Source organism: Microcoleus sp. CAWBG58, assembly GCF_020883045.1.
GTDB lineage: Bacteria > Cyanobacteriota > Cyanobacteriia > Cyanobacteriales > Microcoleaceae > Microcoleus.
The window spans coordinates 1-57671 of record NZ_JAHRFA010000038.1 but is presented as its reverse complement, the minus strand read 5'-3'; the positions used below and the strand labels follow the sequence as shown (position 1 = coordinate 57671).

Below are 57671 nucleotides of genomic sequence, written 5' to 3'. Positions count from 1 at the left end.
AATATGACAATCACAGGAATGACGCGCGGGCGACCCAATTAACTGGGTTTTCAATTGCGTTCGATCGCGCACTTGCAAGAGATTTCTTTACAATAGTTGGTTGGCAGTTGACAGTTGTAGGGGCCGTGGATGGTGCGGGCACGCCCTCTTTCAGTTGTAGGGTGCCTCGCCACCAAGCATCACAAATAAAAATCGACTATCGATGAGCGACGCACCTTACTTACAGTTGAAAGTTGACAGCGACTTCTACATGGAAGGAAGAAGATTGGATTGATAGATCGCCTTCTTTGAATTTCTCCCGCTCAGGGAGAGGCTTTAAACCAATTCTTTTCGGTCAAAAATTGCATAATGGCTATTGCAGCAACTTTATCGGAAACAAATTATAAATATGAGCGTTCAGTTTCGCCAAATTCAACTACCTGAAAATCCCAGCCAGCGGCTGCCAGAAAAAACAAAAACTGCGGGAAGCTTTGCACAGAAAAGCAAGCCAAATATTAGCGAAGTGAAAGCAGGTTTTTTGCGAGGGATGGCAGAAATTATAGCAGATATTGAGGGCGATCGAGCGGACAGTATTACTCCTCTAGAATGGACTTATTGTCTCTGGGCTAAATCTCAATGGGATCTGAAAAATCCCGATCGCACCAGAGAGATATCTCAAGCTATTTGGCTGGCCGCTCAGAACAATGTGCGCCTGAAACAGCAGTTGTTGTGGCGTTTGGCGCTGCATTACAGCCACCAGTTAGAAAATCCTGTTTCTAGCAATGCTCCCGCCCTCGATCCAGCTTTGGTAGAGTGCTTTGCCGACTTTGCCAATACAGCGACTGGTACCGATGCTTTGCCAGTACAAATCATTAAAATACTGACCCGCGATTTACCAGATTACGAGCTAGCAAAACTGAGTTGGCAATACCTAAAAACCCCCGTAGAACTGTTAAAAAAAGCTCAGTTACCCGCAACTATCCCCGCAGTCGATCGCGCCGGGCCACACCTTGCCGGAATTTTTGCCAAAAATCAGGTTGCCGATTTGTCAGGCGTAGAATGGCTGCTGCGATGCTTGAAGGAAATGCCACCAGCGCCGCAACTTGCAGCAGTTGAAGAGTTGTTAGTTAAAATTTCGAGCGATATTCTCAAAAATCAACGGCCGAAATTGGTGGAGTGGGTGCGAGACGAATATTATCCGAAATTGCAGTTACTTTCGACTCCCGCCCAAGAGTCGCTGAGGCGATGGATTGGCGGACTAAATTACAGTTATTTCCAAAAAACAATCGATTTGGTGGCGCGGATGCTGCGGCTGTCTGATGCGGATATTAAGCAGTTGGAGGAGCGGCGCGATTTTTGGGCCAATTATAGCGATCGCATTCAGCGGGTGCGCTTGCTGTTGCCGCAGTCGTCTGTAAGCGCGATCGGCTACCAGTTGCCCTTTGATGTGGATATCTTACCGGAAGACGGCAATCCTCCAACGGAAGTTTGCATTTTTCAGTTGGAGGGCTATTGCGCGATCGAGTTTTTCCGGGGTACAGGCGCCGAAATTCGCTTGATTAAGCGTACCAAAGAGAGCGATCGGCTGTTGTTTGTCAAAAAAGAACTGTCTGTTAAGCGCATCAGAAAACTAGGTGGCGAAGTGCACGATCGCGTTTTCATGTGGCAAAGTTCTTGCGAAAAGTGGCTAAAACAGAAAAAAATCATGCCCAATGAGGGGACTAAATCTTTTCAGGGAATGTCGCAGTATTACGGCAAATATGATTCTACAAATGGCTTGAGAATGCCGGAACCTCAGGAACAAAAAGAGCGGGAAGTTTTATTGAAAAAGTGGCAGAAAGAAATGGAAAGTTTGTCGTAATGATTGCGACTAATCAGTTTGTAGTGAGGACTTTAGTCCGCAAAAATTCATGCGGACTAAAGTCCTCACTACAAACCTGTCCGCAAAAATTCATGCGGACTAAAGTCCTCACTACAAACCTGTTTTATAGTGGTAGATCGAGCGGAGGTGATATCAGTGCTCATTGACGGCGCGATAGTGATATTTTCCCCGGTATAAGAGTTTTGGCTTGACCGAAATTGCGACAAACGGGCGATCGCCATCCTCGATCCCGATCGCACAGCCGAAAAGACTGTCGCAAGATGCAGTAAAATTAATCCGTGAGATAGATACTGCGATCGGCTATAATCAAGAGTTAGAAAAAAAGAACACCGATCGCGCAAAAATATGGTTGCCACTCAGAAGAATCTCAACATAGCCGCCCTGGAAGCAGAATACAGTCAAAAAACACCGCTAGAAATTCTCAAATTTGCCCTTGACAATTTTGACAATATTTCAATTTCTTTCAGCGGTGCCGAAGATGTAGTTCTGATCGACATGGCATCAAAAATTACTAAAAACTTCCGCGTTTTCACCCTAGATACGGGACGGTTGCACTCAGAAACCTATGAGTTTCTGGAGCGAGTTAGAAAACATTACGGCATTAAATTAGAAGTAATGTTTCCCGATGCAGCAGAAGTACAAGCCCTAGTAGATGAAAAGGGATTGTTTAGTTTTTATGAAGACGGTCACAAAGAATGCTGCGGCGTGCGGAAAGTTAAACCGCTTCGCCGCAAATTGAATACTCTCGATGCTTGGATTACCGGTCAGCGCAAAGACCAAAGTCCCAGTACCCGCAACGGTATTCCGGTGATTGAAGCTGACGGTGCTTTTTCAACTCCAGACCATGAATTAATTAAATTCAACCCCTTAGCAAACTGGTCTTCGGCAGAGGTTTGGGATTATATTCGCGCTTTGGAAGTGCCTTACAACAAGTTGCACGAACGCGGTTTTGTTAGCATTGGTTGCGAACCTTGTACGAAACCAGTATTGCCAAACCAACTCGAACGCGAGGGTCGTTGGTGGTGGGAAGAATCGACGATGAAAGAGTGCGGTTTGCACGCTGGTAATACACAAAAATAGTTGATAGCGTTAATCAGTTGACAGTTGACAGTTAACTAATGACTGATGACTAATGACTGATGACTAATGATATCGTGTCCGGTCGATTGACCGCGATAATATCGGTTCGTAGTGCGGACTTCAGTCCGCAGCATATTGCGGACTGAAGTCCGCACTACGAACCTTTTTTTGTTATAGTAATCGACCGGACATGATATGACAACTGACAACTGACAAGTTTTTAAGCCAGGTACTTATGCTCGCCTCAACTAGCGAATTGCTGAACACAGCCCGGAGAAATGCTTACGCGATCGGCGCTTTTAACGTGTACAATCTCGAAGGAGTAAAAGCCGTCATCGATGCCGCCGAAGCGCTGCAAAGTCCTGCGATGTTGCAACTTCATCCCAGCGCCCTTAAATACGGAAAATCGCCTTTAGTCGCGCTTTGCATGGAAGCAGCGCGCAAGTCTGTAGTGCCGATCGCAGTACACTTAGATCACAGCACCTCAGAAAAAGACATTCACCTCGCCCTCGCCGCCGGTATCAAGTCCATCATGGCTGACGGTTCTCCTTTGTCTTACGAACAAAACTTGATATTTACTCGCGAAATGACTCAGCTATCCCACGCTAACGGTGCGGTAGTTGAAGCGGAAATCGGCAGAATTAGCGGCACGGAAGACGGTTTGACAATTGAAGAAAAAGCGGCAAAGATGACGGATCCGGTGGAAGCTGTAGATTTTATTGCAGCAACTAAGGTGGATTTTTTGGCGGTAACAATTGGCAACGTTCACGGTAAATATTTCAGCGAACCGAAACTCGATTTTCCGCGTTTGGCAAAAATCCGGGCTTCTGTTTCGGTGCCGTTAGTGCTGCACGGTGCTAGCGGTTTGCCGGAATCCACGATTAATCAATCTATTGCATTAGGTGTGTCTAAATTTAATGTAAATACGGAAGTTCGCGATGCTTATATGGAGGTTTTGAAAACTAGCAATTCTTTGTCGGATCCGGATTTGTTGGAAGTTATGGAAAAGGCAATTGCTGCTATGCGATCGGTGATTGCGGGCAAGTTGCAACTTTTCGGTTCTGCTGGTAAGGCTTATTTGCATCAGTCACCTTATGCAGATGGATTTACGTTCAACAGTTGACAGTTGACAGTTGACAGTTGACAGTTGACAGTTTTAGATCGACCTCTACCTAGAAGGAATAGGATTAAAACAGTGAATAATTTTGTTTTATTACCCATAGAAGGAGGAGGCTTTAAACCCATTATTCTTGGTAAATTGTGTCAGCAAGAAACAAGAAAATCGGGCGGTTGAAACCGCTAAGAGGGCTGAAGCCCAACAACGTCCGCGAATCTTTCTGAGAACCGCTATACGTTATTTTCTTTACACCACGGAGGTGGACTTTGTCTGTGTAGACGCGGTTTCAACCGCCGTCTTTTCTAACGGTTGAAAAACGGAGGTGGACTTTGTTTGTCTAGAGGCGGTTTCAACCTCTAAGAGGGCTGAAGCCCAACAACGTACCTTATCTTTCTGAGAAGCGCTATACGTTTTTTCTAACGGTTTAAAAATCGATCGGGATCGATGCCAGATTCCCGCAACCGCTGAATTAAAGACTGCAATTGAGCTTCCGCTGAATCAGCACGCTGCCGTTGCTGTTCCGCTTCTGTCAGAATCCAGTTGCCATCAACATCATACCAGCGCAACCACAGGCGATCGATTCCCTGAAACTCCCCTTGCCACAAACCCAAGCCCAAACCTAGATCCGGAATCCACACTCGCGAGTCAGATAATTCTAATTCTTGATAGTGTCCGGCATTCAATGCAAACACTCGCAACCTGTTAGTATAGCGGCTGAAAACGGCATAAATAGGAACCCGCAAAATCTGCTCGTAAACTTCCCATTTACTGGGCGGTTTCTCATTTGTATCAGCCTGTAAAACTTGCGCGTTACCCACATTATTCGGCTGAATTGGCAACTTTTCCTCATCGATATTTGCGCCTAAATCTTCTTTTTCGGTTCCCGGCGAAAGCAGTTCCACAATTACAAAAGGATTCACGCCTTCCTGCCAAGTAACGTAACTCATCCGCAGTTCGGATTGATTGTAAAGTCTCGGAACTCCCACCACTCCAAACCAATCCGGGCGCTTGTGCCACAGAGTGTGCTGCACGTCATAATACAGGTTCATGTCAGTGCCGCTAAATATCTCAGAAGCCTGATAATTGTGAGGGCGAAACGCCAGGGTTAACAACTGCGGCTGCAAATCGTGAAATTCGTCTGGCAAACCAGGTTCCTCCGGATCTTCGCTAGGTAAATCGTACATTGTCGGCAGCGTTTCTCTGGGCGATCGCGGCGGATCGCTTTGCGGCACTGGATATTTAAAAGGAAACATATAATATTGAGAAATGACTGCATTTATGCTAACATTATTTTAATACTGCTAGGGCGATCCTAAATGAGTCGTAGATTTTTTACCCCACCCCAACCCTCCCCTTAGTAAGGGGAGGGAGTAAGAAGAAGTTCACAAATGATTTAGGATAGCTATAGGGCGATCGATCGAACCTTCTCAAACTCTTATTTATCTCATTTCCTCCTCTGTGTCCCCTGCACGTCTGCGGTTCATTTCCTTCTTAATTCGCAGAACTCATAAATAATTTATTAACCGCCAGTAATTGACTCGAACTTCTGTACTATGCTCAACATTCCCCAACTGATTGCTCAAGAACTTGCGATCAATCTTTCCCAAGTCAACAATGCTCTGGAACTTTTCGCGGAGGGCGCAACTATTCCGTTTATTGCGCGCTACCGCAAAGAACGCACCGATTTGCTGAACGAAATTCAGTTGCGGGATATTTCCGATCGCTTCACCTATTTGACGGAAATTGAAGACCGCAAAAAGTCGATTTTAGAGACGATCGCCTCCCAGGGCAAACTTACGCCCGAATTGCAAGCCAAAATTGAGTCGTGCTTGCAAAAAAATGAACTCGAAGACCTTTATCTGCCTTACAAACCCAAGCGGCGGACGCGGGCGACAATTGCTAGAGAAAAAGGTTTAGAACCGCTGGCAGAATTTATTAAGTCTCTGAATTTGCCGACTGCTAAACCAGCCGATATCGAAGCGGAAGCTGCTAAATATATTTCGGAAGAAAAGGGAGTCAAGACAACAGAAGAAGCTGTCAAAGGTGCTGGGGATATTTTGGCGGAGGCGGTTTCGGAAAAAGCTGAATACCGAGCTTATTTGCGAGATTTTTTGATGAAGACGGGGGTTTTTGTCTCGAAAATTAAAGAGGATTTTCCGGAAGGAACTACGAAATTTGAAATGTACCGCAATTACCAAATTGCAGCGAGAAATGTTCAGTCGCACAATATGTTAGCTTTGTTTCGCGGGGAAACGGAGGGGGTTTTAGATTTAGACTTAGCCTTTGATGAATCGGCGGTGATGGGTTATTTGGAATCTCAGGAAATTAAAACTAGGATACCTGAAGTTAAAGAGTTTTATCGATCGACCTTGAAGGATGCTTTCAACCGCCTGATGAAGACTTCGCTGATGACGGAAGTGCGATCGCACCACAAAGCCGAGGCTGATATCGAGTCCATCACCACCTTTGAAACCAACCTCCGCGAGTTGCTGCTCTCGGCACCGGCGGGCATGAAACCCACACTCGCGATCGATCCGGGATTTCGCACCGGGTGCAAAGTTTCCGCCCTCGACGAAACCGGGCAGTTTTTGGAATATCAAGCTATTTTCCCCCACCAAGCTCCAGGCCAGAGACAACAAGCTGGTAAAATTGTCAAGCATTTGATTGAAAAATATAAAATTGAATTAATTGCGATCGGCAACGGTACAGCTTCCCGCGAAACCGACGACTTTGTGTCGGAAGTTTTGGCAGATATGGACAAAAAACCGATTAAAGTTATGGTGAACGAATCCGGCGCATCTATCTATTCAGCGAGTGATGTGGCGATCGCCGAATTTCCAGATCTCGACATCACCGTCAGGGGTGCAGTCAGCATCGGTAGGCGCTTGCAAGATCCCTTAGCCGAACTTGTCAAAATAGACCCGAAATCGATCGGAGTCGGCCAATACCAGCACGACGTTGACCAAAAACTGCTCAAAAAGAAACTCGACGAAACAGTCGAAAGCTGCGTTAACTATGTCGGAGTTGACTTAAACACAGCCTCCAAAGAACTGCTGACATTTGTATCGGGAATGACAGCAACAGTTGCCAAAAATATCGTCAATTATCGCAACGAAAACGGCGCCTTTAAAAATCGCCGCCAACTCTTAAAAGTTCCCAAACTCGGGCCAAAAGCTTTTGAACAAGCAGCCGGATTTCTTCGCATTCGCGGCGGCGAAAACCCGCTGGACAATACAGCAGTTCATCCTGAAAGTTATCCGGTTGTCCAGGCGATCGCCAAAGATTTAAGTTTGCCGCTGACCGAAATAACACAAATATCGGCAAAAGTCAAGACTGTAGATATCAAGAAATATGTCACCGAAAAAGTCGGAGAACCAACACTCCGAGACATTATTTCCGAACTAGAAAAACCGGGAAGAGACCCGCGCGCCGAGTTTAAATATGCGACTTTCCAAGCCGGAATTAACGAAATCTCCGACTTGCAAGTTGGGATGGAATTGGAAGGCATCATCACGAATGTAGCTAACTTTGGAGCCTTTGTAGATGTGGGAGTGCACCAAGATGGTTTGGTTCATATTTCTCAATTAGCCGATCGCTTTGTGGACGATCCAAAACAGATTGTGAAAGTCGGACAAGTTGTGAAAGTGCGGGTTTTGGAGGTGAATGAAAAGTTAAAGCGGGTGAGTTTGACGATGAAGCTGCAAGAAAAACCGCAACCGTCAAATAGTGCGAGGCTTCCGGCCCCGCGCCGGCGTTAAAACTAGCGATCGATTAACCCCAATAAGTAAAGTTCGTAGTGCGGACTTCAGTCCGCTCTCCGGTGGCGGACTGAAGTCCGCACTACAAACCATTCAAAACTACAGATAGATTTTATCGAGCTTTTTCAGATTTGCTAACAAGATCGAACAACCCTTCAGCAACAGCTTGATTGCCATCTTTATCAAGGTGGACACTATCAAACTTAATGTACATCGGAGCAGAACGACCTTCTTTTTCGGCAATTTGCGATCGACCCCGACGAACTGGTTCGGTACCATCGAGATAGGCTACACCGAGTGACTGACTAATTTCCCCAAGTCGCTTGCCCGCGTCGATAGTCAGCCGATTTTTTGGCACTCGCTGCTCGTTGTCAAAAAACCCGTCAAAAGCAATAAAGCGAGCAGGTAAGTAAACTACAACGAGCGATCGACCGTCAGCAGCAACGGAGTCTCGGAGTACGCTCAAATCTTCTTCAAACTGCTTCCAAACGCGATCGGGGAGATCTGGAGGTACATTAGCCTGCTTCCAGCCAGAGGCTACCGTTGCGCCCAAAGGAACTTCCGGGTTGATGTTGTTATTTGATAAACCTAGCAAGTACAAGCATTTTTGGGAGTTGATTCTCAGCCAGGAAGGAGAAGCTAAGACGTGAGTAACTTGTTTTAATCCGTTTTTCAAATTGTCCAGTTTGGATTGAGGGGCAGGCTCTAGATAGGGGTTTTTCGGCGCACCTTTGTCCTCGCGGCGAAACCACGTCATTGAGACCATGTTGTTGTCTACAGCCAGCACTACTATATCTGGTTTGTAGGCCGACCACTGGTTGCGATAAACATAGTTAATTTCTTTGACCGTATAACCTTCTATAGCGCTGTTGATATAGGTTGCTTTGGCACCATTTTTCTGAAAAACAGTTGCTAGTTGAGCTGGCCAAGTATCTTCTGCACCAATCCCAGTCCCAAATGTTGTTGAATCCCCCATCCCGAGGATTCGCACTTCGCCAGGGGGTTTCTGAACCGGCAGCAGGGGGCCGCGATTTCCCGCACTGCTCATCGCGATGGGACGACCTCCTGTAAATTGGCGATCGTAAACGTTATTTTTGTACTCAGGAGCAATAACTTGCAGCATTCCTTCCAATAATAAAGCTGCTAACAATAGCTTTGACAAGTCTGCGGTGGTGCGGCGAAATGCGGTTTTTATATGGGAAAGTGCTTGGTCATTAAATATTGGGAGCATAACTGATCGATCCGATTAGAACTGGAAGTAAATGAAATTTGAACTTGAGGCGCCGGCAAAGGTAAATATCAGCGCAATTGCGATCGTACAAACAATCCACTTGAGCAAATTTGGGTGCATCTGAGCCCAACTCATCCATCGTTGCTTCACATCCCCCCATTGAGCTAGCAAAACTAGCGCCAGGTAGAATATCGGGCGATAGTCAATAGGTATCCGGCCATCAGCAAAAGTCAATATCCGCTGAAATACCACACCCGCACTGTTCAAATCAGATGATGCAAAGAGTACCCAAGAAGTACAAATTACAAAAAAGGTCAACAGCCACCGCAGGAAATAACTGGCTTTCGACTTAGGTGCAGAGGAGAGTCCAAACGCTCTTTCCATTGACAGCATTGCCCCTTGCAAACCTCCCCAAGCAACCCAGTTCCATCCAGCACCGTGCCAGAGCCCTCCCAACAGCATCGTCAGCATTAAGTTTGCATAGGTACGGAGTTGGCCCTGGCGGTTGCCACCCAGGGGAATGTAAAGATAGTCGCGCAGCCAATTTGACAGTGAAATATGCCAGCGGCGCCAGAAATCAGTAATGCTGTAGGCCAGATAAGGCCTGTCAAAATTTTTCGGCAGTTCTATACCGAATAGGCGGGCAGAACCGATCGCCATATCTGAATAACCAGAAAAGTCGCAGTAGACTTGAACTGTAAAGGCGAACGTAGCTAGTAACAACCCCAACCCGGAAACGCTCTGGGGCCCACTAAAAGCCTCACTGGTAATTGATGCCATCGGGTCAGCTATATAAACTTTTTTCAGCATCCCCCAGATGATTTGGGCAATGCCGCTGCGGATCTGAACCCAGTCTACCGCTGACTCGCAGGTCAACTGGGGCATGAGAACCTTCGCGCGGACGATCGGGCCAGCAACCAGATTAGGGAAGAAAATGACGTACAGTGCTAAGTCGAGAAATGACTTTTGAGCAGGTGTAACGCCCTTGTAGACATCGACTATGTAACCGATCGTCTGGAATGTGTAAAAAGAAATACCCAGAGGCAATAGTAGATTTAGTTTAGGCCAAGGATAAAATCCCAACAGGGAGTGTGCCGAAGCCGAAAAAAAGTTTGCGTATTTGAAAACGCAGAGAGTGCTTATAACTACAACCAAGAAACTAATTAACGCCGTAGTTTTATCTCGATTTTTAGTTGATGACTCTATAATGCGAGCTGTTATATAAGCTAGCAGGGTATATAAAACCATTAGGAGTGAGTAAGGTACGCTCCACACCCAATAAAAGCAGTAGCTAGCCAATAACAAAAACCAACGTCGGTATTGCGGTGTCAGCAAGTAATAGACATACACCACCACCACCAAAAAGACCAAAAATAATGTGGAGTTAAACAGCATCTTTTGAAATCTGAAATTTTAGCGATCGCTAAGTGAATCGTATCTATAGAGATAGCAGTTGTCAATGATTGGAACATTTATTTTTCGTAACAAACCCCAAACACGCTTTAACAGTTGACAGTGGACAGTTGACAGTGGACAGTTGACAGTTTGAGAGTAACCTCTACCCTTAAGTCGGAGGATTGGAGTAATGAATAGTCCGATCGTAATTTCTCCCAAAAAAGCGGGCGGGCTTGCAACCAATTCTTTTTGGTAACGTACAGGGTGCGATCGGAGAGTATAAAACTTTACGATTTATTGAGCATTGCTATTAATATTGATGGAAATATTCTCTGACATTTTTAAAATAGCTGACTGCGGTGCAAATCACCAAAGGGTCAAATGATGCCCGAGGGAGGGACTCAGTTGACAGTTGACAGTTGACAGTTGACAAGACCTCTTGCAAAAATCGGAAAACACCCTGAAATTATCTGCGTTTACCTGTGTTTATCTGTCTGACATCTGCGGTTGCAGGATCGATCGAAGACTTATGCAATCTTGTCTACAGTTGACAGTTGACAGCTTGCCGTGAACGTAGTCGAATGGTTAACCTAGGACATCAGTTGACCTAGAAGGAAGAGGATTGGAGTAATAAATAGTTTTCTTTTTATTTCTCCTTATAAGGGATAGGCTTTAAACCAATTCTTTCTGCTAATTTTAACCGCTCTTCAACCCTTCTGGGTTGGGATGAGAGTTTGTACAGACGCCGTTTCAACCGCCTGGTATTCTGAGCGATCGCGCATCGACGAGCTATAATTGTGTAATCCTCACCCACCTCAAAATTATATGGTTGCAAGTAAAAGCGACACCTACGTCTCCCCCGAAGACTATTTAGCAGGCGAGAAAGTCAGCCCCATCAAACACGAGTACAGACAAGGTGAAATCTATGCCATGGCAGGAACCAGCAAAGCTCACGCCACCATTAGTCTCAATGCAGCAATTTTGTTAAGAAACCATCTGCGGGGAAGTGGTTGTATGCCTTACGTGGCAGACGTAAAAGTTCGGATTGAGGCAGCAAATTGTTATTACTATCCCGATGTAGCGGTGACTTGTGATGAACGGGACAGAAATACTGCTGAAGATTTCATTATCTACCCGCGCTTAATTGTGGAAGTTTTATCGCCGACAACAGCGGCTTTTGACAGAGGCGAGAAATTTGCAGATTACCGCACTTCTGAAATTTTGCAAGAGTATGTGTTAATCAATCAAGAAAGAGTTAGTGTAGAGTGTTTTCGCCGGAATGCAGAGGGTTTGTGGGTGCTTTATCCTTACACTCAAGGGCAAGAAGTTCAGTTGGCGAGTGTTGATTTTAGCTGTGCGATCGAGGCATTGTATGAAGATGCGATATTACTCTAGTTTATCAAAATTGTTCGTAGTAAGGACTTTAGTCCCGATCGACTAAACGGCAGAGGGCGGACTAAAGTCCTCACTACAAACAGCGGACTAAAGTCCTCACTACAAACTTTATTTCTTCTTGCTGGCTTTCCAAGTGCCGCCGTAGAAGTACAAAGCATTGTTTTTGCTTACCAATTCCCAACAGTTAAGACACAGAAAAAACCACTGCCCCGACTCGTCATACCGGGCGCGGTAGAGAATCGGGGCAGATTGGGAACAGCGATCGCAATATTTAATCCTAATTCCTCTGGTCATTGTTTCTCAGTTTCAAGCAATAACTGACTCTTGAGGGCGGGCAAAAATCATGCGGCCCGCGCTAGTTTGCAAGGCGCTAGTGACTACGACTCGGGCTTCGGCGCCGACGTAGCTGCTACCTGCTTCTACGACAACCATTGTGCCGTCATCCAAGTAACCGATTCCCTGAGACGGTTCTTTGCCTTCTTTGCGGATTTTTAGTTCGATCGTATCTCCCGGCAAATAAGTCGGGCGCACTGCATGAGTCAAATCGTTGATATTTAAAACGGGCAGTTTTTGAACGGTAGCTACTTTCGACAAGTTGTAATCGTTGGTGAGCAAAATGCCGTCGATATCCAAAGCAAATCGGACTAATTTAGCATCGACTGTGGCAATCTCTTCGTAGTCAGCCGAGTGAATTTGAATCCGTTCTGGATATGTTTCTTTGATGCGGTTGAGAATATCTAAGCCGCGACGCCCGCGCACTCGCTTTTGATCGTTGGCGGAATCAGCTATCAGTTGCAGTTCTTGCAGCACGAATTGCGGGATGATAATTTGACCTTCGAGAAAGCCTGTTTCTAGCAGGTTTTCAATCCGGCCGTCAATAATGCAGCTTGTATCGACAACTTTGGCACTTGTTGGCTTGAAATTACCTTCGCCTATCAACACTGTGGTGTCTAAGCTTTTGGGGTTGATCAGTCGCAGGAAAGCGCGGCCGTGGGTGTCTGTCAAACTGACGCCTGTGAAGCCGAACATGACGCTGCCCAATACTGCGACTAGGGGTTTGATGAAGCCGAACTCGCGGGGAATTGGCAGCAGGAACAGCGGAGCCAGCATTAAGTTGGCGACTAGCAACCCGATGATTAAGCCTATAGCCCTTGTCAGCAGCATTTCCACCGGCATATCGCGGACTTGCTTTTCTACGCGCCGGTAGGTTGTTTGAGCCACTAATCCCAACACGAAGCCGATTAATGCTCCAAACGAGCCCAGTACCGAACTTAGGCCTTGTATATTTGTAACTTGCTCCAGCAGGTTGTTTGGCAGTAACTCGACTCCGTAATAGCCGATTCCTCCGCCTGCAATTATGAATGAGATAATTATGATTGCGTCTAGCATTAGTTCTAGGTTAATGAATGTGTTTACATTATATCTTTCGAGTGCTGATAGTTTTTTCGTAGTTGCGATCGGATATCGCTATCTTTACTCACCAATTTTTATGAACTTATATTTCACGCCTGTAGTGTAAACAGGGATACGCTACCCGTGCTTCGGGACATCGATCGCGCCCCTTCACGGGCAGACATGAGGTGCCAATAGACCGCCCTGCCAAGTGTTCGGGAATTGCTGCCCGTCGCCATCGCTAGGATATCGAGCTAAAATAGGCGTAGCTTGCGGGGCCCGACGCCATCGTTAGCAGTGCGTTATTGCTAAGAAAATGTCATAATATACATAATTATTTATCACTGTTTAATTAAAACTTTAGATTTGAAGTTGCACTTTTGGCTGGAAATGTAATGAACCATACCACAGATTATTTAACATTTGAATTCCCAAAAAGTGGGCAGGTGTCAAATTTCGGCATTCCCAGTTCAGCTTACCTGCACGTACCTTTTTGTCGCCGCCGCTGTTACTACTGCGACTTTCCGGTTTTTGTCGTCGGCGATCGCAAAAATGGCGAAAATTCCGGCACAATTGTCCAATACGTTGCCGTACTGTGTCAAGAAATTCAAGAAACTCCAAATTTAGGCGCATCTCTAAAGACAGTTTTTTTTGGTGGTGGCACGCCTTCGCTACTTTCTGTCAGTCAATTGAGCCATATTTTAGAAACTCTCGACGGCAAATTTGGCATTGCTGCTGGGGCAGAAATTTCAATAGAAATTGACCCTGGAACGTTTACTTTAGAACAGTTGCGGGGATATGCCGCAGCGGGAGTAAATCGAGTTAGTTTGGGAGTGCAAGCTTTTCAGGATGAATTGCTGCAAGCTTGCGGGCGATCGCACTCGGTGGCAGAAATTTTGGAAGCAGTAGAAATAGTGCGATCGGCTGGGATTGTCAATTTCAGTTTAGACCTCATTTCTGGACTGCCGCACCAAACCTTAGAACAATGGGAAGCTTCCCTAAAATCAGCGGTAGCAATTAGCCCGACTCACCTGTCGAGTTACGACTTAATTGTTGAACCCTTAACTGCTTTCGGGCGATACTTTGAAGCAGGTTCCCAGCCGCTACCAGCCGATGAAACTGCTGCTCAAATGTACCGTTTAGCGCAGGAAATTCTGACTGATGCTGGCTACGAACATTACGAAATTTCCAATTACGCTCGCGATGGCTATCAGTGTCAGCACAACCGCGTTTATTGGGAAAATCGCCCTTACTACGGCTTGGGGATGGGGGCGGCGAGTTACGTGGAAGGCCGGAGGTTGACAAGGCCTCGCAAAACTCAAGAATATTATCAGTGGGTGCGAAATCTTTCCGAGACAACTTCTGCTGCTACCGCCCAACTGGGGGGGGAAACCCAGACCGATATTCACCCAGCAATTGAACCCAATTTTCAAGTCTCAGACAATGACGTTTTGTTAGAAACCCTGATGCTAGGTTTCCGTTTAGCAGCAGGAGTTAGCCTGTCGGCGCTGACTGAAAAGTTTACTCAGCAAACTGTCGATCGCATTTGGCATTGCTTGCAGCCATACTGGCGGCAGGGATTGGTGGAAATTGTGAATGCTGGGGCGATCGCCACTTTAGCCGAAGGTGAAAAACTGCCGCTTTCGGGAAATTTAAGATTGAGCGATCCCGAAGGTTTTTTGTTTTCTAATACAATTTTAGCCGACTTGTTCAGCAAGTTAGGAGAGGATAATTAGCTTATGTCTTAGGAGGTATACACAGCGCTAAGGCGATCGCCCGTCCAGCCAAAGCCAGCAATTCGACAATAACAAAATTAAATTGCTCCCTGGGTTTATAAGGTCAAAAATAATAGGTTTTATATCGATCCCTTAATAAAACTTAAGTAACGAACTAAGCCTTAAGATAGACGCAGCGACTGAAATCCGGCTGTCATACTTGAGAGTGACGATTTAAAAAAGATCTTGATGGAAACCCTGACTCTCGAACGCCACAATATTCCTAGCAATCCCAATCAGGCAATTAGCGATCGCGGCTGCAATCAAACTTCTAAGTGTAAATTTTGCGGTCACTACAAGATGCAAAGAGGTGCCGTGGGTCACTGTCAATTGTTAGGCGCACCAGTGCGAGGAGGATGGAAATCTTGCACTTTAGCACTGCCGCCTTTTGCACCTTCTTGGGAACAAGTGGAAGGCGCCACTATTTCCTCAGGGACATTTATTTATTAATTTATTAATTAATTATTAATTAATCTAAAGAATGTCGGGAAAAATTTGATTTTGACAGGCGAGCGGATATATATTAGACTGAGGCTGGTGACAGATACCTTGCACAATTTCACAAACAAGTTAAAAACATGAATATGACACTTACTCAGGTAATTTCGGAACGTGATGCGCGTATTTTGTGTTGGTATCTCAATACTACTAGCCAAATGCAAATTGCTCGGATTACAAATATTCCGAATTGGTATTTTGAGCGGACGGTGTTTCCGGGAGAACGTTTTTTGTTTGAAGCGCTCCCGGAAGCTCAGTTAGAAGTTTGCAGGAGTGCCGAGACGGGTGCTATTGTGTGCGAGCGAATTTTGTGCGATCGGCTGCGAGTTGAAGAATTAAACGCACCTGATTAAACCACATAACAAATCGTAGGGTGCTTAAACAGTTGACAGTTGACAGTTGACAGTTGACCAAAGGAAAGCTACCTCTACACTAAAATTTTTTCGTAGGGTGCGTCAGGTGTGAAATTTTGAATCACCACCCAAAGTCTGAGGCTGACGCACCATTATTGATGTCGCGTGCGATCGAGATAACCGCACTAATATTGGTTCGTAGTACGGACTTCAGTCCGAAAATCCTGCCGAATGGGAGAGTGCACTACAAACTGTTTTTGTCGTGGCAATCCACCAGAAATGAGATGATTCCCGGCGTGCGTCAGCCTGAGATTGTTGGTTTGCCAGCAAAATCTTCCTAGCTGACGCACCCTACCCGATCGCGAATTTAACTGATAAAATTAACCGCTCTTAAATATTAAAATCCCATGTCCCTCACCGAAAAAATTCTCTCCCAAGTGCCGGGAGACGCCCTTGGAGGCCTGCGAAAGGTCGATCGACTCTGGGAAAACCTCAAACAAAACACCGCCCCAACACCGGCAACCGTCAAACACAGCCAACAACCCCTAGAAACCCTCGACTTCGACATAGTTATCAGCGGCGCAACCCTAGGAATATTAATCGGTACAGCCTTAGCAGTACGCGGTTGGCGAGTAGCCTTACTCGAACGCGGCATCCTGCGAGGGCGCGAACAAGAATGGAACATTTCACGCAAAGAATTAGACACATTCTTAGAACTAAACTTGCTTTCAGTTGCAGAAATAGACAAAGCAATTGCCACCGAATACAACCCAGCCCGCATCAGCTTTAGCAACACCCCCGACATCTGGGTTCGCGACGTACTCAACATTGGCATCGACCCTATTTACCTCCTCGAAACCCTCAAACAGAAATTTCTCCATTCCGGAGGAAAACTATTTGAAAATACACCATTTAAAACAGCCACAATTCACCCCAACGGAGTTATAGTAGAATCAGAAAATACCGATTCACCAAATCTCAACACTGCATTTACAACCAGATTATTATTAGACGCAATGGGACATTTTTCGCCCATTGTCCGCCAAGCCAGACAAGGCAAAAAACCCGACGCCGTATGTTTAGTAGTCGGCAGTTGCGCCCAAGGATACCCCAAAAATGACACTGGCGATATCTTTGCATCCTTCACCCCCATGCAAAATCAGTGCCAATATTTTTGGGAAGCATTTCCCGCCAGAGACGGGCGCACGACTTACTTATTTACCTATATAGACGCCGACACAGAAAGATTTAGTTTAGAAACATTATTTGAAGACTATTTGCGCTTGCTTCCCGAATATCAAAACGTCGAACTCGAACAGTTAAAATTCCAAAGAGCACTCTACGGATTCTTTCCCTGCTACCGCCAAAGCCCTCTAAAAATGCCTTGGAATCGGATACTTCCAGTCGGAGACAGCAGTGGCAGCCAATCGCCCCTCAGCTTCGGCGGTTTCGGCGCAATGGTGCGCCACCTCAAACGCTTGACTTTTGGAATTGACGAAGCTTTAACCAGCGAAAGTCTAGACAAAAATTCCCTCGCACTTTTGCAACCGTATCAACCAAATCTATCAGTTACTTGGTTGTTTCAGCGTTCGATGAGTGCTGCGATGAATCAGAAAATAGACCCCAATCAAATCAATCAACTTTTGGCTGCGGTATTTGGGATAATGGAAGAATTGGGAGAACCAGTGCTCAAGCCTTTTCTTCAGGATATCGTTCTGTTTCCGGCTTTGTCGCAAACTTTGTTTAAAACAGCAATTAGCCATCCCGGATTAGTGATGAAAATTATTCCGCAGGTGGGGATAGCTAATTTGCTCGATTGGATGGTTCATTATGTGAATTTAGGAATGTATACGGGATTGCAGCCTTTAGGGAAAGCGGTAGAACCGCAGGTGAAAAATTTAGGAACCCAGCAGCAATACTATTTTCACCGATTGGTTGAAGCTTGGAAATACGGCGCTGGAGGGGATTATTGATTCTCAGTTTTTTTATTCGCAATCAGCACTTTCTTTTGCGCGAAGGTACGTAGTTGCCAGCTTTGCACTGTTTCCTAAGGAATGAAATTTAAATAAATTCGGCATCTTCAGATCCGCCGACTTTCCGGGCAATAATTGAGAGAAAAACGTTGCTTAATTTATTAAATTTTCATTCCTAATCTTATAAAGAGCGCTTAAGCGCAACTACGTACCTAATTTGTCTGACGACAATAAAACTGGGTTTGTAGTGAGGACTTTAGTCCTTCTTCTGTCAAGGACTAAAGTCCTCACTACGAACCTTTTTTACTATGATAATCGAGCGGACATGATTTTACTGGACACTTAGCCTGGAAGTTAAATTAATCTCTTGTGGAACGGGCCGGAGAGCCCGTACTGATATATCAGTTGTGAATGTTATGCGGGCGCTATAACTGCTAAAGCTTGGGGAATGACTCGAAATATTGCAGGCGTTTGAGTGGTAATTTCACCGTCGGTATTAATCGGACGGCGCTTGCTAGTATTGATCTCAAATTCTTGAGCGTGCAAGGCGCGAACGTTTGGCCAACTGTTATGATTTCCTTGTCTCATCGCTGGCAGTAAAGCAATGATTTCCCACCTATGTTTTGTCTCCAAACTATACAAATCGAGCCGCCTGTCGTCGATGGTGGCATCTTCGGCAACTGTCATGCCGCCGCCGTAATAGCGGCCGTTGCCAATGGCTATTTGAATAGTTTTAACATTAAAACATTGGTTGTTGACATTAATTTGCGCTCTAAACGGTCGCGATTCCCAAATTGTTTGCAAAGCGGTAAAAGCATAAGCTAAAACTCCCCAGCGCTGCTTGGCGTCTTTAGTCAGGCGCTGGGTAATTTGCACGCTCAATCCTAAACTCGCTACATTAAAAAAATGCTGGCCGTTCACCCAACCTAAGTCTATGAGCCGAACTTTGCCGCTGGCAATTAATTGACAAGCTGCGGATAAATCTGTAGGAATTTTCAGAGTGCGGGCTAAATCGTTGGCAGTTCCCATGGGCAAAATACCTAAGGGTAATTTAGTGTCTATCAAACCTTCTATGGCGCAGTTGAGTGTGCCGTCGCCTCCGCCGACGATGACTAATTCGACTTGATTTTGGTGGCGCCGAATTGTGTCGGAAATTTGATCGGCGCGATTTGTTGATTCTACAATTAAGTCAAAACCAAGTGCTTGTAATTTTACAGTGGCTTGAGATAACAGGTTTTTACCTTTGCGGGAGTGCTGGTTTACTAAAAGGAGAGCTTTTTTCATGGAGAATTGGGAATTGGGAATTGGAAATTGGGAAAAATAATTATGTTACGGTTGGGTGTGGTTGTTTTTATCTTGGTTGTCTAAAAGTTGCGATTGACTGCGATTTGGGTTTTTCAAATGAAGAATTTAAGAGGTAATACCAATTTAATGGGTCGTTGCACATATCTCGATCCCCCTAAATCCCCCTTAATAAGGGGGACTTTGAGAAGAATCTTATTCCCCCCTTATTAAGGGGTGTGCCAGGGCGATCTGAATTCTACGGGGCCTCATAAAAGATTGGCATAAATGACTTAAGTGCATGAATTTAATGCTTTAATTACATTATACCTATGGTGATGGATTGACATTAATCTTAAATAATTGATAATTGTAGCAAAAGATTGCTGAAAAGTCTCTCGCATTCTGCGCTAGCTGTCATCTACCTTCTTGAAGCTAAATTAAAATCATGTCGAATATTTTAGAACAAGCGCAGGCTGCTGCCGATCGCCAAAACTGGCCTCTTTTAGTGGAATGCTTGCAGCAAGTGACAGCAAACGGCAGTCAGCAGCCGGAAGCACATATTTTAGAACAAGGTGTCAGTTTAGCAATCGCAGCCTTAGAATGGGGGGATTTTCAAGACCGCTGGGAAATTGCTAAAGTATTGCCCAATCTGGGAAATGCCGCGATCGCACCTTTAATCGCTGTGCTCGAAGACGAAGATGCAGATACAGAGCCCCGCTGGTTTGCCGCCCGCATCCTCGGAAACTTCGTGAAGCCTGGCTATCCCGAAGGAAATCGCCCGGAAGTGATGGAAGCTTTAGTCAAATTAATCGAAAATTCCGATGAAGAATTGAGCCAAATTGCGGCGGAAACCCTAGGAAATTTCGGCACGAGTGCGATCGAATCCCTGACAAATCTCCTGCAACAACCAGACTCGCGACAGTTTGCTACAGCAGCCCTCGCCCAAATTCGGCGCCCCGAAATTATCGCACCGCTGTTGAGTGTAGTCACAGATTCTCAAGTTGCGGTGCGTGCTTGCGCTATTGAGGCGTTGAGTAGTTTTCACGACTCTCGGATTCCGCCAATACTGGTAGGTGCACTCAAAGATCCGGCGACAGCAGTCAGAAAAGAAGCCGTGCGGGCTTTGGGAGTGCGCGCCTATTTAGATGCAGAATTAGATTTAGTTAAGTTGCTCAAACCTTTGCTTTGGGATATCCGTTTAGAAGTTTGTCAGGAAGCGGCGATCGCAATTGGGCGACTGAAAACCGATGCGGCGGCGGCGGCTTTATTTGAATTGCTGCGATCGCCCGCAACTCCCCTTGAATTGCAAATCGAAACTGTGCGCGCCCTCGGCTGGAGCGAAACCACTGCCGGTTTAGAATATTTGCAAAAAGCGCTGATCTGGCGATCGGCTGCTGATTTGGAAGGCGAGACATTGACAAGTAATTCTGCAATTCCAATTGTCGGCGAACACCGATTAATTGAAAACATGAATCCTGCTGTTTGTCAAGAGATTGTCACTGTTTTCGGGCGAGTGGAAAAGCTGGAATTAAAAGCCAAAGCTGCTGAAATTGCGATCGATTTGCTCTCGAGCAATCATCCCGCTGTGCAGTCTTCCCAAATCAAACAATCTTTGGCTTTAGCGTTAGGACAATTAGGAGATATCAGAGCTTTAGATGTGTTGGTTCAACTGTTGGCAGATGCCGATAACAGCGTCAGACTGCATAGTTTATCAGCACTCAAACGGCTGGGTGGGGGAGAGGTTCGACAGCAATTAGCAAGTTTAGTCGAGCAGGAAAGTCTCGAACCCAGATTAAAACAGGGAATTGCGATCGCCCTGCAAGAATGGCAAGAGAATTAGGGAATGAGAATTAAATAACTTACAATTTTATGGTTCTTGTGGGATGGGCATCCCGCCCGTCCAGAAAGACGGGCAGGACGCCCATCCCACACACTTGTGGACATTATTTAATTTGCGATTCTAAGAAGCATACGCCAAATGGAATTCACAAAACTCTTCAACCACTTGGCATAGGTTTTGTCTGTGTAAGCGCGGTTTCAACTGTCAACTGTCAACTGTCAACTGTCAACTGTCAACTGTCAACTGTCTTCTTTACCTGCGATCGATCGGCAATCGCACCGCAAAAGTCGAGCCGAGTCCCAGGCCGGGACTTTGGGCCCAGACAGTGCCGCCGTGGAGTTCCACGAGATGGCGGACGATCGCCAATCCGAGTCCCAGCCCGCCGTAATTGCGTGTAGAACTGCTGTCAGCTTGGCGGAAGCGATCGAACACAAAGGGCAAAAACTCCTTGCTGATGCCAATTCCTGTATCGGTAACGGCGATCGTCACAGAGCGAACCGGAGACGGAGACAACATCGCACTAGGAGCCGATCGCGGTTCCCCCTCAAACGAGAGCCTGATTTCCACGCTACCGGACGGTGGCGTAAACTTAATGGCATTCGAGACCAAATTCCACACAACCTGCTGCAAACGAGTAGCATCGCCCCTCACCAAGCTCACCCCTTCGCCATAAAAAGTCGCCAATTCAACTCCCCGAGCTTCAGCATCAGGGGCGAGCGCTTTGACTGCGGTTTCTACAATCGGCACCAAATCCACGGGGCGCAGCTTCAAACACACTTTGCCACTCACAATCCGGGAAACGTCCAGCAAATCCTCAATCATCTGAGTCTGCAACCGCCCGTTTCGCTCGATCGTCTCCAAACCCACAGCCGTTTTTTCGGCACTCAACTTGCGCTGTCGCAGTATCTGGGCCCAGCCGACAACTGCATTCAGAGGCGTCCGCAACTCGTGAGAAAGCGTTGCCAAAAACTCGTCTTTAATCCGGTTGGCCTCCGCGGCTTCCCGGTAAAGCCGCGCATTATCGATCGCCACCGCCGCATCCCGCGCCAAATCCGAGAGCAAAATCAAATCGCCCTCGCAACAGCGGCGGCCGGACTCTCCGCACAGCAACGAAATCGCTCCCAGCGTCCGCCCGCGAGCGATCAGCGGCACGCAGATTGCCGACAGCGGGTTCTGGTAGCACAGCACTTCCAACAGTTCGTTGTCCGACAGCACCGCCTCGATCGCCCAATGCGGTATTTCTGGGTAGAGCTTCGATTCTCCAGTCCGCAGCACCTTTGCTACTCCGTGGCGTCCCTGGGGGTCTACCGGCAAACGGCGATTGATTTGCCACAACAGAGCGACTTTGCTCGGATCTGAGTGAGCAACTGCTTGCAAGCCGATCGAGCCGTCGGCCTCGATTAAATGCACGCAGCACCAATCCCCCAGCCCCGGTACTGCTAAATCTGCCAAATCTTGCAGCGCCTGTTGGTAATTCAAAGAAGCCGATGAGAGGACAGCCAAAGCTCGGGCGCGCAAATCCGCTGTGGCGGCCGATCGCTGGCGATCGTCAATATCAGTAGAAGTCCCGAACCACTTGAGGATGTTTCCGCCAGCGTCCCGTACTGGCATGGCGCGACCCAGATGCCAGCGGTAAACCCCGTCAGATGCCCGTTTCAAGCGGTATTCCACCTCGTAGGTCTCCCCCATCTGCACCGACTCATTCCAGCGTTCCAGGCAATTTTCCAAGTCATCTGGATGTACCACTGGCTGCCACCCCCAGCCTTGAGTTTTTTCTAGGGTCAAACCGGTGTATTCAAACCAGCGTTGGTTGTAGTAGTCGATCCAGCCGTCAGGCCAAGCAGTCCAAACTATTTGGGGGATAGTTTCTGCGAGGATGCGGTACAAATGTTCGCTAGCTTCGGCTGCGCGACGGGCGGTTTGTTCCCGCGCCCAAGCCTGATTTCGCTGTTCTTCGGCCTCTTTGCGATCGCTGATGTCGCTAATGACGCCGATCCATTTCCACGGATGGCCTTGTTTGTCAACAACTACTTTGCCCCGATCGATCCAGTGGAGCAAGCCACCACCGGAGCATTGCACGCGGTATTCCTGCAAAAATGGGGCAGTCCAATTGTCTGGCGCGCTCAAATATCGATCGACTGCGGCCTCGATTCGCGATCGGTCTTCCGAATTTAAAATACTGTTCCAAGCTGCTCTCGTCCTCGGAAATCTGCCTTTTTTGTACCCCAAAATTTCATCTACACGACCAAACCACAGCACGATACCGGTCTCGATATCCCATTCGTAAATTAAATCGCTAGCACTTTCTGCCGCAATCCGAAACCGCTCTTCTGACTGTCGCAGCACTTCCATAAACTTAAAGCGTTCCGTCACGTCCAAAACCAGAGACAGCATCGAGATTAACTGTCCAGAATCGCTGTAAAAAGCCGAATTGTGCCACTCGCAATGCACCAAAGAACCCGACTTATCATAATTGCTGTTGCGAACGACATTGCACCGTTCGTGTTGGTTTTTCAAACTCTCAATTGCCGCTTGTACATCTTTCACATCGCCGTCAAAAATAAAGTTCCATTCGCTAAAATGCTTGCCTAAAACTTCTGTTGCCTTCCACCCAAAAATCTTTTCAGCAGCCGGAGACCACCCACTGAGGCGAAAATTTTCATCCCACTCAATCACAGCTAGGGGCGTATTTTCAAAATGAGAAGTGAGTTTTTGCAGGGCGTCGCCCAGGGATGCTTCTACTTGCTTGCGGTCAGTAATATCGCTAAAAGAAATAGCCATACCATCGCCCAATTTAACGGTCATAATCCGAAACCAGCCGACAATGCCTTCGCTGTTGTAAGAAATCTCAGTATTGAGGGGAATTCCTGTTTCTACAACTTGCACGTAACTATCGAACAAACCGCTATCTTGATGACCGGGCAGCACTTGCAGCAATCGCTTTCCGACCATTTCGCCCGGAGTGCTTTGCTGAATTTTGGCAGCAGCGGGATTGACGTATTCCCATTCAAAATCGACAATTTTGGAACCGTCTCGAATGCTGCGAAACACGTTAAATCCGTCTAGAGATAATTCCTGAAAAGCGCGAAAGCGTTCTTCGCTTGCTTGCAGCTTGTTGGCAATTTCCAGCAGGAGTTGTTGAGTTCCCTCCGACTGTGCTATTTCTAGGAGCAATTGCTGGTTAATCGGCCCGAGTTCGCTGCTGGGGGATAGGACGGGATTTTTAATGGTACAGCCAGCTTGCGGTCGATCGGCCTTTTGAGTTTCCAGCGCTGTATTTGCTGCTAATTGTGTCGCCCGCCCCGCAGCCAACACTTGAAAAAGCGAGGGCATCAATTCCAACACAGCCCACACAGAAATGACAGCGGTAACGGCGGCGAGCAAACTTGACAGCGCGTAGCTGGGATGAACCAGCATCGAAACTTGCATCAGGTGAGTTGTCCCACCGCAGAAAAACCCAAGTCCCAATAGGATAAAACCCTTGCTTGCAGGCACGTCCCGCTGCTTCGTGGCAAAGTAGATCAGCATCGCTGGAATTGAGTAATAAGCCAAGGCAATTAACAAATCGCTCACCGCGTGCAATCCCACTAACTGCGATTCCCACTCTTCCCATCCACCTTGGCGCATAAAATTGTGGTTAAATGACATAATCTTAACAAAATTCTGCATTTCGCCTTACCTGTGCGATCGATCGTACTTCCACTTGTGTTGCTGACCCGCTAATTCCTAGTCTATAGCTGGTAAAAGTATAGTCATTTATTACATGACATGGGAGGCGTTAAATCCCTCCCCCTTCACTTTTACTTTGAGCGGATTAACCCGCCTCGGCCCAACTACGCAGATCTCTATCCCATTGCTAAACGCATTTGGGATTGCTTTTCTGAGGATGTTGTAAGAACCGTTCACATCAGAGTTAATTAATTGACCGGCTAATGTTCTGTATAATCCTCTTTTGATTCGCCTGCCACTAAATATGACATCCAAAGCGCCAGTAGACCCGTACACAGGAATTGGATCTAGATTCAAGAAGCTCGATTTAGACGTGTAAGATTCTTCTTGCACTATCACCTTAATTCCCACCAATCGAGCTTTGTATTCCAACATCTCAATTAGTCGAGCGTGAGGAATGCTGACAAAGTTTTGATTAGTTCGTTTTCCCAGGTCAATTTCTGTTTTCCACTGTGCATTTTTGCCAATTACTAGCGTCCCAATTTGATGAGTTGTCAAAAGTTCGACTATTAATCGACTTGTGTGATGCAAGTAATTATCGACTTTTTGGTTGCGACACCGGGTTAAGCGTTGAATGCGTGATGAGGTTTTGCGACTACCTTTCAATTGAGACTGCAATCGCGATGAGCGTTTATTGTAGAACTGGTTAATTGACTTCAATGGTCGCCCGTTAATCAACAAAGGAATAAATCCCGGTTGATTTGAAGTTAGCGCCACTAAATTATTCAGTCCTAAATCGATACTAGCTACGAACTTGCTATTACTCGCGGTGGGCTCCTGTTCATCATAAATTACCTCAATTACATAAGCATCGCATTTGGGAACCAGTCTGACTTGGCAGATTCGTTCGGGATTTACTTTGGTTTTGATTAAAATCTCAGTACCTGACAGCTTAATGATTCCTTTCTTCAGTTGCTTGCTGCTAATCGCCTGAATTGTATAAACTAGGATATTTCGACCTTTGACTTTATCTTTGTACTTTGGCAGTTTTGGAGGGCCAGTAAATTTAGAGGAATCTTTTTTGTAAGCCTTGAGAGCCTCAAAAAATGATTTCCAGTTTTTGTCTAACACCATCAAGATTTGCTGGCTTACTTTAGCTGGCAGGGCTTTGTATGCCTCGTGGGACTTCATCAAGCAATTCATTTCGTTGTAGCCGACATAGCCCCATCCATAAATGAAACTCTGACGAATGACGTAGTTGGCCGCATTGTAGAGATTTTTTGATTTAAAAGCTAGTGTGTCAATTTCTGTGAAACGATATTCCGTCGATTTAATGATGTGCCTTTCTGTTAGCTGCATTTAAGGCTTCCATTTTTTAACCTATGTGTAGTTCACTCGACCACCATGATAATATCATACTACCATTGTTTATAATTTCTTATAAACTCAACGAAGTTTTACAATACACAAAAAAACCGAAAACAACAATAACTTTAGGCAGGGGATGAAAGTTCATCGCAGGTTTCTACCGGGCGGCAAGATTTGGACATTTGTTGACAGTAATAAGGAGAGTCAGATACTATAATCTTGAAAAACATACGATCTAAAATGCTGGCTTGCAATTTTTAATGTTATCAAAAAAATAACTAAATTCCTCGAACAAATCACTATCACTGTACAGTCAATTAAACCTGTTTGGGAATGAGAATTAAACAACTTACATACAATTTGATAATTGTTGTGGGATGGGCGTCCCGCCCGTCTCTTCTGGACGGGCGGGACGCCCATCCCACAAATAGATATAAATTATTTAATTTGCGATCGTCAGTTGCCAACTTGAAAACATCGATCGCTCAATTTTGCTCAACAGAATCGTTATGATTGATAAAATTGCCCGTTCATATAATATAATGGATTCAATAGAGGAGAATGGAATAGTCTAAGTCTAATTTAGCCTAATAAATCCTAACCGAGCAAATTAATTTGTAGAGCCAAGCATCCGGCTCTGGCACCGAAATCAAAACTAATCTGCACCTGTATCAAGCTGTACTAAATTATTCTACTCAATCGGTTAATGTCTCTAATGTCTCTGACGATCTCCCAGTCAAATTTCTCAAACCATCTCGAATTAAACATCCATGCGCTTAGAGCAGCTTCAAGCATTTCTTTCAGTTGCTGAAACCGGTAGCTTTCAGCAAGCAGCCCGGAAGTGCGGCGTTACCCAATCGACTATTAGCCGTCAAGTGCAGGGACTTGAAGCGGAGGTGGGTTTGTCGCTGTTTCACCGCACCGCCCACGCCAAGCTGACAGTGGGAGGGGAACGCCTGTTACCTCACGCTCGCAAAATCTGTCAGAGTTGGCGAAATGCTGCGGAAGAATTGGGAGACTTGCTGGCGGGAAAGCAGCCGGAACTTTGCGTGGCTGCGATTCACTCGGTTTGCGCTGCTTATTTACCGCCTGTGCTGCAAAGGTTTTGTCGCAGCTATCCTGAGGTGCAGTTGCGCGTGACATCCCTGGGAAGCGATCGAGCTTTGAAAGTTCTCAAAGACGGTTTGGTGGACATCGCAGTGGTGATGAACAACCGCTATTTTACTCAAGCTCCGGAAATGTTGGTTGAGGTGCTCTACAATGAGCCGATCGAGGTATTAATGGCAGCAAATCATCCCCTGGCCCAGTACGATCGAGTACCTTGGCCGGAATTGATTTGTTACCCGCAAGTGGTGTTTAAGGACGGGTACGGAATGCAGCGCATGGTACAAGAGCAATTCGGACGCATCGGTGCTAAACTTCATGCTGTTTTGGAACTCAACACTCTCGATGCTTTTCGAGGCGTGGTGCGCCAGGGAGAATTGATTGCTTTGCTGCCGCATTCAGCTTTGCTAGACGCTAAGGGCGATCGCACTTTAGCAATTCGCTCGATCGCTCAAGAAAGCGCAAATTCCAAGGTTTCGGCGATCCTCTTCGAGGGCTTCGCTAACGGACAATCGGCGATCGATCCGACTTGGACTCGCGAAGTGGTGTTGGTAACAACTCACGATCGAATGCAAATTCCGCCGATCGCCCATTTCTGGAATCTAGTACGGGAACTTGTGCCACCACGTGATGTCATCAAAGTAGTAAAATCCTGAAATTAATATCTATTTCTAATTGAGATTTGAAATTTGAGATTTGAGATTTGAGGGCGTCACCAATTACTAATAACCAATAACAACAACCAACAACCAATGACGACTAACAACTAACAACTAACAACTAACAACTAACAACTAACAACTGACAACTGACAACTGACAACTTCCCAACTTCAATAATTATGAGTGACGCATTTAGAGAATTGCTGCGAAAAATTGGCAGCGGAATACACACAGGAGAAAACTTAACTCGATCGCAATCAGCAGCAGCCACGCGAATGATGCTGCTAGGAGAAGCAACACCGACTCAAATCGGAGCTTTCATGATTTCCCATCGCATCAAACGGCCCACCGGCGAAGAATTAGCCGGAATGCTGGATGCTTACGAAGAATTGGGGCCAATGCTTGCCCCTCCCAACCGAGAAAAAGGATTTGCCGTTTCTAGCGTCGCCGTGTTTGGCGTAGCCTACGACGGGCGATCGCGCACCGCTCCAATTAGCCCAATAACAGCCCTAATATTAGCCGCCGCTGGCGTCCCAGCCCTCATGCACGGAGGGGAGACAATGCCAACCAAAGAAGGCATTCCCCTAATCGAAATTTGGCGCGGTTTGGGAGTTGACTGGAGAAAACTTAGTTTAGAAAAAGTCCAGCAAGTTTTTGACAATACCGGTTTAGGTTTTGTTTACCTTCCCAAGCATTTTCCTCAAGCCGCGAGTTTAGTGCCCTACCGCCGCGAAATCGGCAAACGGCCGCCTTTTTCGACAATGGAATTGATGTGGTGTCCCTGCGCCGGCGACGTTAACGTCATCTCAGGCTACGTGCACCCGCCTACAGAGGGTATGTTTCAAGCAGCCTTTGAGTTGCGGGGAGTCAAGAATTATACCACAGTCAAAGGATTGGAGGGCAGTTGCGACTTGCCGCGCGATCGAACTGCAATTATCGGCATTGCTAAACCGGGCGCCGAGTTCGAGCGAGTGCTTTTAGCCCACGGAGATTACGGTTTTAGCAGTACAAATCCCGCCTTTGAATCAGCATCTGAGTTATTCAAACAAATGCAGGAAATTTTGTTAGGAAAACCCTCAGAACTGATGCAATCTGCTATCTGGAACGGCGGATTTTATCTGTGGCGCAGTGGTGTTTGTGGGGATATGGATTCTGGTTTGATTGAGGCAGAAACCTTATTAAGTAGCGGTCAAGTAGTGCAAAAACTTGAGGAAGTTAGCAAAGCAGTCAGTGCTTTGAATTGAGGATAACCAATCAGGTTTACTACCTATCGTCTACTCTAAATAGAGCAGATTGAGAATCAGGTTCGTCAACTCTTAGCCTCCCACTTCTGACCAATCACCAATCACCAATGATTAATGAAATCGGGTGCATCTGGTTGTTGAAGAGGGCGAAGCATGACCGCATATAAGTTATTAATTATAATCTCATATTGACCGAGGTCATGCTTCGCTCCTACAAACATATTTGCCTTGCGCCAGATGCACCCATGAAATCTGACTGTCAACTGTCAACTGTCAACTGTCAACTGTCAACTGTCAACTGTCAACTGTCAACTGTCAACTGTCAACTGACCAATGACTAACCATAAAATAGCAGTAATTGTACTCGCAGGCGGTCGAGGTTCGCGGATGGGTACGGATAAAGCTCTCCTAGAAATTGAGGGTAAAAGCCTGTTGCAGCGGGCGTGTGAGGTTGCAGCAGCCTTAACGCCACAAGTATATGTTTTGACAGCCTGGCCCGATCGCTATCGATCGACCGCAACCCAAAAATCCCAATTTCTGGTAGAGTACAATCCGGGCTCCGGCCCCTTAGTCGCATTGACTCAAGGACTGACAGACATTTCTGCCGACTGGATTTTACTGTTAGCTTGCGACTTGCCCTTATTAGATTCCCGAATCATTGATAATTGGGCGAGTAAATTAACAGAGTTTCCCCCATCTACCTTAGCAGTTGTCCCCTATCAAAATTCCCGCTGGGAGCCATTATGCGGTTTTTACCGCAAACAATCTCTATCCAGCTTGCAAAGTTTTATTGACAAAGGGGGAAGTTCATTTCAAGAGTGGTTAAATCAAATCCAAGCAATCCCTCTACCCGTAGGCGAACCAGAAGCACTAATGTTATCAAATTGCAATACATCACAAGAGTTTGAGCAATTAAAAGGTAAAATCGTTGACGGTTGACAGTCTGTAGGGGCGGTGCCCCCGTGCCCGCCCTCTTAGTTGATAGTTGAGTTACTAATGACTAATGACTAATGACTAATGACCAATAACCAATAACTAATGACTAATAACTAATAACTAATGATTAACGAATATTGGTTGCTCGATCGCGAAATCACATTCCTCAACCACGGATCCTTTGGAGCCTGTCCGATTCCCGTACTGGAAGCACAAACCAGTTTTAGAGAACAACTCGAAAGAGAACCATTGCGCTTTTTAATGCGGGAATTTGAGCCGCTGTTGGATCATGCCAGAAATCAGTTAGCCGCCTTTGTCGGTGCAGGCGAAGAAGAGCTAGCCTTTGTGCCGAATGCTACCACTGGAGTCAATGCCGTTTTGCGATCGCTCTCTTTCAATCCCGGCGACGAATTGCTAACCACAAATCAGGAATACAACGCCTGCCGCAACACACTAGATTTTATCGCAGAGCGCACAGGCGCCAAAGTAATAGTAGCAGAAATACCATTTCCCATTGAATCGCCCGAACAAATTATTGAAGCAATAATTAAATGTGTTTCCCCGCAAACAAAACTAGCCTTATTAGACCACATAGTCAGCCAAACAGGTTTAATTTTTCCCATCAAACAGTTAGTCGGCGAATTAGCTAATCGCGGCGTGGATGTCTTAGTAGACGGAGCTCACGCGCCAGGAATGGTAGCACTAAATTTAGCAGAAATCGGCGCCGCTTACTACACAGGAAACTGCCACAAATGGCTTTGCGCGCCGAAAGGTGCAGCTTTTCTGTACGTGCGGCGCGACAAACAAGATAACATTCGGCCAACTACCATCAGTCACGGCGCCAACTCACCGCGCGCCGACAAATCGCGCTTTCAACTAGAATTTGACTGGATGGGAACAGTCGATCCAAGTCCCTATTTGTGCGTACCTGTAGCCATTGATTTCATGGGTTCTTTGTTGAGCGGCGGCTGGCCGGAATTGATGGCAAAGAATCATGAATTAGCATTGGTTGGGAGACAAATATTAGCAGATAAATTAGATTTGCCGCTGCCTTGTCCCGATGAAATGGTGGGATCTATGGCAGTTGTACCCCTTGCAGATTCCAACTCCGATGCAGCTACAAATGGAGGAATTCCACCCTTACAAGAAGCGCTTTGGCAGATTTTTAAAATAGAAGTACCGGTGATTCCTTGGCCGGATACTAGCAAACGGCTGGTAAGGATTTCAGCTCAATTTTACAATACCTTGCCACAGTATGAATATTTAGCGAAAGCGCTATTTGAGCTAACAGGACGTTGACTAAAAGTTTCCCCCAAACACCTAACCCTTAACTAGAGAAATCCTCAAAAAAAAGGTAAGTTGTTGGGCTTCAGCCCTCCGAAGAAAGGTACGTTGTTGGGCTTCAGCCCTCCGAAAATTTGTGACGAATGACAAGTTACGCAACAACTGCTTTTACCGAATATACCTCAATACGCTTGGGTTAAAGCTTTGAAAGGATTTTAATCTCACGAATTTACAGGAAATACAAGCATCTTTTAACAGCCTAACTATTCTTAACTGAACCGTATTGCTGTATAATCTACGGTAAGAGGGCTGAAGCCCAACAACGTCCGCGAATCTTTCTGAGAACCGCTATATATCAAAATAATCTACGGTAAGAGGGCTGAAGCCCAACAACGTACCTTATCTTTCTGAGAGCCACTATATCAAAATAAATATTGCAAAAAATTATATTTAAAATATTCACTATCTAAAATTAAGCAACTAATACGAATCCGCCAAAACTGGAGAAATATAAATAGTAGGCGAGCATTTATAGGAATACGGCAATGCCGTCTAACTCACAGAACAGCGAGTTTTAATAATTGGCACAATATTAAGAATTGTAGCAATTTATTTTAAATTGGTATTAAAACATAGCGCTCTAATCGGATTGTACACAACTTCCGCCCCACCGAATATAATGTATCAAGACTTGCATTTATAGCCTTTCTCAAAAAAATGAGGTATGACTGACAGCTTATATAACCAGTTAAACCAAGAGGGCTGAAGCCCAACAACGTACCCGATCTTTCTGAGAATCGCTATATCCCCAAAAAACAAAATAAAAAGAGGAGAATACGATGTCAAATGCCATGATGGTAATTTTCCCCTATCGCGAACAGTATACCTGGGTTTTTGACGACGAGCGAGCCGGACTTGTCCGAGAACCATTTGTTCAGGGCGTCCCGGAAATGATTAACGTACTTGTCGCAGACATTCCCAATGCCGATCGAGGTTTCCGAATGTTATTTTCAGCCAATCCATTTCCCGGATATCAAGCAGAAATGGTCTGGTTTAAAGCAGAATACGGCGGTAACTGGTATCGGTGGGAAGCCAAAAATATGGAAGGCTGGCTGTGCCCGGCTTTGTTTAAATACTTTCCCGAAGCACCCCCCAAGTTTTATTGCAAAGCTGAAAAAATGTAATAATCATAAAGCAAGTCAATGAAAAACTTGTCAATCTTTAAAAGAAACTTTGTTAAACCAGCCGATCGCAAATCCAGACAAAAGCTCAGATTAGCACTATGTATATTTGGACTATTTGTGCTAATTGTCACAGCAGCCATCTCCGCAGGAATTGGGGCAATTACCGCCCTCTTAGCCCCCGTGGAACCCCCAATTATTAGTAGAGTCCTAGACGCTACAGGCTTTAACTATATATCATCCAACCGCTCTGGATACCGCCTCTCGCGGCCTGTTAATATCTTAATCCTAGGAGTTGACCGCGTGCCGCACGCTGCCCCCAATTCCCGCAAGATTTTTAACGGCCGCAGCGATACAATACTTTTATTCCACCTGGATCCTAGAGATAAATCTATTAATTTGCTTTCAATTCCGCGAGATACAAAAGTCGAAATTCCCGGGATTCCCTTCAGCAAAATAAACGAAGCAAATGCTAGAGGAGGAGCAGTTTTGGCGGCGCGATTGGTGAGCGCGATCGCCAACAATGCGACAATTGACAGATACGTTCGAGTCAGCAGCGGTGCGTTTCGGGAATTAGTCGATATGTTGGGCGGAGTTGAGGTATTTGTACCTCGGGCGATGTCCTATACAGATAAAGCCCAAAAGTTAAGCATAAATTTAGCACAGGGATGGCAAAATCTCAACGGAGAACAAGCAGAACAATTGGCTCGATTTCGCAACGACGGTTTGGGAGATATCGGGCGAATTGGGCGACAGCAATCTTTAATTCAAGCTATTCGCAACCGCCTCACCAGCCCATCAGTATTGGTGCGATTGCCACAAATTCTGCGATTGATGCAAAAATATGTAGATACAAACCTAAATTTTGAGGAAATATTGACGATCGCCAATTTCGGTTTGCAATTGGAGCGAGATAATTTTAAAATGGTGATGTTGCCGGGACGCTCTAGCTCATCACAAGGGGATTTGAGGAGTTATTGGATTGTCGATGTTGCTGGGCGCGATCGAATTATGACACAATATTTCAAACAAGGCGGAGCGGATTTTGCCCAAGGGCGAACCGCCAATCCCAGCCAGCAAGTTTCACCCAGCAGCCTCAAAATCGCCATCCAAAATGCTTGTAGCAACCCAAAAACCGCCAAAACCGTCGCTGAATTTCTCAGAAAAAAGGGCTTTTCTAACGTATCTGTAGTCAAGGATTGGCCCGACAAACAACGTCAAAGTCAAATTATTGTACAGCAAGGCGATTTAGAAGCAGCAAATCTTCTGCAAAAAACTTTAGGCTACGGTAAAATAGAAGCATCTTCTACTGGTGAAATTGGATCTGACTTGACACTTCGCGTCGGCGAAGATTTGGTAAAGCGATTTTAATTAGTCATTAGTCATTAGTCATTAGTCATTAGTCATTAGTCATTAGTCATTAGTCATTAGTTATTAGTTGTTATTGATTGCTTCCAGTGCTCAATGTCCCATTCCCCACTCCTTATTTCCATCATCATGAAAAATGTATTCCGAATAGTCTTGAGCCTAATTATAAGTGTAGTCTTAGCCTTTGGGTGGGTAATGCTGAGTGCTACTCCGGCATTTGCGCTACCAAAAACCAATATTAATTATACAAATATTAACTTGTCCGATCGCGATTTCTCCAATTCTGACTTAGCCGGGGGAACATTCGTCGCCGCCGAGATGCGGGGAACTAACTTTCAAGGTGCTGATTTAACCAATGCGATTTTGACTAAGGGAGTTTTGTGGAAAGCCAACTTGTCAGGTGCAAATCTCACCGGTGCTTTAGCCGATAGAATTACATTTGATGGCGCTGATTTGACGAATGCTAATTTCACCGAAGCAATTATGACTCGCAGTCGTTTTTTTGATGCTGCCATTTCCGGGGCTGATTTTACTGACGCAATTATCGATGCTTATCAAGTAACAATGATGTGCGAAAAAGCCGATGGTGTCAATCCCGTGACGGGAGTTTCTACGCGAGAAAGCCTGGGATGTTTGTAGAAGTTTTAAATAAGACTGAATAAAATGGGTTCGTAGTGCGGACTTTAGTCCGCATAATGCGGACTAAAGTCCGCACTACGAACCTTGTTAAGTCAGCATCACTGATATCTGCTACATCCGCTGCCGAAATTGCTTCTACCGAGCGCGACAAATGCCTGTATTTGCAGTACCCAATACCAAGTCAGAATTCACCAACAAATCTAAATCAGTGTCAGGATTAACAGCATACAAATCGACTTTATCTCTACCTAAAAATACCCCAACCAAAGTCCCGACTCCTGCGCCGCCGAGTACCTCTTCAGTTGCGATCGCCCGATCGCCCGTAACACCCGCGATCGCGGCCGCTGCTGCTGCACCCAAAGCCGTGTTCTTAATCAGATTACCAACATTCACGCCCTTAGTCACACTTTCTTTCCGAGTAATCACCTGCGAAGTAGCATTCAAAGGCACTCTGCTACCGTTGATGATACTCAATTCTTGTGCCACAAACTGAACGCCCTCAGCAGTCGATCGCAATTCGCCACTAATTTTCGATCCCTCGGGTATCAGCACTTTGCCATTATTACCTGCAACATCCTCAGCCACAGTCAGCGTAATCGGAGACTTGTCATTGGGGGCGAGCAAAATCTTGCCTTTGGCGTACTCAATGGGAATAGTCACCCCGCTGGGAATTTTCACAGCCACATTTTGACCAATATCAACCTTAGCAATGTAAGGAGAATTAATTGCTCTTGCTTGATTGGTACTGACTAATGTTTGATAGATAAAAGCAGCTACTTCCGCCCGCGTCGCTGACTGGTTTGGTTTCAGAGATTTAGGATTGGGATAGCTAACAACCAACTGTTTTTCAGTAGCAGCAGCCACACTTTTCACAGCATAACTTTGAATTTCACCCGCATCATTATAGTAGCTGAGAACATCTTGAAAATTGCAAGTAGGCTCATAACCCAGTCCATTATTTAAAGCAACTACAACTTGAACGCGAGGAATCTGCTGTGATGGCCTAAAAACATTGCCGGGATAGCCAGACATCCATCCCATTTCATAGGCTTCGGCGATCGCCCCCCGCGCCCAAAAATTAGACGGAACATCGACAAAACCTATAGCAGCGCGAGTTTTCGCCTTTCTCACAGAACGGATCATGGCTGCGAATTCTGCCCGCGTTACCAGTGCATCCGGGCGAAAAGTGCGATCGGGAAATCCTTTAATAATTCCTCTTTCCGACAAATCTTGAATAAAGTCTTTTGCCCAATAGTTATTACTAACATCCGAAAAAGCTGTCTGAGCAAAAGCAGGTGCGGGAGCAAGCATCGGCGCTGCGGATCCAGAAACAGTTCCCAAGGCTAATAAAACAGATGTGCCGAATTTAATGCGTTGAAATACAGACATTTTAGATTCTCCAATTTACACAAGTTTTTTATTGAGAAAAAAGCAAGCCTTTGTCCGGCTATTTATCCTTAATTGATGCTTGCCTAGCTTGCTATGAGTGCTCAGTGATGTCATCATTATTAAATGCTTTTATTTCTAGCGAGGGGAAGATACGGTCTTTTAAAATAAATATTTTTCTGCTGGCTCGTCGATTTTAAAATGCTTAAATTCCTTAAAATCCTTATGTTGCTTATCTTCCTTATCTACCCGGAACAAAGGTATGTAGTTGCGCTTCAGCGCTCTCTAAGGTATGTAGTTGCGCTTCAGCGCTCTTTTGGGATATGGGAAAGAGCGCTTGCATCGCAAAAACTTACCTAGACTAACGACTAATAGTGAGTAACCATTCGCAAATTGTCACATCTTTAAATGGGATCGAAAAGAGCGCTTAAGCGCAACAACGTACCTAGATAAAGGTATGTAGTTGCGCTTCAGCGCTCTTTTGAAATATAAGAAAAAGCGCTTAAGCGCAACAACGTACCTAGATTAATGACTAAAATTGTCACATCTTTAAATGGGATATCGGAAAGAGCGCTTAAGCGCAACAACGTACCTAGATAAAGGTATGTAGTTACGCTTAAGCGCTCTTTTGAAATATAAAAAACAGCGCTAAAGCGCAACAACGTACCTAGACTAACGACTAATAGCGAGTAGCGGTTCCCAACTTGTCACATCTTCAAATAAACATTGATAACCGGCTGCATTGGGATGGAGACCGTCCGAAGTCAGACAAGAACGCCACCAAATATTACCGCGATCGATCCATTTATCAAAAATATCTAAATAGGGAATTCCCCGTTCCAAACAAGCTAACTTCGTGGCTTCTTTATAACGATACTGATCGGCGTGATTGTAGTACAAGCAATCTTGAAAAGGCATTTTACTTTCATCCACCGGCACCATCCCAACAAATATCACCGGACAAAGTTGTTGCGATATGTTTAACAAATTATCCAAAACAGCTTTAAAATGTTCAAAATCAGTATAGCTGCGGCCCGTCGGCGATTGCACTCTCGCCGTATCGTTGAGGCCGACGGACAGTATGATGGCATCCGGGACGCGGTTTCTGAGCTCGCCGCGGTGTTTAAACTCGTTTTCGAGGCGCTGGGCGACTTGATAGGTGCGATCGCCCCGAACGCCCAAATTGTATAAAACGTGTCCTGCACTCTCCGGTGACATCCACTGGCGCCGCAATCTTTCCACCCAACCCCCGCCTACACCGTCGCCGAAACCGTAGATTAAGCTGTCGCCGAAAGCAACCAACTTAAGAGGATGAGAATTTACCCGATGCAAGTTACCAAACGAATAGGCTGTTGCTGCCTGCATAAGCAATGATACTCAGTTAATATTTTTTCAATCTGGACATACTAAACTAGAATGTAACATTAGATAAAGTAGGTAATCTCATGGTCAAGCGTCCAACCTTCGATTCAACTCAGCTAACCCGTCGGGCAGAAGAGTTGATCGGTGCTGCATCCAATCGCTATCGGATTACGGTGCAAGTGGCGAACCGCGCCAAACGCCGTCGCTATGAAGATTTCGAGAATATGGACGACACTCAAATGATGAAGCCTGTGATGCGGGCGATATTTGAGATGTCGGACGAACTCACTCAGCCGGAAATTATCGGGGATATCTAGACTTGGGGAGTTTTGAGTGGTGAATTTCAACAATTTTTGTTAATTCAAAACTCAAAACTTTCTTCAACTACACTGGCGCAACTGACAAAAAAATCCTGTGGATTGTATAGCAATCCTAAATAATTTGTGAATTTCTTACTCCCTCCCCTTAATAAGGGGAGGGTTGGGGTGGGGTAAAAAACTTTACGACTCATGCAATGACTGCTATATCTACCGAAGAGAGCTAGAAATATATAGACAAGGGAGTGTCCGCCTCGCACTCCTAAAAAACTATCTTTACCAAATCGCGATGAACCCAATCGGGTTGATTTTCGGAAAGTCCTCAAATCAGAAATTAGGATATCGGCTGGTAGGTGAGTTTAGGGAATTATTCTATTTTTAAATTGAAATTATTGTCAAAACTATGATCGAGAAATTCAAGCTGGGCTTCAGTTTTCTATTAGTTACTTTGAGTGTGGCGATTTTTACGCTTTTGAGTGGGGTATTGGAATCGGGCAAATTAAGTGTGTCGGCTTTGGAACCTTCGCTGCTGGGCGGTTCGGGGTCTAGAGAACTGGTTGCTCAACAATCGGCGCCACAGCAATTGAGGGCGCAAGATGCGTGGAAATTGGTGTATGAAAAATTGCCTGATTTGCCGATCGAGAATAACTACATTTCTAAGGAAACTGGAAAAGTCGATCCCAACAATACTTTAGTCGGGCGTTTGATTAGATATCACGTATTTGTCAAAGGAAGGCCGCCGAATTACCGTTTTGATTGGAAGTTGAGTTTAGCTGACTATCTGGGGGCGACTCCCGATTATTTAGTCGAAGGCGTGTATCCGGGAAAAGATGTTTTGCGAGAAAATCCGATGGAACGCGATCGCGCTGCCATTCAAAGTTTAAATAGAAAACAGCGGGATGCTTTGGTTCAAGCTTTGGTTGATGTTTTTACCGAAAATTCGGGGCCATCGCGCACACCGGCGGCGGGCGAAACACCAAAAGGGCGCGAGACTTCCCCGGAAATACCGCAGCCGCAGCCGGGAGATGCAAAATTGCTCGCACCTTAAGATTTTATTGAATATCAAATTTAGCTTAAATCTCGCAGATTGGTTTGTAGTACGGACTTCAGTCCGCTATCCGGCTGCGGAATGGGAGGGCGCACGCGCGATTGGTTTGTAGTACGGACTTCAGTCCGCTATCCGGCTGCGGAATGGGAGGGCGCACGCGCGATCGGTTTGTAGTACGGACTTCAGTCCGCTATCCGGCTGCGGAATGGGAGGGCGCACGCGCGATCGGTTGTTGTTATGGTAATCGACCGGACATGATATAAGTCCTAAAATCCAAAATCCAAAATCTAAAATCTCTCAACAATGGAACGTGTAATTAAGACGGGTGTTGGCTGGCGTTTGGGATGGAACCCAAACGCAGAAGAGTTTCAGGGTTTGGTGGCTGGGGACGGTTGGGCGATCGAACTTACGGAGGCTGAGTTAAACGATTTTTGCCGATTGTTGGGACAATTAGCCGCCACAATGAGTCAAATGGCCTCCGAGCTCATGGACGAGGAAAAAATCGCCATTGAAGCCGAAAGCGACTTGTTGTGGGTGCAGTTAGAAGGCTATCCCGAAGCTTACAGCGTGCAGTTGATCTTGAATGCTGGTAGGAGGTGCGAGGGTTTTTGGGCGGCGGCTGCGGTTCCTAGTTTGGTGCAGGCAACCAAAGTTTTAAAAGTTTTTTGACTTTTTCTGAGATTGTATGCTAAGCTGTTAAAGCTGTCGGGGCGTAGCGCAGCTTGGTAGCGCACTACTTTGGGGTAGTAGGGGTCGTGGGTTCAAATCCCGCCGCTCCGATTGTGATAAAGATCGTGATAAAACCTTCTCAAACGAGAAGGTTTTGTTGTTTTGGGCGGTGACTCTTGATATTGCTGAGTTCGTGACAGTGGAGTACAAAACGTCATCCTCTGCATCCTCTTTTAGACAAAACCAGGAAATTTCTCGCTCAAACTTTGAGAGAAATAATACTGACACCAAAATTCTGCCACTTCTAACAACATCGGTACAGATTCAGGAATTATACCTGAACTATACTGCGGGGAATAACGTTCTACATATTCCCTAGCTAGTTTATAAATCCAATAAGGAAAATCGTTGTCTGTAAAACAACGCAGTGCATAGTCTAATTTTAGTAAATTTCCACTGCGAACAAAATGTACTGTTCCCCACGCAACATTACGGCGATCGTCTCCTTGTAAACCATTAATTGTTCTCAATAACTTACGGATAGATTGCTCGCCTTCATTACTAGGATTTTCCAGGTAAAATTCCATTTGGGCGATTCCTTCAGCTATTACCTGTTTGTGCACTTCCCATTCTTCTTCAGGGTAGTGTTCGGGACAAGTAGTCTGATTCATATCTTGTTGCACTCGTTTCGCAATATAAAGCGCAAATTTTTCAGCAGCAACTTGCTCGGTACACAAACTTTTGATACTTGTCAGCCTGGTTATGGAAATAGCAAGCCGAGTTTTTTCAGCTTCCTTGGCTGTTTGAACCCATTTCTTGATTTTAGTGGCAATAGGAGCTTGAGAAGTTTTTGGTTTCATTTTAATTGATAGAATGCACAAGTTTTGTCGTAGGTTTTTTTAGATTGTACACAAACCTATGTCATAGATGGCGCTCCTAAATAATTTTCTATGTATGTAGCAATCCTTGCATGAGTCGTGATTTTTTTACCCCACCCCAGCCCTCCCCTTGCTAAGGGGAGGGAGTAAGAAATGCATAATCGTAGTGTCGGAATGTGCTGTTAAATATTGTCGAATGCTATCTCATAAACCATTCCATTGTTTTTTTTCATAACTCCTCCTCAATCTCCAAATCCACGGCTCCTAACTCAGCTTCTAACTGCTCAAAAGTCGGCAAACTCCCCTGTAACTGTTCCGGTAAAGTCTCCCGCAATTGATACGTCGAAACCCCGATCGCCTTATTCATGTCTCGCAAGGAATATTCGACAATCTTCTGCTTTTTATTCTTGCATAAAATCATCCCAATAGTCGGCATATCGTCCCGGTGCTTGAGTAAATCATCCACAGCCGAGACGTAAAAACTCATCTTTCCCGAAAATTCCGGCTTAAACGCTTCCACCTTCAAGTCTATTACCACAAAACAACGCAACCGTAAATGATAAAACAATAAATCCATATAAAAATCTTCGCCTTCAACCTCTAGATGATACTGACTGCCCACAAACGCAAACCCTACTCCCAACTCCAGCAAAAAATCGCGGATTCGTTCAATCAAAGCCTGCTCTAAATCGCGTTCTTGTGCTGCTTTACCTAAACTGAGAAACTCAAAATTATAAGGGTCTTTAAATAACTGTTGAGCCAGTTCTGATTGCGGATTTGGCAGAGTGCGAGAGAAATTAGTATCAGCTTTCCCTTGCCGCCGGTATAGCCCACTTTCTATCTGATGAACTAACACATTTCTACTCCATCCTTCCTCGATAGTTTGTCTTGCATACCATAGACGTTCCTCTGTGGATTTAACCTTTTCCATTAAGGCAATATTGTGATACCAAGTAATTTGTGCAAGCACCTCTTGCACAAATTCAAAATCCGGGTAAGTTTCCGCAAAACTCCTCATATATTTAAGATTGCGAGATGAAAAACCCTTCATTTCACGAAAAGCTTTTTGCAAGTCAGTCGCCAAAGTGTCTATAACTTTAGTACCCCATCCTTGCTGCTGTTGCCGATTTAAAATATCCTGTCCAATTTGCCAATAAAGCAACACTAATTCTCGGTTAACAGAAACTGCTGCACGTACTTGAGCATTGCGGATGCGTTCTTTCAGCTCCCGCAGGAAAATATTATAATCTTCTGGAATTGATAAACTATCTACCATGGTCTAACCTCACATATTTTCTTGAATCAGGGTAGTTTTATTGTCAGAATAGGAAATATAAAATTACTAAAAGTATCGCTGGTTAAGGTATGTAGTTGCGATATTAGCACTCTTTCCTGATATTAGCAAAGAGCGCTGAAGCGCAACTACGTACCTCATTTGTCTGACGACAATAAAATGGCCCTAGGTTGCCCCGATAGATAGAGGGTAGGCACGGGGGCACTACCCCTACAAGTTTATCTGAATCATTTATGAATGCTATAGTAGGTTTAAATCGCGCAACTTCGATCGCAAAAACCCGCCTTATTCAGCGGGTTTAGTAGTTGTCCTAAATATTGTCAGTCTTGAGCAATAATCAAACAATCACTGCCAACTTTCGACAGAAAATCAGGAAATGCTGCTGTGGGGCTCCCATCTTTGTTGACGACTCTGCGGAGTGTATAGCCTTTTTCAGGAGCTCTGCCGAAAAACGAGTTTCTGCGATCCCAGATATCCCCATTGGGAGTGTTCGGATCGCGATCGATCAAAAAATCCATAATCCACGGCGGTACAGACAATCCAAACGCGATCGGCGTGATGTGCCCGTGCTGCAAAGTTGCATCCGTGAAGCGAAACAAGTAGCTGAATCGAGAAAATTTGACGGCATAAAGTAACATCCGTCCCGCCATTGATGAATGAAATGTCCAGACAACTGGTTCATAAATCCGCAGCAATAACGTCCGTTGGCTGGGATTCCATTCTGAATTGGACATCGTCAGACAATAGTCTGGCAAAATATTCCCATCCATAAAGAAGATACCTTGGAGGGCTTCGGGGAATTCGGGTGGATGTTCTGCTTTCATCCAAGTTGCGATATCTTTTTGTTTCTTTGTTTCGATTGACATGGTATTATTTAACCTCGAAAATATTTGTGATTTCGCGCTCAGTTAGATAACCAAAATTAGGTTCGTAGTGAGGACTTTAGTCCTTCTTCGGACAAGGATAGAGGACTGAAGTCCCCACTACAAACCTGTCCAGTTAGATAATCCAAATTAGGTTCGTAGTGAGGACTTTAGTCCTTCTTCAGACAAGGATAGAGGACTAAAGTCCTCACTACAAACCTGTCCAGTTAGATAACTAAAATCAGGTTCGTAGTGAGGACTTTAGTCCTTCTTCGGACAAGGATAGAGGACTAAAGTCCTCACTACAAACCTGATTAATTACTGTTGCAAATTAGGTGCCGAAGCTCGTCTCACTTTACCAACGGTACTAATAACATCCACCAGCATCTTCAGTGCGATATCTTTAGCTGGGCAAATCCGTCCCGCACTCCGATCGCCCACCGCATGAAAACCCATATGATAAGGGCACAAATTCTCGCGCTTAGCGTTGAATTCGTACACCGTAGAGCCCCAGAAACTGCCGTCAAGCAGCCCCAAACTGAGCGGTATCAGTACCTTGGTGCCGGCGGGGAAAGTGCGCTGTCTGCCCCCAATCGTGGCGGTAAATGGCTCTGTCGCCACTCGGTGGGTGGCGCTGACGGGAGCCCAGAGGCGCCCGCATTCCAACAGGAAAAGCTCGATCGACTGGCGATCGTCCAAATCGAGCTCGTCCCAAAACTCTGTCGGATTAATTTGAGCCGTCTGTGTTCCTTTATACGCCGGGAGAGGGCGGTATCCCATAGCGGTATAGCCTAGGTGCAGGGGGCCTTGCAGTCCCGCTATCCCCATAATCGCTGTCATCAGCTTTGCCAATTCCCGCCTAGTCATCCCGTTGTTTTCCGAGCTCACCTCGAAGTCGGCTAGGGCGGGAGAATTTTCGTAGATAGTCGCCGCGCGCTCGATTAAAGCGGACAAATCGCCGTGTCCAAACAGGTTCAGGCTTTGCAGCAGGCTGCCCGCGACGCCGAAGTAGTGGGCGGGGCTTTGGCGGATGTAATGTAAATCGGTGAGAAGTTCGATCGCAGACTTGTCATCTGGATTAATCCCAAAAATTACGTAGTGCAAATATGGAACTAAAAATCCCATCCAACCGCGCCTGACATCGGTAAAAAATGTTCCCCCCGCACCGTGCGGCATCTCAGTATAATCGGCGGCCAGCCGATCGAGCAACCGCCTGCTGATTTCATCTTCCTGGCGATCGGTTGTCGCGCTGTTGAAGAGATACTTCTGCATACAGCTTCGGAATGCTGCGTGATTGCTGCTACCGTCTGGTTCGCGATCGGACAAAGACAGCAGGAAAAGGTTCCTACCGCCAACATCTTGGTTGGGGGAGAGATCCGGATCGAGCACAGAAGTACCCAGCCGCCATCCGCGCGCCTGGGGCGATGTGAGTGCTTCTTCGAGTGTTGAAAACTCTGCCATCACCACTTGTCCAGCGCAGCAAAAATTAGCCCCGAAAGCCAGCCGTTTTATTTGCAAATAGGTGGGTTCGTTGGCAATTAAACCTTCGATCAGGGCGATCGCCGGTAGCATCGTTTTGCTGAGGCCCTCTTGGGGGTTTTCCAAAGCCCAAACCTGAAACTCATTCAGGGCGGGGTTCATCAGCGGTGAGAAAATAATATCTAAATTTAGGTTCACGAAAATCCTCCGAGTTACTCAGGCCATAACACGCTACGCACTTAGCAGCAAGAGGATATTGAACCCCTATTTACCGGGATTTCATACCCTCAAATATTGCCAAAATCAGTAAGTATAACTATAGCAATCCTAAATGAGTCGTAAATTTTTTACCCCACCCCAACCCTCCCCTTACTAAGGGTAGGGAGTAACAAGAAGTTCACAAATGATTTAGGATCGCTATAGAGCCATCTTTATTTGTGAACCTCGTGGCAATATATAGCATTTATCAGAAAGATGAGGTATGACTGTAAATCGAGTTTTTGATCCGACCTCGGTTAATATATAATAAATATCAGGAGGCTCAATCCCAACAACGTACCTCACTTTTTTGAGAACCGCTATAGATTAATTCTACTGAATATATCTGCGTCCCAGTCTAGCCTTATTCCGGAGATTGACTGTAATTTTTCACAATTCTTAGTAAGTATATGTACTCTCTAGTTTTTAAGTATTAGGGCCAATGGTTGAGAGTCGCAGATAACTGCGGTTATCTGCGACTACTTACTACTAGATTGAGGCAAAATCTGCGACACCAATCAGACTGGACGGTACTCCAGTTAGAGAAGCTAAAATTTCTCCGGTAGACGCCAAGCGAATTAAGGTTGCACCGTCACTTTGAGCGATCGCCAATTCTGCAAAACTAATGCCGCTGGGGAGTGCGAGCAAATCTTTGCCATCTTCAAAATCGGCGATCGTATCGATGCCAAAATTGGTAGATACGAAGAAGCGATCGCTGCCATTTCCTCCTATCAAAGTGTCATCAGCATTTTCACCGCTGAGAAAATCGTCGCCGTTACCTCCTAGCAAAATATCGCCAGCTTTGCCACCGTAAAGACTGTCATTGCCTTCACCTCCAATTAAGCTATCTTGACCGCGATTGCCAAACAGGATATCTTGCCCGTTATTGCCGAACAAACTATCAATTCCTTTACCTCCGTAAAGCGTATCATCGCCGTCACTTCCGTCAAGGGAATCATTGTCTTGATTTCCGTGTATCCAGTCATTGCCACCTAAACCTGTGAGAGTATCGCTGCCGCGTTTGCCACTGATGGTATCGCTGCCGCTGTCGCCAGAAAGGCTGTCGTCGCCATCAGTGCCGATGAGATTTGAGTTAGCTGCGATCGCATCTATTTCTCCTGCAATCACCGGAACGGCAGGCACTTCTGGTAAAGTGGTTTGTTGGATTTTTGCATCCAATGCAGTACCCGTATTTTCGGCAACAACTTGCGCGATCGATTTCGTACCGATACCGACTGCTTTTAAGTCTTGGGAAGTGTTGCCGAGGGCTACTTTTTGCACGCGGGCAACTTCTCGGTTAATTGAAACTGTTGTTGTATTGGATACAACTCGGTCAATCTGCTGATTGGCTGCGGCAATTACTTTCGCTGCGTCGGGGGCAATTTGCAACAATTGCTGGCTGTTGAAAGTCGAGTCTAACTGTTGTGCAATATTTATAGATTGGCGGACGATCGACTGCAATCGATCGGCATCGTTAAGATTGAGAATTGCACCAGATTGAATTTGAGCAGAAATCGCGCTGACAACTGATTTCACAGTGCCGGTACTTTCCAGAATTGACCCACCATCTATTAAAGCAGCAGTTTGGGTAATGACATTTTGCACCTTGACCATTGCAGTCAAAGTTTCTAACCCGCCCGCGATCGCATTTTCGGTAGCTGCGATCGGATCTAAGTCAGTAATGTCAATCTCAGCGGGAATTGAAAAAGCAGATTTGACGAGAGATTCGGCGCGATCGCTCTCAATTCCCTTGTCAATTAAATCTGCTACCAAACTTGTTAAAAGAGTGACAACAGTAGCGTAGGGCGGCGCAGTGACAGGCGTTTCCAAAGGCAAACCCGTAGCAGTATCAATGCCACCGAAAGCAACAATATTGCCTTCTTGTGGATCGATTTCACCATTTTGATTTTTGTCAAACGTTTCTAAGGGAATATCTAGTTCGTATTCACCTTTCGGGCCTGTTATTGCAGATGGTTCGCTGGCATCAAGTACGCCATTTTTGTTGGCGTCCAAGAAAACAGTAGCCCCAGCGATATAGCCGTCGATTACAGAACCCAGACCTCGATTGTAAAGATCGAAAAATGCTATATCCGATGCACCAGCAGCATCCCTTGCTGTTACCCGAATCCAGTAGTTGCGATTGCGCTGCAAGCTATCATTAACCCTGAAAGTACGGCTGCCCGGATCGAAACTCATGCCAGTTGGTAAGGGGCTAATGCGACTCCAACTTGTCGGAATTGGCGATCGTCCTCCGCTGACATTTCGCCACTCAAAGTTGGTGACACCTTCATACCAATCAGCAGTATAAGTCAGGGTATCGCCCGGATCGGGATCAGTGAAAGTGTTGTTTTGAAAAGTAAACTGCAATTGAGGACTTGAACCCGGTTGCAAACGCAAACCTTGTTCCCGGAACGGAATATTTAAGACTGGCGGACGGTTGACACCAGGACTCAGATTCAGATTAATATAACCAGACGATCCACCGAACCCGTCTACTGCTATTTTGTAAGTCGTACCCGCAGTAGCAGTAAAATTAACTCGACTGGTTTGACCTCCACTAGGGTCGTTATTATTGCTACCAACAGTCGCCAAACTAGAAACAGAACCGCCTGTGTAAACCCCCAACAAAGTATCGAAAGAACTTCCAGCCGTAGAAACTGTTACGGGGCCTGAACTCGGGGCTGTCCAAGACCACCAAAGAGATTTACCACCGCTGTTACCTGCATGATTTGATTCTCCTGTTTGTTTAGTACCGTTGACATTTAAACCAGTGGTGGAAAAGAAACTACCGCTGACAGTTTTAGCCCGATCGAAATTATCGTTTGAGTGTCGCCAATTAGCAGCATAAATTGCCGTATTGTTCAGCGTGCGAGCATTATTTGTAGAACTCGTTCCTGTCGGTTCGCCGAGATAAGTGCGATCGGGATTTGACCAGCGATTAATCCGCGTAGTGGACGGAGTGCTTTGGTACGACATTATGGTACGGAAAGTGTTTGGACCAACAGTATCCCGATACCCGTAGGAGTATGGATAAGCAATATCACCGCTAGTGCTTTCTTGATTGTGTTGAGCACCTAGGTTGTGTCCTAATTCGTGGGCAAAGCTGTAATTTCCTACTGCACAACTCCTCTTGACTACAGTAAATCCTGAATTTGCAAATCCATAGCTAGGACTGGTCATTACGTAACCGCGACCGCAGTAATCCAAGTTATTAACAAATAAACTCACCATGTCAGCCGAATAGGTATTCCGCAGTTGGTGAACGTTGTCTAGAAAACCATCGGAAGTATTGCTTAGTCTGTCTAAATCAGTGGTAGAAATACCGCTTTCTGTGTAGGCTATTTCCTGTCTGTGTACTATCCGTATCCGCTGATTGACGCCGCTGTTTTCGTAACCTAAATTTGTTTCCGATTCAGCCATGTCAATCAAAGTATTCATGGCCTCAGTACCGCCCTCGGCGTCTTTGGCTGCTGCGGTATAAACGACCATGACATCTATTAACGCGGGGTCGTCACCAGTCAAATCTCCACTGCTATCTGGAAGGTCAGCAAAACTGTCGCTGGGGATGGGAACAGCATCGCTGTCTTCGTGAAATTCGGGATGTTCGGGAAAGGCTGCTTGGTCGATTTCTCGAATGCTGTGGAGACCGTTATCGGCGTAGCGAATTTGGTAAAATTTGTCTTTGTACCTGATATTGCCGATCGCGATTCCGTCTTTTTTGTTGCTAGTGATGATGACTTCACTGTCATCTAAAGCACCTTTAATTCGACCGATGCGTACCCAACTTTCTCCATTGGATGAAGATTGTACTCGATCGATAATTACCTCAAAAGAGGTATCGTTGAATAAGTTGAGGTTGAACGATCGCTCGTCTAAATCCTGCTGCGGGTCATTTATCAAACCAAAATTTACATTGGATAACCGCTGACGTTTAACAGTAGGGTCATCAAGGTCTGGTTCTGCGACGATTTGCCCCGGTCTCAAGGGAATAAATAAAGAATTTACTTTGTTTGTTTGGGTGTCGTTATCGGTGTTAGTAACGATAACGTCGGCTGCGTTCAACCCGGAATAGTTGCTGTCATTGCTAACAGCCGGCTTCGTCAAAATACTATATGTTTTAGGGTCGTCGATCGCACTATCGTCAACTCCTGTTACCGTTATTGTTCGCGGTAAATTCCAGTTAGCAACATTGAAGATTATCGCTGCTGGGGAAACTATTCCTTCTGTGGTATTGGAACTTTGCAAATCGATTTTGACATCAGCAGTCGGTGGAGAATTTAGTTTGACCGTAAATGTTGCTTTGCCTCCCGCTTCTGTAGTAGTTAATCCTGATGTCGGATTGACAGTAATGCCAGCAGGTATCGTCGGCGGCATGATTACTGGTGCTAGTGGCGGCGGTGTTGGCGTTGGTGTTGGTGTTGGTGTTGGTGTTGGCGTTGGCGTTGGTGTTGGCGTTGGTGGTATCGGTGTTGGTGTTGGTGGAGTTGGCGTCGGTGTTGTATCGTTGTCAGTAATGGCGACAGTAACAGGCGCGATCGCACTTCCGCTATATTTTGCATCGGTACTTGTTACCGCATGATTAATTGTGCCATTGTGAGTACCTTCCACAACCGTATCGTCTGTAGCCGTTACTGTGACTGATTTCGCGACATTCCAGTTAGTCGCGTCGAAGGTAATGGGGGCGATCGCATTTATTTGATTTCCGGCAGCAAAAGCGATCGTAACTGGTGCAGTTGGTTGGGAATTTAGCTTGATTGTATAACTTCCGTTGGCACCGCCTTCTGTCGCCGCCGTACTGGCAGGATTAACAGTAATTCCCGCGACATTGCTGTCGGTATTAGTAACGCTGACATCCGATGGATTGAGATTGTTGTAATTGCTATCCGTACTGACAGCAGCCGCGGTGACAATATTGTAAGTTTGACTGCCATCAGCGATATTGTCGCCAACACCCGTTACCGTTACTTTTTGCGCCTGATTCCAGTTATTGGGAGTGAAACTTAAGCTATTTGTAGAAACCGTTCCTTCTCCTGGGTTGGAACTGCTCAAATTAATAGTAACAGGTGCGGTAGGTTGAGTATTGAGAACGACTGAAAAATTAGCCGTTACTCCAGATTCTGTAGTAGTCAATCCTGATGTAGGATTGACGGTAATTCCCGGCGTTTCGTTGTCGGTATTGGTGACGCTGACATCATCGGGATTGAGGTTGTTGTAATTGCTGTCTGTACTAACAGCAGTAGCAGTAACAATGTTGTAAGCAATATTGCCATCAGCAACATTATCGTTAACGCCAGTAACTGTTACTGTTTGCAGTTGATTCCAATTAGCAGGAGTGAAAGTTAGTGTTGGTGTCGGGACTGTTCCTTCTGCCGGATTGGAACTGCTTAAAGCAACAGTTACGTTAGCACTAGGTTGACTGTTAAGCTTGACACTAAAATTAGCAGTACCGCCAGCTTCCGTTGTTACCAATCCGCTAATCGGATTGACGGTAATTCCAGGGCGATCGTCATTAACAATCGTAGTTGTCGCAGTAGCAGTACCAATTGTTGAACTGCCGCCTGGAAGACCGCCATTAGGCAATGTGACGGGATTTGAGAGAGTGACAGTAATAGTTTCGTCTGGTTCAACGCTGCCATCACCCAACACATCTAGGGTGACAGTTTTTGATGTTTCACCCGAGGCAAAATTAATTAGACCAGTGGTACTATTTGCGCCAGAAGTGCCGCCGATGTTGTTGTAATCGCTGCCATTTGTTGCAGTTCCACCAATTGCATAATTGACAGTACCTCCTGAACCGGTACCGCCAGTACGACCGACAGTAAATATCAGCGGATTTGCACCGGAATTGCCTTCAGGAATCGTGCCGGCACTAGCACCAACTGTATAAATAATCGGATCGTTAGCGGGAATTGTGAGGGTACTTTGAGGAATTGTACCTGCGATCGGTTCTGTAGTTGAACCAAAACTAAAGACAATTGCTTCATCTATTTCTGCGAGGTTGTCTGGTTTAATAGTGACAGCTATATTTTGAGTCGGAGTACTACTACCAGCAGGAAAGGTGAGAGTATTAGTAGAAAGAGTGTAGTCAGAACCTTGAGTAGCCGCAGCAGTTCCAGCCGGAACGGGTAAAGCAGTTGCGATCGGAATAATTAGATCGGAAAATCGCAAGCCACTTTCCACAGTCACGGGAATATTAACAGTCGCGTCAGCATCTCCTTCAGGGCTGCTGGATGCAGCAGTACCAAAACTTGTTTTCAATAGCAAATTCAACAGAATTGAAACATTGTTACTGCCAGTATTTGCAGCAGCAATATCTGGTCTTTTATCGGAGTTAAAATCTCCAACCGCGATCGCGCTAGGACGGACACCTCCAGTATTATAATTAAACGGCCCGTTAAACGTTCCTTGGCCCGTTCCAGTTAAAATTGAAACATCATTAGAACTGACGTTAACTACAGCTAAATCCGATCGCCCGTCAGCATTGAAATCAGCCACAGCAATATCGTCAGGACTTCCTCCAACATTAAAATTAGCAGGATTGCTAAAAGTTCCTTGACCGGTTGCTAATAAAATTGATACGTTCTGACTGCCTGAATTGGCTACAGCTAAATCCGATCGTCCGTCAGCATTAAAATCTGCAACTGCGATCGCACTGGGAGTCGTACCGACTGTTAAGTTAACAGAAGTGCCAAAAGTGCCTTGTCCAGTCCCTGAGAAAATAGCAACGCTGTTAGCGGGATTTCTGGTTGTAGCAACCACATCGAGATTGTTGTCAGCATTAAAATCACCAACTGCGATCGCTAAAGAATTGGTGACAGTCCCCACAGTATTAAAATTACCAAAAGTTCCTTGATTTGTACCTAAAGCAATCGAAACTTGACTGTTTTCTGCTACTACTAAATCAGCGAAACCATCTTCATTAAAGTCCCCGGCTGCGATGGCCTGTTGGCTGAACCCTCCACCAAAACCTGTAGGATTGCTAAAATCGCCACCTCCGGTTCCTAACAAAACATAAACTCCCCCTCCTATATCGCCACCAATTGCTGTCGATACAGCTAAATCTGGCAGCGTATCACCATTAAAATTGCCCGCCACAATACCGCTGGGAGCTCCCGCACTTCCCAAGGTAAAGTTAGTAGCTGGGCCAAAATTACCTTGACCTGTTCCCAAAAAGATTGAAACACTGTCAGAACTTCTGTTAGCTACGGCTAAATCGGGAATGCCATCTCCGTTAAAATCTTGACTGACGATCGCAGCAGGGTTGGTTCCTGTTGTTAAGCTAGTAGGTGTTTGTTTAAATGTATTGAGAACGTGGCTGTAAACTGCCATAACTTCTGGCCGAAATACTAGCGGTGTTTTTATTTTGCCAGTTCTCACTTCTAGTTCCCAGTCGCCACCTTTTGCAGCGCTTCCCGTGAGGTTTTTGGAAGCAGCAACGTTGGCATTTGTGAGTTTAGCAATACGCTGGATGAAGCTGAAACTATCTATATCGATCGCCCGTTCATTATCTATAGCATATTCATCCGATCCGCCGGGGGTTGAAACCCCCGTCTCATAGCTAAAGTCCTCTAAAGAGGACTCAATAGCGAGCTTGTTTTCAGTCGGTTTCAACCGACTTTCGCTTTGAGACAGGGGTTTAAACCCCTGGCGGACTTTCGGGTCAACGTGAGGATCTGATGCGACATTACAACCATAAATCAGAATGTCCGCATCAACAGTTAAGGCACTCCGCCACTGCTGCAATTGCTGGGAATAAGTTGCCAAATTATCTTCAGAAAATCTGGTTTTTCCCAGTTGCAAGCTGCCGGGAGTACCATGAGAAATTATATGAATGCTGTCAATATTGCTGTGCAGGGCTAAAACTTCAGTAATTTGTTCGATCGCGTTACGGTTGCTTTCTAATTTAATTACCTCGATTTCGGGCATCATGCCGTCGATTAAGGTTTGATAGTCAGGGACGGTAGCATCGATAAAGGCGATCGCTTTTCGGAAATTTTGATTAATATAATTTAACATGACTCACCTACTAAAATTTAGGGTGAATCTAGGATACGCTATTATTATGTAAGTATTTTTAGCGACGAACCTAAAAATAAGCTTCGTCCCTATTATTGGACTTAAAAATTTACAAAACTTTGTAGAAATTAAAAAATAGCCATTTTCTGGCTATCCGTGCGATCGAAGAAACCAGGTTTTTGAGTCAATCTGCGGGTGAAAGCAAAGGATTGTCGTAAAAACCCGGTTTTTGGCTATTCGTGCGATCGAAACTATAACACAATACGGTTTACTTAAGAGCGCCTAGAGGTAAAATCTTGTGAGAACGTAGATACGGAGATTGCTTTCCTGCGGATCGCTTCGCTAACGTTCCTCGCAATGACCATCTTAAGTAAACCGTATTGAACTATAACAAACTGAAATCCGTTGCATTAATTTGAGTAGCAGACACTCCAATTAAAGAGACAAGAAGTTGTCCGGTTGGAGCAAAACTAATCTGAGTTATGCCATTAATTTCAGTAATTGCCAATTGCGAGAAAGTCACTCCATTAACGACAATTAGCAAATCTTTGCCATCTTCAAAATCGGCGATCGTAATCGATGCCAGAATTGGGAGATAGTAAGAAGCGATCGCTGATTTCGAGAATTAATGAGCATGGTGCGTTCCCAACAATCTATCGGTGGGGTAGTAGGAGTTGCAGTAGGGAACGCATACTACAAGATCGCACTGCCAAACAAGGGATACCAGAATTTCCTATAAAGCTTCTAGCAATAACCATCACAAAGATTTCGATCGCTTTCACTGACATTAGGATTTGTTTTCAAATAATCACGAATCCAAAAGCAACCCTTTTTGAGCAAATTATTCAGCTTAATATCTAAATCTAAAATTAAATCATCAGGATCGATATCCCATAATCTCACTGTTTTGTCAGCACTAGCAGAGGCAATAATTTGACCATCGGGACTAAAACTGACCCCATATACACCAACCGTATGCCCTTCTAGCGTTCGTAAAAGCGTCCCCTTCAGACTCCACAATTTCACAGTTTTATCTAAACTAGCGGAGGCAATAATTTGACCATCAGGGCTAAAACTAACTCCAAAGACCCCCTCCGTATGTCCTTCTAGGGTCCGCAGAAGTATCCCCTCTAAACTCCATAACTTTACAGTCCAATCACCACTAGCGGAGGCAATGATTTGACCATCGGGACTAAAACTGACCCCATATACACCAGCCGTATGCCCTTCTAGCGTTCGTAAAAGTGTTCCCTTCAGAGTCCATAGCCTTACGGTTTTGTCAACACTAGCAGAGGCAATGATTTGACCATCAGGGCTAAAACTGACTCCCCAAACCTGATCCATGTGTCCTTCTAGCGTTCGTAAAAGTGTTCCCTTCAGAGTCCATAGCCTTACGGTTTTATCAACACTAGCAGAAGCAATGATTTGACCATCAGGGCTAAAACTGACTCCATAGACTCGATCTGTATGCCCTTCTAGTGTTCGTAAAAGCATCCCCTCCGGACTCCACAGCCTTACGGTTTTATCAACACTAGCAGAGGCAATGATTTGACTATCGGGACTAAAACTGACTCCCCAGATTCGATCTGTATGCCCTTCTAGAGTTTGCAAAGATTTTCCCTCAATCTCCCATAGCCTCACGGTTCTGTCGAAACTAGTGGAGGCAATAATTTGACCATCAGGGCTAAAACTGACTCCCCAGACCTGATCTAGGTGTCCTTCTAGAGTTTTCAAGAGCGTCCCCTCCAAACCCCAAAGCCTCACAGTTCTGTCACCACTAGCAGAGGCAATGATTTGACCATCAGGGCTAAAATTGACTCCCCAAACCCGATCTGTATGTCCTTCTAGGGTCTTCAAGAGTGTTCCCTCCAGACTCCACAGTCTCACAGTTTTATCCAAACTAGCAGAGGCAATGATTTGACCATCAGGGCTAAAACTGACTCCCCAGACCTGATCTAGGTGTCCTTCTAGAGTTTTCAAGAGCGTCCCCTCCAAACCCCAAAGCCTCACAGTTCGATCAGCACTAGCAGAGGCAATGATTTGACCATCAGGGCTAAAACTGACTCCCCAGACCTGATCTAGGTGTCCTTCTAGAGTTCTCAAGAGCGTTCCCTCCAGACTCCACAGCCTCACAGTTTGATCGGCACTAGCAGAGGCAATGATTTGACCATCGGGACTGAAATTGACCCCCCAAACGCGATCTGTATGTCCTTCCAGAGTTTTCAAGAGTGTCCCCTCCAGGCTCCAAAATCTCACAGTTCTGTCAACACTAGCAGAGGCAATGATTTGACTATCGGGACTAAAACTGACTCCATAAACGCGATCAGAGTGTCCTTTTAGAGTTTTCAAGAGTGTCCCCTCCAGACTCCATAATCTCACAGTTCTGTCAGCACTAGCAGAGGCAATAATTTGACCATCAGGACTAAAGGTGACTCGAAGAACGTCATTGTTGTGTCCTTTAAAGGTATCTAAGAGTTGACCATCTGACTTCCAAAGTTTAACAGTTTGGTCATCGCTCACTGAAGCAATTATTGAACAATCTGGACTAAAAGCAACTCCATTGACTTCACCGTTATGTCCAACAAGTTGATTCTGCTCGACAATTTCATAGCTTCCTTGCTGTAGTCTTTCAACAAGGTTTCTTTTTAACTCCTCTGAAGGTTTCTGAATATTACGGAATTTGATGCCTGCTTTAACAGCAACCACTAAAGAACTTAATTGTTGTTTTAACTGTAATTCCTTTTGAGATAAATTCAGTAAATCCTGAATGCGTTCAATATCCTCTTGTTCTTGAAATTGACGACTAGCCTTAATAAATTCAATCTCTTGTGCATCGGTAATACCTTCATGCTTTTCCTTTAGCCAGTCTTCAGCCTCTACCAATAGAGCACCTCGAAGCAGAGCACTGTAACTTCTCCCTGTTTCCTCCCAAGTCTTGATCCCAAACCGCAGCCGATCTTGCCACTGGCGAAAATCCCGATCCTCCACCATCCATTGCTGCAAGCGTTCCCAACCTCGGATTAAAGCCTCATGGACGACTTCAGCCGTTCGCTGGCGTGTATTTTGTCCCGTGACAACTAAGCGATTATCCGCTAGCTGAGTTACTAATTTCCAATTAGCTTGACCAATTTGCTCATAGGTAGCTAAACGACGAGTATTTTCTGTTTGCTCTCCAAATCGAACGAGTTGAGTGAAAATATGCTTGATTTGCGGCTGTTTTCCCTCAAACTTTTTATAAACTGATTCAGCATAATTAACTAGAGCCTTCTCAATGCCACCAATCTGGTGGTAAGCCTCAATAGTTAACTGACGATCCTTGCGCTGCTTCCAGAGTTCTCCTAAAGCAAATTCCAGCAAGGGCAACTCACCAGGATTGTCGATCACCCCATCCAAAATAATTTTCGTCAATCCATCTTGAATTTCTAAGCCTACTACCTCTGCTGGTTTTTCAATCGCTAACTTTAACTCCTCTCGACTCATGCCAATCAAAGTTTCTGGCTTCCATTTCTGTAAAAGTTCCGCCAAAGGCTGATAATCGAGGGCAAACCCATAAAAATCTACTCTCAGAGTAACGACAATCACCACATCAGGATTTTCCTTGTCTTTCTCTGAATCAATAAGTCTCAATAAAATATCGATAAATAAATTGCGATAATCTAGCGAGCATAGAGTATAAAGTTCTTCAAACTGGTCAACAACAATCAATAAGCGCCGATGAGGATGATGATTGTTCGCTAAGGCACCATCTAAAATATCTGTTAATTCTAATTCTTTATTTTTTAAACTCTCCGCATATTTGGCCTGTTCTTGAATAAACTGCGGTTCATCCTTATCAGTCAGGGCAGGATGCAAAAAGCCTACTAATCCTTCAGCGAGTTGCATAAAGGGATTGTTTTTAGGTCTAAAAGTCAAAAATTGCCAGTTTTCTAACTTTTCTAATTCAGGAACCAGGCCAGCAAAAACTACTGAGGACTTCCCCATTCCCGAATTACCAATAATCGCCAAGAATGGCTGACTTGTTACTGACTCTATCAATGTTGCCGTAAACCTTTCACGTCCAAAGAAAAACTTTGCATCCTCTCGCTGAAAGGCAAATAAGCCTTTATAGGGACATTCATCATTCTTAGGGCGATCGGCTTGAGGCTTAGAAATCGGATTGATTACTTGCCCATCATCATCAGAAACTCCCCCCAATTCTCGGTTCCACTCATTAGATGTTAAAGCACCAACACGCTCGGCACATAGAATCAGTTTCTGACTATCTTCCAGACCAACTAGACTTAAATTGCGATCTGCAAGCTGCCTCAAAAAATTCTCTAGGCTCACCTTTCCTTCAGAATATAAGTTAGTGTCATGAATTATTCGCGGAGATGACAGGAGCGATGAAAAGCCGCTAAAACGAGAAGGTACCGCCATTCCCCGTAATTTGCCATGACGATTTTAGAGCGAGAAGCCCAGATTTTACGAGTCCGCGCCCAAGGTATTCATCCAGCCTTGTCGGAGCAATTGAGTCAGACGCTCAGACTAGCGGTGGTTTCGACGGTCAAAACGGTGATCGAAGGCGCACTCCGGGAAGAAGTAACGGCATTTCTGGGTCAGATTGAGGGGGAGAAACCGCAACGGTCAGGCTATTACAGTCGAGGCTTGAATACGCAATACGGGTCAATCAAGGACTTAAAAGTGCCGAAACTGCGTCATCGCAATGGCGAGCGGGAGTGGCAGATATTGGAGCGGTATCAGCGCAATCAAGGGACTATGATGGATTGGCTCTGCTGCCTTTATGTGATGGGTCTGTCGTTGCGGGATCTCCAATTCGCCTTATATTTTCTATTAGGTCGCGTTCTATCGGTGAGTGCCGTGAATCAGATAACCCTTCAAGTTCAACAAAAATTAGCTGAAAAACGGCAATCCCTGATTTTGGAAACCCCCTCGGTGATTTTGGTGGATGGGGTGTGGGTGGATATTCAGTACGTGAAAGCCGATGAATATAAAGAAGACCAGTCGGGTCATCTGCGTCAATGTCGCGAAGTTCAAGAGCGGGTGGTGCTAGCGGTGATGGCGATCTGGGCGGATGGACGCCATGAATTACTGCACTATGAGGTGGCCGAAACCGAAAGTGAAACGAGTTGGAAAACGCTCTTCAAAAATCTGATCGCCCGAGGCTTTGAACCCAAGGCATTAAAATTAGTCTCTAGTGATGGCAGTTTAGGGATTCCGAGCGCCATTTCCACCTATTTTCCGAACGCGCAACAACAACGCTGTATCACCCATAAAGTCAGAGGAATAGAGCGTCATCTCAAGTATCTTGATTTACCGACCTTGGATGAGCAACAGAAACGACTGGAGCCGACGGAGGCTAAGAAACAGCGGCGCTCTGAAATTGTCTCGGATGCGTATCAAATTTTTGAGGCGCTAGAGTTATCCGAAGCCATGGTATTGCTGACCTCATTTAAGCAGAAATGGCAATCCTTAGAGCCAGATGCAGTCCGGACATTCCTGAAGGATAGTGAGTTGACGTTAACGTTCTACCAGTTTGCACCGGAGTTACATCATCACATTCGCACAACAAATCATCTGGAGCGATTATTTCGGGAATTTCGGACCAAATCTGATGAGATTGGAGCCTTTCCCAATGAAACCAGTTGTCTCACAGTTTTTTGCCTCGTCGTAGAGCGAGATCATGCCAAACATGAC

General features: G+C 45.5%; 44 protein-coding genes and 1 tRNA gene. 26 read left to right on the top strand and 19 right to left on the bottom strand.

Features of this window, described 5'->3' with window-relative positions:
* Positions 1-388: 388 nt before the first annotated feature.
* From QZ918_RS18170 to QZ918_RS18155, 4 genes are all read left to right on the top strand, one after another.
* Positions 389-1840, top strand: a complete 1452-nt coding sequence (locus QZ918_RS18170; RefSeq protein ID WP_293337358.1) for an EH signature domain-containing protein — start codon at positions 389-391, stop codon at positions 1838-1840.
* A 208-nt stretch (positions 1841-2048) separates the two neighbouring features.
* Positions 2049-2237: a hypothetical protein gene (locus tag QZ918_RS18165; RefSeq protein ID WP_293337356.1), complete on the top strand. Its 189-nt coding sequence runs from the start codon at positions 2049-2051 to the stop codon at positions 2235-2237.
* Positions 2207-2941, top strand: coding sequence for a phosphoadenylyl-sulfate reductase (locus tag QZ918_RS18160; RefSeq protein ID WP_293337354.1), 735 nt, complete (start codon positions 2207-2209; stop codon positions 2939-2941). The genes QZ918_RS18165 and QZ918_RS18160 overlap by 31 nt, the downstream gene beginning before the upstream one ends.
* 235 nt (positions 2942-3176) lie before the next feature.
* Positions 3177-4064 (top strand): class II fructose-bisphosphate aldolase, encoded by an 888-nt coding sequence (locus QZ918_RS18155; RefSeq protein WP_293337352.1) that lies wholly within the window; start codon positions 3177-3179, stop codon positions 4062-4064.
* Here QZ918_RS18155 and QZ918_RS18150 read toward each other — a convergent pair.
* Together QZ918_RS18150 and QZ918_RS18145 are read right to left on the bottom strand one after the other, a co-directional pair.
* Positions 4034-4162 (bottom strand): hypothetical protein, encoded by a 129-nt coding sequence (locus tag QZ918_RS18150; protein ID WP_293337350.1) that lies wholly within the window; start codon positions 4160-4162, stop codon positions 4034-4036. The genes QZ918_RS18155 and QZ918_RS18150 overlap by 31 nt on opposite strands.
* 312 nt (positions 4163-4474) lie before the next feature.
* A complete protein-coding gene (locus QZ918_RS18145) occupies positions 4475-5311 on the bottom strand; it encodes a Uma2 family endonuclease (protein WP_293337348.1) in 837 nt (278 codons plus the stop codon).
* A 300-nt stretch (positions 5312-5611) separates the two neighbouring features.
* Between QZ918_RS18145 and QZ918_RS18140 the strand changes: the two genes are divergently transcribed.
* Positions 5612-7816 carry a Tex family protein gene (locus tag QZ918_RS18140; protein WP_293337346.1) on the top strand — a complete coding sequence of 735 codons (2205 nt, stop codon included), beginning with the start codon at positions 5612-5614 and terminating at the stop codon, positions 7814-7816.
* A gap of 112 nt (positions 7817-7928) precedes the next feature.
* Here QZ918_RS18140 and QZ918_RS18135 read toward each other — a convergent pair whose 3' ends face one another.
* From QZ918_RS18135 to QZ918_RS18120, 4 genes are all read right to left on the bottom strand, one after another.
* A complete protein-coding gene (locus QZ918_RS18135) occupies positions 7929-9047 on the bottom strand; it encodes an SGNH/GDSL hydrolase family protein (protein ID WP_293337344.1) in 1119 nt (372 codons plus the stop codon).
* A gap of 15 nt (positions 9048-9062) precedes the next feature.
* On the bottom strand, positions 9063-10442 hold the full coding sequence (locus QZ918_RS18130; protein ID WP_293337342.1) for an MBOAT family O-acyltransferase: 1380 nt from the start codon (positions 10440-10442) through the stop codon (positions 9063-9065).
* 18 nt (positions 10443-10460) lie between these two features.
* A complete protein-coding gene (locus QZ918_RS18125; RefSeq protein WP_293337340.1) occupies positions 10461-10685 on the bottom strand; it encodes a hypothetical protein in 225 nt (74 codons plus the stop codon).
* Positions 10686-10752: 67 nt separating this feature from the next.
* Positions 10753-10887, bottom strand: coding sequence for a hypothetical protein (locus tag QZ918_RS18120; RefSeq protein WP_293337338.1), 135 nt, complete (start codon positions 10885-10887; stop codon positions 10753-10755).
* Positions 10888-11267: 380 nt separating this feature from the next.
* On the opposite strand from QZ918_RS18120, the gene QZ918_RS18115 reads away from it, so the two are divergent.
* Positions 11268-11837 carry a Uma2 family endonuclease gene (locus QZ918_RS18115; protein WP_293337336.1) on the top strand — a complete coding sequence of 190 codons (570 nt, stop codon included), beginning with the start codon at positions 11268-11270 and terminating at the stop codon, positions 11835-11837.
* A gap of 108 nt (positions 11838-11945) precedes the next feature.
* Here QZ918_RS18115 and QZ918_RS18110 read toward each other — a convergent pair whose 3' ends face one another.
* Entirely contained in the window at positions 11946-12131 is a 186-nt protein-coding gene (locus QZ918_RS18110; RefSeq protein WP_293142902.1) for a DUF8622 domain-containing protein, read from the bottom strand.
* A gap of 12 nt (positions 12132-12143) precedes the next feature.
* Positions 12144-13226 (bottom strand): PIN/TRAM domain-containing protein, encoded by a 1083-nt coding sequence (locus QZ918_RS18105; protein ID WP_293142905.1) that lies wholly within the window; start codon positions 13224-13226, stop codon positions 12144-12146.
* Positions 13227-13624: 398 nt separating this feature from the next.
* Here QZ918_RS18105 and hemW point away from each other — a divergent pair, with 398 nt between their 5' ends.
* The 5 genes from hemW to QZ918_RS18080 all read left to right on the top strand — a co-directional run bounded on the left by hemW (position 13625) and on the right by QZ918_RS18080 (position 17828).
* Positions 13625-14965 (top strand): radical SAM family heme chaperone HemW, encoded by a 1341-nt coding sequence (gene hemW, locus QZ918_RS18100; protein ID WP_293337334.1) that lies wholly within the window; start codon positions 13625-13627, stop codon positions 14963-14965.
* Positions 14966-15193: 228 nt separating this feature from the next.
* Positions 15194-15454 carry a hypothetical protein gene (locus QZ918_RS18095; RefSeq protein ID WP_293337332.1) on the top strand — a complete coding sequence of 87 codons (261 nt, stop codon included), beginning with the start codon at positions 15194-15196 and terminating at the stop codon, positions 15452-15454.
* A 128-nt stretch (positions 15455-15582) separates the two neighbouring features.
* On the top strand, positions 15583-15855 hold the full coding sequence (locus QZ918_RS18090) for a DUF1830 domain-containing protein (protein WP_293337330.1): 273 nt from the start codon (positions 15583-15585) through the stop codon (positions 15853-15855).
* Between the two features lie 116 nt (positions 15856-15971).
* Entirely contained in the window at positions 15972-16196 is a 225-nt protein-coding gene (locus QZ918_RS18085; protein WP_293337328.1) for a hypothetical protein, read from the top strand.
* A 66-nt stretch (positions 16197-16262) separates the two neighbouring features.
* Complete coding sequence (locus QZ918_RS18080) at positions 16263-17828, top strand: FAD-dependent monooxygenase family protein (protein ID WP_293337326.1); 1566 nt, start codon at positions 16263-16265, stop codon at positions 17826-17828.
* Positions 17829-18242: 414 nt separating this feature from the next.
* On the opposite strand, the gene QZ918_RS18075 is transcribed toward QZ918_RS18080, so the two are convergent.
* Positions 18243-19112 carry a lipid kinase gene (locus tag QZ918_RS18075; RefSeq protein ID WP_293337324.1) on the bottom strand — a complete coding sequence of 290 codons (870 nt, stop codon included), beginning with the start codon at positions 19110-19112 and terminating at the stop codon, positions 18243-18245.
* Positions 19113-19557: 445 nt separating this feature from the next.
* Between QZ918_RS18075 and QZ918_RS18070 the strand changes: the two genes are divergently transcribed.
* A complete protein-coding gene (locus tag QZ918_RS18070; RefSeq protein ID WP_293337322.1) occupies positions 19558-20952 on the top strand; it encodes a HEAT repeat domain-containing protein in 1395 nt (464 codons plus the stop codon).
* A gap of 252 nt (positions 20953-21204) precedes the next feature.
* Here QZ918_RS18070 and QZ918_RS18065 read toward each other — a convergent pair whose 3' ends face one another.
* Together QZ918_RS18065 and QZ918_RS18060 are read right to left on the bottom strand one after the other, a co-directional pair.
* Positions 21205-24600, bottom strand: a complete 3396-nt coding sequence (locus QZ918_RS18065) for a sensor histidine kinase (protein WP_293337320.1) — start codon at positions 24598-24600, stop codon at positions 21205-21207.
* 111 nt (positions 24601-24711) lie between these two features.
* A complete protein-coding gene (locus QZ918_RS18060) occupies positions 24712-25980 on the bottom strand; it encodes an RNA-guided endonuclease InsQ/TnpB family protein (RefSeq protein WP_293337318.1) in 1269 nt (422 codons plus the stop codon).
* Between the two features lie 779 nt (positions 25981-26759).
* Here QZ918_RS18060 and QZ918_RS18055 point away from each other — a divergent pair.
* The 8 genes from QZ918_RS18055 to QZ918_RS18020 all read left to right on the top strand — a co-directional run bounded on the left by QZ918_RS18055 (position 26760) and on the right by QZ918_RS18020 (position 34407).
* The gene (locus QZ918_RS18055) at positions 26760-27749 is read left to right on the top strand and encodes a LysR family transcriptional regulator (protein ID WP_293337316.1); all 990 of its coding nucleotides are present in this window, start codon (positions 26760-26762) and stop codon (positions 27747-27749) included.
* Between the two features lie 185 nt (positions 27750-27934).
* Positions 27935-28999, top strand: coding sequence for an anthranilate phosphoribosyltransferase family protein (locus QZ918_RS18050; RefSeq protein WP_293337314.1), 1065 nt, complete (start codon positions 27935-27937; stop codon positions 28997-28999).
* Positions 29000-29199: 200 nt separating this feature from the next.
* On the top strand, positions 29200-29340 hold the full coding sequence (locus QZ918_RS18045; RefSeq protein ID WP_293337312.1) for a hypothetical protein: 141 nt from the start codon (positions 29200-29202) through the stop codon (positions 29338-29340).
* The gene (locus tag QZ918_RS18040; protein WP_293337310.1) at positions 29333-29938 is read left to right on the top strand and encodes a molybdenum cofactor guanylyltransferase; all 606 of its coding nucleotides are present in this window, start codon (positions 29333-29335) and stop codon (positions 29936-29938) included. Before QZ918_RS18045 ends, QZ918_RS18040 begins: the two co-directional genes overlap by 8 nt.
* Before the next feature lie 120 nt (positions 29939-30058).
* Positions 30059-31234, top strand: coding sequence for an aminotransferase class V-fold PLP-dependent enzyme (locus tag QZ918_RS18035; protein WP_293337308.1), 1176 nt, complete (start codon positions 30059-30061; stop codon positions 31232-31234).
* An 824-nt stretch (positions 31235-32058) separates the two neighbouring features.
* Positions 32059-32403 (top strand): DUF6717 family protein, encoded by a 345-nt coding sequence (locus QZ918_RS18030; protein WP_293337306.1) that lies wholly within the window; start codon positions 32059-32061, stop codon positions 32401-32403.
* A gap of 18 nt (positions 32404-32421) precedes the next feature.
* On the top strand, positions 32422-33771 hold the full coding sequence (locus tag QZ918_RS18025) for an LCP family protein (RefSeq protein ID WP_293337304.1): 1350 nt from the start codon (positions 32422-32424) through the stop codon (positions 33769-33771).
* Between the two features lie 126 nt (positions 33772-33897).
* The gene (locus tag QZ918_RS18020) at positions 33898-34407 is read left to right on the top strand and encodes a pentapeptide repeat-containing protein (RefSeq protein ID WP_293337302.1); all 510 of its coding nucleotides are present in this window, start codon (positions 33898-33900) and stop codon (positions 34405-34407) included.
* Between the two features lie 135 nt (positions 34408-34542).
* On the opposite strand, the gene QZ918_RS18015 is transcribed toward QZ918_RS18020, so the two are convergent.
* Positions 34543-35796 carry an S-layer homology domain-containing protein gene (locus QZ918_RS18015; RefSeq protein ID WP_293337300.1) on the bottom strand — a complete coding sequence of 418 codons (1254 nt, stop codon included), beginning with the start codon at positions 35794-35796 and terminating at the stop codon, positions 34543-34545.
* Positions 35797-36465: 669 nt separating this feature from the next.
* Complete coding sequence (locus QZ918_RS18010) at positions 36466-37158, bottom strand: GDSL-type esterase/lipase family protein (protein ID WP_293337298.1); 693 nt, start codon at positions 37156-37158, stop codon at positions 36466-36468.
* Between the two features lie 80 nt (positions 37159-37238).
* On the opposite strand from QZ918_RS18010, the gene QZ918_RS18005 reads away from it, so the two are divergent.
* From QZ918_RS18005 to QZ918_RS17985, 5 genes are all read left to right on the top strand, one after another.
* Positions 37239-37472 carry a DNA-directed RNA polymerase subunit omega gene (locus QZ918_RS18005; RefSeq protein ID WP_106148190.1) on the top strand — a complete coding sequence of 78 codons (234 nt, stop codon included), beginning with the start codon at positions 37239-37241 and terminating at the stop codon, positions 37470-37472.
* A gap of 403 nt (positions 37473-37875) precedes the next feature.
* Positions 37876-38520 (top strand): hypothetical protein, encoded by a 645-nt coding sequence (locus tag QZ918_RS18000; RefSeq protein WP_293337296.1) that lies wholly within the window; start codon positions 37876-37878, stop codon positions 38518-38520.
* Positions 38521-38559: 39 nt separating this feature from the next.
* Positions 38560-38694 (top strand): hypothetical protein, encoded by a 135-nt coding sequence (locus QZ918_RS17995; RefSeq protein WP_293337294.1) that lies wholly within the window; start codon positions 38560-38562, stop codon positions 38692-38694.
* 129 nt (positions 38695-38823) lie between these two features.
* Positions 38824-39189, top strand: coding sequence for a DUF1818 family protein (locus QZ918_RS17990; RefSeq protein WP_293337292.1), 366 nt, complete (start codon positions 38824-38826; stop codon positions 39187-39189).
* 37 nt (positions 39190-39226) lie between these two features.
* Positions 39227-39300: transfer RNA gene (locus QZ918_RS17985), tRNA-Pro, on the top strand.
* A gap of 122 nt (positions 39301-39422) precedes the next feature.
* Here the strand turns inward: QZ918_RS17985 and QZ918_RS17980 are convergent.
* The 6 genes from QZ918_RS17980 to QZ918_RS17955 form a co-directional block, all read right to left on the bottom strand.
* Entirely contained in the window at positions 39423-40049 is a 627-nt protein-coding gene (locus QZ918_RS17980; protein WP_293337290.1) for a hypothetical protein, read from the bottom strand.
* Positions 40050-40296: 247 nt separating this feature from the next.
* A complete protein-coding gene (locus tag QZ918_RS17975) occupies positions 40297-41343 on the bottom strand; it encodes a PDDEXK nuclease domain-containing protein (RefSeq protein ID WP_293337288.1) in 1047 nt (348 codons plus the stop codon).
* A gap of 338 nt (positions 41344-41681) precedes the next feature.
* Positions 41682-42227, bottom strand: a complete 546-nt coding sequence (locus QZ918_RS17970) for a hypothetical protein (RefSeq protein ID WP_293337286.1) — start codon at positions 42225-42227, stop codon at positions 41682-41684.
* Between the two features lie 315 nt (positions 42228-42542).
* Positions 42543-43901, bottom strand: a complete 1359-nt coding sequence (locus QZ918_RS17965) for a cytochrome P450 family protein (protein WP_293337284.1) — start codon at positions 43899-43901, stop codon at positions 42543-42545.
* 549 nt (positions 43902-44450) lie between these two features.
* Positions 44451-51977 carry a DUF4347 domain-containing protein gene (locus QZ918_RS17960; RefSeq protein WP_293337282.1) on the bottom strand — a complete coding sequence of 2509 codons (7527 nt, stop codon included), beginning with the start codon at positions 51975-51977 and terminating at the stop codon, positions 44451-44453.
* 744 nt (positions 51978-52721) lie between these two features.
* Entirely contained in the window at positions 52722-56285 is a 3564-nt protein-coding gene (locus QZ918_RS17955) for an nSTAND1 domain-containing NTPase (RefSeq protein WP_293337280.1), read from the bottom strand.
* A gap of 123 nt (positions 56286-56408) precedes the next feature.
* Here QZ918_RS17955 and QZ918_RS17950 point away from each other — a divergent pair.
* On the top strand, positions 56409-57671 hold a 1263-nt coding region (locus tag QZ918_RS17950; RefSeq protein ID WP_293337278.1), incomplete at its 3' end, for a transposase.

Bases quoted from the DNA above. Each gene is read 5' to 3' on its own strand.
- QZ918_RS18170 (WP_293337358.1), top strand. From the start codon at position 389: ATGAGCGTTCAGTTTCGCCAAATTCAACTACCTGAAAATCCCAGCCAG.
- QZ918_RS18160 (WP_293337354.1), top strand. From the start codon at position 2,207: ATGGTTGCCACTCAGAAGAATCTCAACATAGCCGCCCTGGAAGCAGAA.
- QZ918_RS18155 (WP_293337352.1), top strand. From the start codon at position 3,177: ATGCTCGCCTCAACTAGCGAATTGCTGAACACAGCCCGGAGAAATGCT.
- QZ918_RS18150 (WP_293337350.1), bottom strand. From the start codon at position 4,162: ATGGGTAATAAAACAAAATTATTCACTGTTTTAATCCTATTCCTTCTA.
- QZ918_RS18145 (WP_293337348.1), bottom strand. From the start codon at position 5,311: ATGTTTCCTTTTAAATATCCAGTGCCGCAAAGCGATCCGCCGCGATCG.
- QZ918_RS18140 (WP_293337346.1), top strand. From the start codon at position 5,612: ATGCTCAACATTCCCCAACTGATTGCTCAAGAACTTGCGATCAATCTT.
- QZ918_RS18135 (WP_293337344.1), bottom strand. From the start codon at position 9,047: ATGCTCCCAATATTTAATGACCAAGCACTTTCCCATATAAAAACCGCA.
- QZ918_RS18130 (WP_293337342.1), bottom strand. From the start codon at position 10,442: ATGCTGTTTAACTCCACATTATTTTTGGTCTTTTTGGTGGTGGTGGTG.
- QZ918_RS18115 (WP_293337336.1), top strand. From the start codon at position 11,268: ATGGTTGCAAGTAAAAGCGACACCTACGTCTCCCCCGAAGACTATTTA.
- QZ918_RS18110 (WP_293142902.1), bottom strand. From the start codon at position 12,131: ATGACCAGAGGAATTAGGATTAAATATTGCGATCGCTGTTCCCAATCT.
- QZ918_RS18105 (WP_293142905.1), bottom strand. From the start codon at position 13,226: ATGCTAGACGCAATCATAATTATCTCATTCATAATTGCAGGCGGAGGA.
- hemW (WP_293337334.1), top strand. From the start codon at position 13,625: ATGAACCATACCACAGATTATTTAACATTTGAATTCCCAAAAAGTGGG.
- QZ918_RS18095 (WP_293337332.1), top strand. From the start codon at position 15,194: ATGGAAACCCTGACTCTCGAACGCCACAATATTCCTAGCAATCCCAAT.
- QZ918_RS18090 (WP_293337330.1), top strand. From the start codon at position 15,583: ATGAATATGACACTTACTCAGGTAATTTCGGAACGTGATGCGCGTATT.
- QZ918_RS18080 (WP_293337326.1), top strand. From the start codon at position 16,263: ATGTCCCTCACCGAAAAAATTCTCTCCCAAGTGCCGGGAGACGCCCTT.
- QZ918_RS18075 (WP_293337324.1), bottom strand. From the start codon at position 19,112: ATGAAAAAAGCTCTCCTTTTAGTAAACCAGCACTCCCGCAAAGGTAAA.
- QZ918_RS18070 (WP_293337322.1), top strand. From the start codon at position 19,558: ATGTCGAATATTTTAGAACAAGCGCAGGCTGCTGCCGATCGCCAAAAC.
- QZ918_RS18065 (WP_293337320.1), bottom strand. From the start codon at position 24,600: ATGTCATTTAACCACAATTTTATGCGCCAAGGTGGATGGGAAGAGTGG.
- QZ918_RS18060 (WP_293337318.1), bottom strand. From the start codon at position 25,980: ATGCAGCTAACAGAAAGGCACATCATTAAATCGACGGAATATCGTTTC.
- QZ918_RS18055 (WP_293337316.1), top strand. From the start codon at position 26,760: ATGCGCTTAGAGCAGCTTCAAGCATTTCTTTCAGTTGCTGAAACCGGT.
- QZ918_RS18050 (WP_293337314.1), top strand. From the start codon at position 27,935: ATGAGTGACGCATTTAGAGAATTGCTGCGAAAAATTGGCAGCGGAATA.
- QZ918_RS18045 (WP_293337312.1), top strand. From the start codon at position 29,200: ATGCTTCGCTCCTACAAACATATTTGCCTTGCGCCAGATGCACCCATG.
- QZ918_RS18040 (WP_293337310.1), top strand. From the start codon at position 29,333: ATGACTAACCATAAAATAGCAGTAATTGTACTCGCAGGCGGTCGAGGT.
- QZ918_RS18035 (WP_293337308.1), top strand. From the start codon at position 30,059: ATGATTAACGAATATTGGTTGCTCGATCGCGAAATCACATTCCTCAAC.
- QZ918_RS18030 (WP_293337306.1), top strand. From the start codon at position 32,059: ATGTCAAATGCCATGATGGTAATTTTCCCCTATCGCGAACAGTATACC.
- QZ918_RS18025 (WP_293337304.1), top strand. From the start codon at position 32,422: ATGAAAAACTTGTCAATCTTTAAAAGAAACTTTGTTAAACCAGCCGAT.
- QZ918_RS18020 (WP_293337302.1), top strand. From the start codon at position 33,898: ATGAAAAATGTATTCCGAATAGTCTTGAGCCTAATTATAAGTGTAGTC.
- QZ918_RS18015 (WP_293337300.1), bottom strand. From the start codon at position 35,796: ATGTCTGTATTTCAACGCATTAAATTCGGCACATCTGTTTTATTAGCC.
- QZ918_RS18010 (WP_293337298.1), bottom strand. From the start codon at position 37,158: ATGCAGGCAGCAACAGCCTATTCGTTTGGTAACTTGCATCGGGTAAAT.
- QZ918_RS18005 (WP_106148190.1), top strand. From the start codon at position 37,239: ATGGTCAAGCGTCCAACCTTCGATTCAACTCAGCTAACCCGTCGGGCA.
- QZ918_RS18000 (WP_293337296.1), top strand. From the start codon at position 37,876: ATGATCGAGAAATTCAAGCTGGGCTTCAGTTTTCTATTAGTTACTTTG.
- QZ918_RS17990 (WP_293337292.1), top strand. From the start codon at position 38,824: ATGGAACGTGTAATTAAGACGGGTGTTGGCTGGCGTTTGGGATGGAAC.
- QZ918_RS17980 (WP_293337290.1), bottom strand. From the start codon at position 40,049: ATGAAACCAAAAACTTCTCAAGCTCCTATTGCCACTAAAATCAAGAAA.
- QZ918_RS17975 (WP_293337288.1), bottom strand. From the start codon at position 41,343: ATGGTAGATAGTTTATCAATTCCAGAAGATTATAATATTTTCCTGCGG.
- QZ918_RS17970 (WP_293337286.1), bottom strand. From the start codon at position 42,227: ATGTCAATCGAAACAAAGAAACAAAAAGATATCGCAACTTGGATGAAA.
- QZ918_RS17960 (WP_293337282.1), bottom strand. From the start codon at position 51,977: ATGTTAAATTATATTAATCAAAATTTCCGAAAAGCGATCGCCTTTATC.